We start from the raw sequence: 57,671 nt of genomic DNA on the forward strand, positions 1-57,671 counted from the left end.
ATACCCAGGCACTTCTCCGCCTGGCCCGGCAACGCATCAACGTGCTGTTCGCGATGCTCCGCGACGGCACCTTCTACGAACCCCGAACGCCTCGCTTCGCTTGACGAAGGACATAGAGGCACCCCCCGGTGCGTCCGGACAGGCATCGACATCCCGTGGGGTACGCCGGGGGGACCGATCTGGCGTCCGGTGGCCAACCGGCCAGGATTCACAGGCCTTTGAGTGACCTTCTGGACGATGGGATCGAGGCTCAGCTGCCGCCGCCGATGCCGCACTTCTGCAGGATTTCCTTGCTCTTGGGGTCGGGGCTCCCGCTGAAGTACTTCGCCATCCCCTCCGAGGTGAAGAGCGCCGTGTTGTCTTCAGTCGGCTCGTGGAGATCGCTGAGGCCGGCTTTGCTGAGGCACTCGTACTTCTTCTTGGCCTCGGCCAGTTCCTTTCCCTTGTCCCCGTCGTCCTCGACCTGCGGGGCAGGGACCTCCTTCTTGCACGGATCCACCACCTGGGTGTACCACTTCTTGCCGAGCTCACTGCCCTCGATCACATGGTTGGCCTTGAACGTGACGGGCCCCATGTCTTCCTTCGGCGCTATGCTGCCTTTGTCCTTGCCCTCGGTGAGGACGCGCGTCTCGATGCCGAGCTTCTGGGCGGTACGGGTCACGCAGGTGTTGAATGCCTGTCCAAAGGCGTCCTGAGCCTTTTTCAGTTCGGGGCTGCCTTCCTTGTACTTCTTGGCGGCGGAGGGCGCGGCGCTGCCCGGTGCATCCCCCTTCTGGAGCGAGGGGACCTGGTCGGATGCCTTGGTGTCGCCGCTGTCCTTTTCACCGCACCCGGTCAACGCCGTACCCAGGGCAGCGGTCGCGAGCAAGACGGCGGTGAGGTGACGGCGGCGTGTGCGAGGGGTGGTGGGCAACATCGACAGCTCCTGTCGGTTCGTTATTCGTGCGGGTTGGGCGGGTCGGGCTCGTATGCGCTGAGGTACTGGACGGACGGCCGAGGGCGAGAGGGGGTGGCCGTCGGTTTGTGGCGCGGGTCTCAGGCGTTCGCCAGCGCCTCGGTGGGGGTGAGGCGGGAGGCCCGTACGGCCGGGTAGAGGCCGGCGACAGCGCCGGTCAGGACCGCCGAGCCCAGTCCGCCGAAGACCGCCGGCAGCGGGAGTACGGCGGGCCAGGACTGGGAGAGTGCCCAGCCCGCTACCCCGGCGGTGCCGAGGAGGACCCCGGCGCCACCGCCCAGCAGGCAGAGCACGACGGACTCGGTGAGGAACTGGATGCGGATCTGGCCGCGTCCGGCGCCCAGGGCGCGGCGCAGTCCGATCTCGGTGCGGCGCTCCAGCACAGAAATGATCATGGTGTTGGCGACGCCCACTCCACCGACGAGCAGGGCGACGGCGGCGAGGCCGAGGAAGAGCGAGGAGAACGTGGTCTCGGTCATCTGCTTGGCGGCCAGGGCGTCGGAGGGCCGGGAGACGGTGACCGCCTCGGGCCGTTGTGGGTTGACCGTGGCCGGTGCCACTGCGCGTACGTCGTCGAGCGCGGACTCCCGGGCGCGCAGGTAGACCGTGTCGGGGTGGCCGCCGAAGCCGAGTTGGTCCTTGGCGGCCTGCCAGCCGACGATGGCTGCCGAGTCCAGCTCGGGCAGCAGCGGTATCGAGCGCAGGATCCCGGTGACCGTGAACCACTTGTCACCGATGAGGAGTTGAGGACCGATGCCGTTGTGCGGGGCGAGGCTGGTGATACCCAGATTGTGGGCGGCGGTGGGGCCGAGCACCACGGACGGCAGCTTTCCCGCGCCCTGTTCCGGCAGTGTGCCCGCCCATGCCTCGGCCTCGAAGGTGTGCTTGAGATCGCCGCGTGCGGCGACGACGGAGACGCCGGAGGTATCGCCCTGATCCACTTTCTCGTTGCGGCGGATGGAGACTTCGGTCATCTTGCCGATCTCGGCGGCCGAGGTGACCGGACCGACGCGTGCCATCATGGCGTCGGCCTGTTCAGGCAGCGGGGTCGGACTGGTTTTGTCCCCGGCGGCCTTGATCTTGAGCATGTTGGTGCCGAGCCGGCTCAACTGCTCGGCGAGGGCCGCCTTGCTGGACGCGGGAATGCCGACCACCACGATCATGGTGGCTACGCCGATGGAGATGCCGAGTGCGGAGAGCGCCGCCCGCATCGGGCGGACGCGCAACCGCAGCACACCGAGGGCGAGGACGTCGCGGGCGGAGAGCCGGGCGGGTACGTACCGCTGCGTCTGTCGGCCGGCCGGCCGTCGGCGGAGCCGCAGGAGACGTTTGCGCAAGAGGGAAACGAGGATCACAGACCGTCCTTGTTCTCGGTCGGGTGCCTGGTGTCACGACGGACACGGCCGTCGAGGATCTCCACCTGCCGGGGCAGCACGGCCGCCAGTTCCCGGTCATGGGTGATGATCGCGATGGTGGTGCCCTGCGCGTGCAGCCCACGCATCAGCTCCATCACGGCGTCCCCGGTACGGCTGTCGAGCGCGCCGGTCGGCTCGTCGGCAAGGACGAGCGCAGGTTGGGTGACCAGGGCACGGGCTATGGCCACACGCTGCTTCTGGCCGCCGGACAATTGGTGCGGCAGATGGTCCGCCCGGTCGGCCAGCCCCACCCGGTCCAGCGCTTCAAGAGCCATGGAACGGCGTTGCCGCTTGGCAACTCCCGCATAGAGGAGCCCGGTCGACACGTTGTCCGTGGCGCTCATGCCGTCGACGAGGTGGAACTGCTGGAAGACGAAGCCGAGGGTCCGCCCCCGCAACGCGGACAGCTCGCGGTCGGTGAGCGAGGCGATGTCCTGGCCGTCGATGCGGACCCGCCCCTCGGTAGGACGGTCCAGCATGCCCATGATGTGCAGCAGAGTGGACTTGCCCGATCCGGACGGGCCGACGATACCGAGCAGTTCTCCCCGGGCAATGGAGAGTGAGATGCCACGCAGGGCGTGCACGCCACCGGGGTAGCTCTTCCAGACCGTGTCGAGTTCGAGGACGGGGAGCGGAGCCAGGGCCGGTGCCTGGGCTCCGGCGATACCGGCAGGACGGTGAATCCCGGTGGTGCGGGCAGTAGTTGCTCGGGGTGCGGGTGTTTCCGGTCTCATGTGGTGGTCACCACCTTCATGCCCTCCTTGATGTCCGCCCCGGAGACCTCCACCAGTCCCTTGGCGAACATGCCGGTCGTCACGGGCACCAGCTGCGGCTTCGCACCGGCGGCCGCCGGGAGTTGCAGGGCGTACCCGCCCTCGCGCAGGGCCACCAGAGCCCCGACCGGAACGGCCAGTACGCCCTTGTGGACTTCACTGGCGAACTCGACCGTGACCTGGGCGCCGTCCAGTCTGGCCGCTTCCGGGGAATCGTCGAGCGTGACGGTCACCGGAACCTTGGCCTCCTGCGTGGCACCGTCCTGAGAGGCCTTGCCGTCGCCGGGGCCGCCCTGGCCTCCGGCCGCCCCGCCGGCGACCGTGCCGACCGAGGCCACCTCGCCCTTGGCCGTCGTACCGCCCGGGAGCGTGATGCTGACCTTGCTGCCGTCGCCTGCGAGGCTCAGGTCGCTGACGGACATCGGCACGGTCACCACCCGGTCGGTGCCTGTGACCACCATCAGGTCCGACGCCGCGCTGTCACCCAGGTGCGCCTTGACATCACCGACCCGCACCTTGCCCGGCAGTACCTGCACATCGCCCGGAGCGACCCGGCCGGTCTGTTGCACGCCCATGTGCTTTTGCCAGCGCTTGATGGCGGTGACGGTGGCGTCGGTGAGGGTGTCGTCGGGACGGCCGAAGTCGTGGTAGCCGAGAGCGTAGAGATTCTCTTCCAGAAGCTTGACGTCCGCGCCCTTGGTGCCGGGGCCGGCAACCTGGTCGCTCGTGGTGTCTCCGCCCGTCGGGGCGGAGCCGGTCGTGCCCGGTGCGGTACCGGTACCGCCCGGCGAGCCTTTGCCGGTCGGGTTCGCGGCCTGATGCGCCCCGGGCTTCGTGGTGCCGCCGGGAGAACTGCCCGGAGAAGCGCTCGGCGTGCTGGGGCCGCTGCCCCCGTCGCCGGCCTGCGGTGCCGGAGCGCCGAGCGTCCGGTACAGAGGCATGCTTCCTCGGAAGACAGTCACCGGCTGGTCGTTGACCCGGGCCAGCTGGCCGCCTCGGTCCAGGGTGTCGCCCGGCTTCGGCAGCCAGGTGACCGTGCCCGAAGCACGGCCCTTGACGGTTTCCGGGGCGCCGAACCCGAGGGTGCCGGACATCGACTTCTGCTGGCTCAGGTCCGTCCGCTCGACTGCGATGGTCTGTCCGCCGCTGGGACCCGTGGCTGCGGGGCCGCCGGAGTCCGCATGCACCCAGGTGTAGGCGATGCCGCCCGCGGTGATCGCGAGTCCTCCCACCACCACCGCGCCGATCAGCCACTTCCTCCGGGAAACCGGGCGCGGCCCGTGCCCGTCACCCGCCCCCTCGCCGGGCACCGGCGTTGCCGGTTCGCCGTCCGCCTCCACGGTGGGGAGCACCTCAGTCCGTTCGTCCGCGCTCACGGACCCTCCTCGTTCTCCGGCCAGTTCATGAGTCGGCCGGTTCATGAATCACCAGCATTTCGGCCGATGCCCGCACGTTAGGGAGGAGAGCCCCAAAGAGACCTTAAGGATCTTGAATCCGCTTCAAGGGCCTTAAGCGCGCTTAAGGTCCTGGATCGAGACCCCGTTCGATTCTGCGATCCTGGAACACATGGACATCCTGGTCATCGAGGACGACATGCAGATCGGCAGTGCCCTGCGGGACGGACTGCGACGCGAGGGCTATACGGTCGAGCACGTTACCGACGGGCTGACCGGCCTGCAGCTCGCACAGCAGAACCCGTACCAGGTGATCGTCCTCGACGTGATGCTGCCCGGCGTGCACGGCTACCGGGTCTGCGCCGAACTGCGCAAGAGCGGGGTGACCACACCCGTCCTGATGCTCACCGCCAAGGACGGCGAATACGACGAGGCCGAGGGCCTCGACACCGGCGCCGACGACTACCTCACCAAGCCCTTCTCCTACGTCGTGCTCCTCGCCCGGCTACGCGCCCTGATCCGCCGCCGCGGCGAGAACACCACCGCCGGCAGCCTGCTACGCACCGGCGACCTCTGGCTGGACACCAGCACCCACCGCTGCGGCCGCGGCGAACAGGAGATCGCCTTGACCGCCCGTGAGCTGAAGGTCCTCGCCTGCCTCGCCCGCAATCACGGCCAGGTCATCTCCAAACAGGACATCCTCGACGAAGTCTGGGACCACGCCTACGACGGCGGCACCTCCATCATCGAGGTGTACATCAGCACCCTGCGCCGCAAAATCGACGCGCCCTTCGACCGGCACAGCATCGAAACAGTGCACAGGGCCGGCTACCGCCTCACCGACGACAGCTCCACGCATGCTTGACCGCCTCCCCGCCCGCAGCCGCACCGCGCTGCTCGCGGGCCTGGTCGCCCTGCTGCTCTGCTCGGCCGGCGCCTGGTGGCTGCGCGGCCACCTCTACGCCACGACCTACGCCGGCACCGTGGACAAAGCCCGGGTCCAGGCCCGCACGGTCGCCCACGACATGATTCTCCGCTCGGTGGACAAGCCGCCGACCAACCTGGACTGGCCCTACGTCGTCATCACCGGGGACGGCCACATCGGTACGAGCGGGTACGGCAGCGAAGGGCTCGACATCCCCGAACGCGAAGTGCCCCCAGCGCCGCGCGACGCTTCCAACAGCTGGAACGCCACGGTCACGGTCCACACCGGCACAGCGAAGCCCGATCCGAACGGAAACCCGCCGTCAGCCGCATCCGTCCGGCTGGCGCACCGCACCTTGACAGCGGTGGGAGCCGCGGTCACCGTCGGCCCCCACGACCGCACCATGTTCGCCCGCGGGCCGCAGACCCTGACCGTCTACGTCCTCGTCCTGCCCGATACCGCACAAGCCGCCGTCGACCGGCTCGACGGGCCACTGCTCGCCGGAGTACCACTGATCGCCCTGCTCGTAGCGGCCACCGCCTACGTCGCGATCCGCCACGCCCTGCGTCCCGTCGACGCCATCCGCAGCGAACTCGCCGAGATCAGCGAACACCAGCTCACCCGGCGCGTACCCGTGCCACCCGCCAAGGACGAGATCCAACGACTCGCCATCACCACCAACACCACCCTCGACCGCCTGGAGCACTCCACAGAACAGCAGCGCCGCTTCGTCGCCGATGCCGCCCACGAACTGCGCTCACCGCTCACCGCCCTCCGGACCCGGCTCGAAATCTCCCTCGCCCACCCCGAGCACACCGACTGGCCCCGGACCACCAGCGAATCCCTCACCGCCACCCGCCGGCTCCACGCGCTCACCGAAGACCTGCTCTTCCTCACCCGCCCCCACGCCCACCAGCCACCCGCCGCCCTGGTCGACCTCGCCGGAACAGCCCGCGAACTCACCGATGAACTGCGCCTGCGCCACCCCTACGGCCCCTACCTCATCCCTCACCTCCCGCCCACCGCACCCGTCCGCGGCAACCCGCTTCAACTCCACCGCCTGCTCCGCAACCTCCTCGACAACGCACTCCGCCACGCCCGCACCACCGTCACCGTCACCGTCACCGTCGACCAGACCGGCACCACCACCTGCCTCCGGGTCCACAACGACGGCTCCCCCATCCCACCCGCGGACCGCGAACGCATCTTCCAACGCTTCACCCGCCTCGACGAAGCCCGCGACCGCGACACCGGCGGATCAGGGCTCGGCCTGGCCATCGCCCGCGACATCGCCACCCGCCACCACGGCACCCTCGAAACGCTCGCCCCCGGCCCCCAAGGCGGCGCCACCTTCCTCCTCCGCCTGCCACAGGGCCTGCCCGGATGATCGTGCAGGCCCGTGGTCCGAGTGGCAGGGGTATGTGACCGCGCCCCCGGAAGGCGCGATCGCATGGCCGAGACGCCCCGCATGCCGTCGCTGTCGCCACGGCGCCGGCCGACGACCGCGACCGCTGGCGCGCCGAGGCCGTCACCCCGGCCGCCCTGACCGCCGTCGTCACGCCGACGGAGCTCCGTTCCTCCGGGCACGGGCCGCACGGCAGAGGGCGGGCGGCCCGTGAAGGCTGGTGAGCCTATGCGGTGATGGTCTCGTCGGGCTTGGCTTCGTCCTCGTCCTGCGCGGGGATGCCAATGCGGAGGTTCTCGGGCACTGGGTCCCCGTTGACGTCCAGTTCTTCGTAGCGGACCTCAACACCGGTTTCGGAGGCGGGCGGGTACTGGCCGGTGTGGTAGTAGACGGTGCGGAAGGGCAGCTTGGCGGTCGGGCTGAGCAGGTCGCCGTTGGCCCGGATGGGCAGCAGCTCATGGCGTTCCATCCACAGCGCGCCGCTGCTGCGCGGTGGGGTCACCAGCGTGCGTGTGACGGTCCTCTCTTCCATGGTGGTGATGTCGTAGCGCCGTTCGTAGCCCACCTCCAGGGTGGTGCTGACCGATGTCTGGACCGTGGTGGTGGTTCCACTACCGAAGAGCTTCGCGCTGGCCTCGACGCCCACGGTGACACCGACGGTGATGCCCGTGGTCCGGCTGAAGCTCTCCCCCTGTGTGCGGGAGACACCGGTGGTGACCGCCTCGCTGTCGGGCTGCGGTTCGGATCCGTCGCGGTTGTTGCGCCACAGGATGAGCTCGTAGTGGCGGTTACGCTGGATCTTGTAGAACGGCAAGTTGCTGATCTTCCACAGTTCGTCCACGCCGTCGTCCTTGACCATGGAGTACGGAACGGTCACCCTGCGGTCGGTGACCATCGTGGTCGTCGGAGGCGGCTCGTCGTGGGAGGTCAGCCGGGGCAGTTCCGGGTCCGGGCCCTTCTCGACAGCCGCGGGCAGGTCCAGGATCCACGACACGTCCGTCTCGACCGGCCTGTCCATGCCACGGGCGACCGTGAACAGGCCCGCCGGCACGTAGAGGTGCTCGTTGGTGTCACCACTGGGGTAAAGCGGCACCTCCACACCCCACGCGCACATGATGCCGAACCAGGCGTCGTTCATGCCCCGCAGGCTCTCGCGGCCGGTCACGGCACGGCGTACGTAGTCGTGTCCCCGGTGAGTCTTCTTCACGCAGGTCACCGCCGTCAGTTCCGGCTTGCCGCTACCCAGTTGGAAGAAGTCGCCCAGGGCCACACAGCCCTCGGGCGGACGGGGGCGCCAGATCGTGTAGGCCCCTTGATACGCACTCGTCCACACCCGCTCGTAGTCCACCGGTGGCCGCAGGAGGTCGGAGCCGGACACGTCCTTGAGCACCAGCGCGCCCAGCCGCTGACGCGGATCCGTACCCAGCTCGCTCCAGAGCGTGCCCAACACCTTCCACCCCGTTGGCGGGGTCGGGAGCCAGAAGTCTGCCCAGGGAGGCTGCGTCCCCCCTGGGGCCTGGACTGCCATGAGTAGGAGGTGGTGAACCCTAACTCCAGGTCTCCGTACCGCTGCGTGATCACGAAGAAGCCCCTCCCTGCCGGATACGCCGGAAGCCCCCTGCCCCCGCCCGCATCCCGGCCGGGCAGACCGTACTCTCGGCCACCGAGCATCGGCAGAGCACGAACCAGCCGCCCACAACGGGCGCCTCCGCCCGCCAACATCGCAAACAGGCACTCACCCCACCAGCACGCGATGGACCGCGACACGGCGCGGGAGGCAGTGCCTGGTGGATCGCAACCGTCTTCCCCTGCCCGGGATCGCCGTATACGCACAGCACGCCCTGTGCGGCCAGAGTGTGTGCGAGAGCCAGTCACATCCGCGAGTTGGCGGGTCGAGACGACATGCGCGCCCGGCACGTACAGGCGCACGCCGTCGGCGATGAGTGACGCGGTGCCGGCGAAGGAAGCCGTCCCTGAAGCGGCGCGGTGTCACCGGCTTCCTCCAACTCGCGGTGGAGCGCAGCAACGTTCCCGCCCAGTCCCTCCCATCGGGACCACAACACGTCATCGAACGTGAAGCCTCTACGCCGATAGGCTGAGGTGATCTGGCCATTGCGGGCCTGGGCCAGCCACCACCACACCGTGCGCTGTGAGACACCGGCCGCCTGGCTGGTGCACTACGGGTCCGCAGCGATGCGACTGCACGTGATGCTGCTTGACCGCGACCCGCGCGTCAGCGGCCTCGCCGCCCGGCCGCTGGAACTGCGATGGCATACGCCGAGCGGGGTGCGGGCGCATGCTGCTCAGCTGATGCTCCGGCTGGCCGACGGCCAGGGAGTACCCGCCGGCTGCACAGGGAGGGCAGAGCTGTCTCGGCGTCAGAGGTCTCTTGCTGCGGCGGTTGGAGAGATCTGTAGGGCGGCGGGCTGGCGGTACTGGGTGCTCGGGCCTGTCGACCCGGTCTAGCGGCGCAATGTGTCCTGGCCGGCCGGATACCGGCATCCGCGGTACCACGGTGGTCAGTTGCCGGCTGCCGCGCTGCGGGAGGCGTTCGCCGAGCCCGCGCCGCTGTGGGAGGGCGTACGCAGGACCGGGGATCCGACGCTGGTGCTTCCCGCGCTGTTCCATGCCCGAGGCCTGCCGGTGCGGTCTGCCGCAGCACCCGCCCGCAGGGCGCCTCCGGGCACAGGGCCACCCTTCCGCGGCGGCCCCGACCAGCCCCCATCGCGTCCGCGATCGGCTCACCAAAGCGCGTAGAAGCGGCGTCTCGACCGTTGTACGGCCGGGCCCCGGCGCTGCGGGGTGCTGCGCCGGGGCCCGCTGTCTGCCCGCTGTGCCGGGTATTACCCGCTTTCCTTGAGCCGCCACATCTGACTGCGGTCATCGCTCTTGCACGGTGTGACGCTGACCTGGTTGCCGTGACCGGTATTGGTCAGGCATCCGTCGCCCATGCCGTTATGGATGCGGACAGTGCCGTCCCCGGTGTCCTCGAAGGTCCATTCCTGGTTGGCGCTCCCGCCGAACTCGTACTGCGCGACCTGGCTCCCGGAACGGTTCTTGTCGAGTACGAGGACCGAGTTGATGTTGCGGAACATGAACCGGTTCTCCGTGGTGCGCCGGTACATTCTCCACTTCTGGTTCTCCTGCCCGTTGGAGTTCCAGGTGACGATCTTGGCGGCCTCGCCCTTGGAACCCTGGTAGACGTCCAGGACCTCGCCGTTGACAACGCTCTCGATGTTCAAGCTGTTGCTTTCCATGTGCCAGTCTTCCCAGACGGGCTTGCCGAGATCGGGTCCGCGGTGGACGTCGTCGAGCCTCCAGACCTGATTGCGGTCACCGTCCCGGCAGGGTTCGGTGTTGACCTGCTTGCCGCGCCCCTTGTTCGTCAGGCATCCGTCATTGGCACCGTTCTTGATCTGTACTTCGCCCTCGGCGCCTCCGGAAGCGTTGGCGAAGATCCAGTCCTGGTTGTTGGCATCGGTGAAGTCCCACTGGAGCACACCGGTTCCGTTGCCGTCCTTGTCGAGGACGAGCTGGGAGCCGAGATTGCGGTACATGAAGTCGTTGTCCCAGGCGTGCCGGAGCAGGGCCCACCGCTGGTTGTCGCCGTCGTTGTAGTCCCAGGTGACGACCTTGGCGCCCTTGTCGCGGGACCCGTGCTCCACGTCGAGGACCGTGTTGTCCGCGGTGCTGCGGATGGCGACGGCCGGGGCCTCGGGCCGCCAGGTGCGCCAACCCTTGCCGGTGGTAGGCGAATTGGACTCCGGCGGGTTGGCTCCGCCCAGGTCGCTGATCTTCACGTAGTCCACGAGCATCTTCGTGGGGAAGTCGCCCGGAGTGACGGTGCCCCCGAGGTCACCGCCGACGGCGAGGTTGAGGATCGGGTAGAAGGGGTGGTCGAAGACCCAACTGTAGCCGCGCAGGTCCTCCTTGCCGACGCTCAGGTAGGGCTTGCCGTCGAAGTACCACGTAAGGCGGTCCGGGCCCCAGTCCACACGGTAGGTGTGGAAGTCGTCAGCGAGCGGCTTGTCGCTTATCAACTCGCCGCCGATGCCGCCGGACGCGTTGTAGCCGGGACCGTGGACGGTGCCCATGAGCCGTTTGGGCTGGTTGCCGATGTTCTCCATGATGTCGATCTCACCGGCCTTCGGCCATCCGTCGGTGGGCATGTTGTCGCCCAGCATCCAGAACGCCGGCCAGGCCCCCTTGGCGCCCGTCACTTTGACTCTCGCTTCGACGCGACCGTACTTCGTGGTGACCTTGCCCGCTCCGACGAGCCGGGCCGAGGTCACCTCGCACGGGCCGTAGTGGCACTGCAGACCCTTGGTGTTGTCCTTACGGGCCTCGATGACCAGATGGCCCTCACCGTCGAGGTGGGCGTTGTCCGCGCTGTCGGTGTAGTACTGGCGTTCCTTGTTGCCCCACCCATGGCCGCCAATCTCATAGCCCCAGTTCTTCGGGTCGGGTTGGGAACCGGCCGGACCATTGAAGTCGTCCGTGAACACATCCTTCTTGACGACGGCGTCCCGTCCGCTACGGCCGTTCGTCACGAAGAATCCGGCGTCCACCAGGGAAGGCCACTCCTGCGCCGTGGTCTTGGGACCGATGACGATGCGGTCGCCCTTGGAGTCCGGGGTGGCCTTGATACGCACGTACTGGCTACCGGAGAAGAAGTACGCGTCGTCGGGGTGATCGGGGACGGGCATGGCGCCGGTCAGCTGCTGGGTGAAGTCGGCGTAGTGGTCCTTGCCGCCCGCCTCTTGCGCAGCCCGGGTCAGCGACGGCCAGTTGCCCGCGATCGGCAGCGGGCCGATCTTGACGGTGTCGCGCCTGCTGCCCACGGCGAGTTCGACGCGTACGTACCGGTCCCCCTGGAAGAACCATGCCTCCTTACCGCTGCTGCCGGGGACGGGCAGGACGGCGTCGACCCCGGAGTCGAAACCGGCCTTGGTCAGGGACGGCCAGTTGTCCTTGATCGGCAGCGGACCGACGACGATCTTGTCGTCCGTCTTGTGCGGGGTGTACCTGATACGCGCGTACTGGTCACCGGCGAACACCCATGCCTCATCGCCCTTCGCGCCGGGGACCGGGAGCGCCGCATCGATCCCGGAGGAGAAGCCTGCCTTGTCCAGGGAGGGCCAGTTTCCGGCGATCGGGCGGGGCCCGCCGACCACGCGGTCGTCGTGGGTACCCGGCGCGGGGTCGATCTCCGCGTACTTGTCGCCACTGAAGAAGTACACATGCGAATTGCGCGTGTTGGTCAGCGGCGTCAGGCTGGTATTTCCCAGACCAAAGCATTCTGCGGCTGATCGGCTGGTCCTGGGCCTCGTGGAGGTGCCAGACCGATCGGCGCACTGAACCATCAGACCGACAGCCACCATGCGGGCAAGCTGGGTGAGGCGAACCATGACGGTTCCCACGCGCATCTGCTCGTCGGCAGGTTCTCCTCTGGCCTCCCAGTCGTAGATTCTGTTGGAGATCGGCTGCCAGTCATTAATAAGGGTGGCGAGGCCCTCCAACGCCCTCTCTCCGAACCAATTTCGCCGAATTGCTTCGGATATTGCATTGAATCGCGCACTCTCGGAGAGCGTGACGATCACGGTCTGGAGCGCTCGCGCTACGGCCCATCTGCCGGTGACGGGATCTTCCCTGTCGAGCACCTGTACCGCGCCGGCAATCGATCCTCGCGTTATCGGCACGTTTGGCATGGACCGCCTCCCGTCCTCAGGACCAGTGGCACGCACCAGTTGCGTGTACTGACCGGAAAAGGGAAGAGTCACGGGGCGGACGCCGTCGAGCTGACGATCCCGCATTCCGTCTTCATCGAACGCGTAGTAATCTCCGCCGGACGAATAGCCGATGACATAGACATCGGACGCCCGGATGAAGACCCGTACCTCGGAATTGTCGGTGGTCAGGGTCACAGGGAACACTTCGTCGGCGTTGCTGCGACCGGTCCACAGCACATTCGAATGAGCCGGATTCGGGCTCTTCCCTGTGCCGACCTTTTCCCGGATGGCTTCGATGAACTTCTTATAGGCGTCATCGTCCGCATTGTCCAGGTCAAGATTTATGTCGTTATCGGCCGCGTTATCGGCCGCATGTGCTGCAGGCCCTGCCGCCCCCAGTAGCCCAGTGGTGATCGAGAGCGCCATCAGGAGGGAGACCAGCATCTTGCCCGGTAAATATCCTCTGAGTATTCCAGATTTCATCAGGATGGTTCCTTTTCTTCGTGCGGCCGGCTCTGGCATACGGCACGGAACCCGTCGGTGATCTTCATTGGCTCAGGCGCCAGAGCCAGCGGGCAGAAAGAGGGCGGTGCCCCTTCAGCGGCGGCGGATCTCCCACTTCTGGTTGAGGCCCCCGTGGCAGTCCCACAGCTGCACACGGGTTCCGTTGTTGAGATTCCCGTTCGGGGAGTCAACGCACCGCGTGGCGTCGCCGATGCTGTTGTTCAGGCGGTCGACGAAGCCCAGGGCGTAGCCCCAAAACTGCTGGGCCGTGCTGTAGTTGCAGGGCGCGACCTGAAGCTGGGCGCCGTTGTAGCTGTTCGCCCACGGAACATCGAGGCACTTGCCCCAGTTCTTCAGGACGAAGTGGCTGGAGTCCGAGTTGAGCGACTGCAGCATCCACGTCTGGGCGGAGGTCCCGTTGCAGTCGTAGATCGTGGCCGGGGCCCCGTCGTAGGCGTTCGCGCCCGGCACGTCAAGGCACTTGTTGGTGTCGGCCAGCCGTACCTCCACCGGGAAGTCGGCGGGCGGCGGCGCGGCGGAGGCCGTCGCGCTCAGGCCGATGGTGGTCAGGACCACGGATGCCGCGGCGGCGCCGAACTGAGCCGCGAGAGAAGTGAGCTTCACCGGATTCTCCACTGCTGGTTCGCGTTGTTGTTGTCGCAGTCCCAGACCTGGATCGGGTTTCCGTTCCAGCTCTGGCCGTCGGTCTTGTCCGCGCACCGCCAGCTACCCACCATGCTTCTGTTCGCGACGGTGTAGTCGTTCTCCGCGCCCGGTCTACCGAACTGGGCGAGAGTGGTTCGCCAGTACTGGTTTCCGCCCCCGTTGCAGTCCCAGATCTCCAACTTCGAGCCGTTGTAGCTCTTCCACTGCGGCAGATCGAGGCACTTGTTGGTGCCGGAGAGGCGCACCTGGCCCTCGGGGAAGTCGACATCCCACTTCTGGTTCCAGCCGCCGTGGCAGTCGAACAGCTCCACAGACGTACCGTTGCTCAGGTCGCCGCCGCGCACGTCCAGGCACTTGCCGGGCGAAGCGACGGCCTCGATGGTCTTGCCGTAGCCGGTGTCGGCCGAGGCGTTCGGGGCCACAACGAGTGTGCCAGCGACGGCTGCCACCGCAACCGCGGCCACCCTGCCCGCGCGTATGTGTGTCTTCACAGCTTTCCTTTACAAGATCGCGAACTCGGCACGACAGGAGTTTAGGACGCGTGTCGGCACATGCTGCTCACGGGTATGCCGGTGTCGTGCGGCAGCGTGCCGGTGCGGGCGGCGGTGTGGGTGCAAGTCCGGGCGACGCGGAGGCAATCCAGGTCGTGGCGCCTTCGCCTTCGTCGCTGATCCACTCGTGCCGCGTGATCCCTGTGCTGTCACTTGAGGCCGTCTGACTCGTTAGGCCTGGCATGAACCTCCGTCTCGCCTCTGAACAGAGGGAAGTTTTGCGGGAGTTGCTTACCTATCACTGTGTTGCGGCTGATGCGGCTCTGCGTGCGCGGATTGTGCTGTGGTCCGACGAGAGACGGCGACGGAAGGACATAGCCGAGTTGCCCGGGATCTCGGCGCGGACGGTGGACCGCTGCAAGGTCAGCTATGCGAGCGGGAGTTGGCCGGTCTGGAGGGCTGGCCCCGCCGGCGCGGACGCGAGCAGGTGCCGGCGCGGACGCGGGGCCGCGTGATCGCGCTGACAAGGATGTCGCCGCCAGCCGACAAACTCGCCGCACCCGCGGAGTTGGGCTGCGTCTGGGCGCAGAACAGTCCGGGCGCGGCTGACGTTCACCGGTGGGCCGCGCACCCCCATTTCCAGATGGTCGGGCAGCCCGAGGGAATCTCGCCCTCGGGCTACCCGACCGTTTGGTTCTGCGGTCACCGATGCCAGGTCAGCGCAGCCGTTCAGCCGCCTCCTCCAGGCCCTTCCTGATCAGCTGCCCGTACTCGTCATCGCCGAGCGCGTCGATCGTTTCCTGCGCGCGCTGGAGATGCTCACGAGCACGATCGAGATCGCCCAGCTTGCGATAGCACTCGCTCAAGTTCAGGTGCAGCGAGGGGTACAGCCCGGCCACCGGAAGCGACACCCCCGGCCTCCGCGACCCGCACACCGGTGATCCGGCCGACAGCCGCCAGCGCTCGCTGGTCCCAGACCAGCTCCTCGTGCACGTCGTCCTGCACATCAGCCATCGCATGCGCGAGCGTGCAACACTGCAGAGGATCCCCCCGCTCACCCCCGATCTCGTCCCAGATCTCCGCGAACTGGAGGCGAGCGGCCTCCCGCTCGCCGCCGTGGCTCAGCTGCACAACCCGGCCAATCCGGATGATCACCGGATCCGTGATCAATCGGGACTCCTTCCCCGCGTCATCTCACAACACCGGCCGCATCACCGTGCCCGCGACCGCACCGCTCGACCTCCTCCAACCACAACACCACCCCCGGAACCCGAGGGGAACCAACCCCCGGTCAGCAACCACGCAGGTCAACGCTCCCTACAAAAGAGTCGCACCCACAGCCCTGTGGCCCTGCGGTGGGGAGGCCCCGACCCGTGTCCGCCGCATCCGTCTCGCCCCCTGCCACGACCCACTCTGGCGCCGCCTCCGCCCCGCGGAGTCAACTCGTGCAGCGTGACGGCTTGATCACTCGTGCCCTCCCATGAGACCCCCTCCGGTTGCCCGGATCTACGTACCCTCCAAGCCGGAGGGTCCAGAGAAACGCCAACAAGTTCAGCCCAGTTCCGACGAGGTTCGCGAGAGTTTCCCGATTGACCTCCGCCAGGAGTCAACCGGGAAGCCGGCGATGAACTGCCGGAATGCGCCCCGGCACAACGGGCAGCGGTCAACGGCCTGATTACGCCGTTGAGGAGGGAGTACCTGGCTGGAAGGATCTCTGTGTCAAGGGCCGCTTCCTCGAACGGCAACTTCGGCGTCGCAGGCCGGCTGGTGTGACGCGCCCAGGCTGTCGATCTCCAGCGGTGCCGGGAAAGGTCATCGTTCATGGACGCCAGGCAGCCGAGGGCTTGCGAGTCCGCAGACCCTGCTTCCGGCCCGGGAGCGGCTGATGCCGCTACACGGTTACGCACGTTGCGGCAGCAATGCGGTGTCTCGCTGAACGAGCCGGCCCGGATGACCTTCGGCACCAAGGGGTATTTGAGCAAGGTCGAAAACGGTGAGAAGCCGCCGACAAGACAACATCTCCACTCCAGTCCGTGAAGCCGCAGGCTGGCAACTCCATGGCCCGGACACGTGATGCCTCACAGAAACAAAGCCATCCGGCTCGGCAGACCGGCGCAACTTCCCGCCGATGTAACGGATTTCACCGGACGCACAGCATTGGTAGGCGAACTGGAGGGTCGGCTGACGCAGTGCCGGAACGAGGCGCCAACGGTGCTGGCGGTCGCCGGGGCGGGAGGCACGGGCAAGACTTCCATCGCTGTTCACGTGGGGCACCGTGTCCGCCACCGCTTCCCGGACGGACAGCTGTATGCCTCACTCCAGGGGGCATGGTCCCTGCCGGCAGAACCGGGTGACGTCCTGGGCTCGTTCTTACGGGCGCTGGGGGTGGACGGACCGGCGATCCCCGAAGCCACGCAAGACCGGTCGGCTCTGTACCGCTCCCTGCTTGCCGACCGCGAGGTGCTGGTTGTCCTCGACGATGCGCGGGATGCGGCCCAGGTCCAGCCGCTGCTTCCTGCTACGGCCGGGTGCGGCGTGCTGATCACCAGCCGCAACCGGCTGTTCGACGTGCCCAACGTTCACCTTGTCGACCTCGATGTCATGACGTGCGAGGAGGCCCTGGACCTGTTCGCCGGCGTCTGCGGAGAGGAACGCGTGGAAGCCGAGCGCGACGCGGCCGCTGCCGTGGTGCAGGCATGCGGTCTGCTGCCCCTGGCCGTCCGTGTCGCCGCCTGCCGTCTGGCAGCCCGGCGCGCATGGCCCGTCTCCCTTCTGGCCCGCAAGCTCGCAGCCGAACACCGCCGTCTGGACGAACTGCACGTCGGGGACGTGGCGGTGAGAGCAGCCTTCGATCTCAGCTACGGCCGCCTGGTCCCCCAGCACGCCCGTGCTTTCCGCCTGCTGAGCCTGCCGGACGGCCCCAGCCTCTCGCTCGGCGCCGCGGCCGCCCTGCTGGACACGGGCATGGATACCGCCGAGCGTCTCCTCGACGCCCTCGTGGACGCCTCGCTGCTGGAAGCACCCGTGCCCGGCCGGTACCGATTCCACGATCTGCTGCGCCTGTACGCGCATGACCGGGCCGAGCAGGACGAGACACCACAAGAACGCCAGGCTGCCATGTCCCGGCTCCTCGACTTCTCACTCGCCACCGCCATCCGGTATCACCAGCTCCTGCGGCCCGGAGACCGGCTGACCGACCCGTCGCAGCCTCCCTTCGTACCCGGCCTGACACAGCCCGCACCGGGGTCCGGTCTGCATTTTGAGGACAGCGCCTCGGCACTCGACTGGCTCTTCACCGAAGCCCCCGGCCTGCTGGCCTGTGCCCGCCAGCTCGCCGGCGGCGACACGCTACAGCGCTCGGTAGACCTGCTGACAGCAGTCAGCGACCTGTCCGAGTCCGGGATCGAGCACGGCCTCTACCGGAACGTGGCCACCGCAGCGCTGGAAGCCTCACGCAGGGAAGGGGATATCGGAGCCGAAGCCCGCGTCCATCGCGTCCTGGCCATGAACTACGCCTCGGACCGGGAGCTGGAGCGGGCTGAAGAACACGCCCGCACCGCCATAGCCCTCGGTTCTGCTGCCGGCGACCGTCTGGTCTGCGCCAACGCGTCCAACGTCCTTGGTGTCATAACGTTCTACCGGCAGGATTTCACGCAGGCCCGCACCGCCCTGACACGTGCCCTGGAGACTTTCCGCGCCGAGAACAACGCGCTGGGCGAGGCCATCGCCAGGGCCAACCTCTCCCGCGTCGAGCTGGAGGCCGGCCACACCCGCGACGCCGTTGAACTCGCCACGGAAGCACTGACCATCGTCCGTAAAGCCGGAGCAGCCCGGTACGTGTCCGGTGGCCTGTACATACGAGGAACAGCCCTCACTGCGGCCGGACATCACGACCAGGCCGTGCAGGACCTCACCGAAGCTCTCGACCTCTACCGCACAACCCGCCAGCACTGGTGGACAAGCAGAACACACCGTCAACTCGCCCGAGCCCTCCTCGCCGCAGGACACCCGCACCAGGCCCACCACCACGCCGAACAGTCCCTGGCCACCATGCCCGCCCACAGCAGCACACACGAACGCGCCAACGCCCTGACCACCCTGGGACACACCCTCAACGAAATTGGGCAAACCGTCCAAGCCCAGGAACACTGGCGGGAAGCCCTGACCCTCTACGAAAACCTCGGCGCACAAGAAAGCGATGCCATCCGGCAGCTCCTCGCCAACCGGCCCGACACCACGTCACACTCTTGATCACAAAAGGATGCGCCGCGAACGACTCCTTCAACTGGTCTGCAGGCCGGATATTTTGGTGCTGAACGCCGCCGGGGCCCCGCGACCCACGATCCAGCAGCCCGGACGACGCGGCTGGGACAACCCATGAACAGACTCCCTGGGCCCCGCGCCCTCCACCTGTGATCTCGTAACACAGGGCACGATCTGTGCTGGAGCCGGGGTGCGGACTTGGTGGCCGTTCGTTGGCTTTCGGAGCACAACAGACCGGTACAGGCGCACCGCTCTGCCCATGCTGCCGTACTCCCACCCATACTCCGGGAGATCGTCGGACTGGGGAGGCCGGGCATGGCAAGGGGACCGATCCCAGTGGGCAGGAACGGCCCCTTCAACGGTGTCCGCAGCCTGGGGCCGGCTTGACCAGCGGACAGAGACCGCCCGCTCACGCGATCGGCTCAGACACTGTCGTCTCTCCCTCCTGGGCAAGGTCAAGCGATCTTCGAAGCTTGTGACAGCCCTGTCGCCACCCAACCGACCCGACTTGCCCGAATGAGCAGGTGCCTTCACGACTCCTGACGATCCGCGAAGCCGTGTCGACCGGATACTGACGCCGAAACTCATTGATAAACGCTGGCGCAAGAAGTGATCGAAACCAGCGTGGCCCGAACCAACAGGACGTCAGGACAACGCTCCAGCAGGCCGTCCTGAAGGCGCCGGGCGGTGGCCGCAGCAAACACGACGGCGGCCGGGGCCTGGCCGTGGTGGGTCATCGCATCCTCCAGGTGCCGGGCCGCGGACGCCACGACGACCGCGCTCCCCGACTGCTCGGCGGCCGCGACCGCGCGGTAGCCGACCACCAACGCGAGCCCAGCCTGATCGCAGCCGGACGGGGCTGCTCGGGCGGGGTGGTGGCGGTCATCGGATCCTCGGTTCTCCGGCCGGAGGCCGGTTCGGTCAGCTGGACCGGCCGCACGCCGCGGCGCACGGGTCGGCCGGGTGTCGGACCAGCATGCGAAGGTGACGGCCATGCCGAACGAGAAGCTGCCCCTGGCGGACGCGCCGACCAACGAGTGGGCCGCGGTCCTGCGCACCACCGCCGACGACGACGCATGGAAAAAGGTCCGCCGCACCATCGGGACACCGAGCAGCGACGGCTTCCTGGCGGCCGTGGAGTACTTCGAGGAACCTGGTCTCCGGGGCCTGACGCCGGAGCAGGTCCTCGCACTGATACCCGACAAGCCGCGGTGCTCGCTTCTCGTAGTGGTGGACGACGCCGCTGTCGCATCGTCCGAGATGTCCCTGCTGTGCATCGACCTGTGGGACGAGCCCGGCCGCACGGTCCGCGTCATCGCCGCCGAACTCTGGGGTATCGAGAACAACCTGTCCATCGGCAACATGGAATTCGCGGACTTCGCCGACGCGACCGACCACGACGGCGTCTTCCGCGGCTTCTGAAGCTCGCCGGTGTACACCGAAGAGCGCACCGAGATCAGGCACAGGGCACGATGCGCCACACTCCCCCCTACCCGCCCGGTGGTGCACCCCGTCCGGTGCCCCACCGGGGACGGTGCGCACGGCACGGCGCGGGGTGCGTACCGGCCGGTGCACACGCGGTGCGCACCAAGGGGTGGTCGACGGCAGCGATGGCAAGCGAGGCCGTTGACACAGAACCGCCCGTACCGGGTCTTCCTGACGCCGTGTGGGTAACCGGGCGGCGTATCAACGCCTCGCATCAGCGCCTCGTAGCCTGACCTCCTCGACACCCCGCGTGCAGAAATGATCACGCCTCAGGCACACTTCAGTGCAGATATCCCGCCAATCACGAGGACAGTGCATGATTACGCTTACCAAGGACGACGGGCCGGCGGACCTGGACGGGGTGACCCACATGTCCATCGGAGTCTCCTGGGACCCCACCGCGGGCAGCAGAGGCGGCCTGATGGGTAAATTCAAGCGGAAGACCGGCACCGACCTGGATCTGATCGCGATCGCCCTGCAGGGACAGGACCCGGTCCGCCTCGCGGGCCTCGATTCCCTGGACCCGATGGGCAACGGCTCCTTGCTGCACAGCGGCGACAACCAGACGGGGCACGGTGACGGCGACGACGAGACAGTGACCGTCGAGTTCGCCACGATTCCCCCGAACATCACCGCCATCGTCTTCGTCGCCGCCGCGTACAAGAAGGGCAGCTCCTTCCAGAACGCGCGCAACATCAGCTTCAAGGTGTACGACGCGACGGGCGGGAGCAGCCAGCAGGTCGCCGATATCTGGCCGTCTCTGCTCACCAACGACAACGGCTGTGCCGTGGCCAAGGCGATCCGGGTCGGCACGGGCTGGAAACTCCAGGTGATCAACGAGACCGGGAAGATCAGTCAGGGTGACGAGCACGCCCTCATGCGCTTCGCGATCAGCAAGTAGAGCACGGCCTCCGCCCCTTCAGGGCCGTACTTGAGATCTCTCAGGTTCGGTTTCCGGGATCCCGTCCGATCGAACCGATTGGACGGGATCTTCTGGTTTTCGGGGGCGACTTGGACACCGGCCGGGGCTGAGTGGCGGTTCCGGGGGGGGCGTGTGGGTCGGCTTCCGGGGGTGGCCGAGCCGGGATGCGCGTGGTGGGGTCTGTCGAGTCAACGACTGATCTTGGTTGTTGAGGGCGACAGCCACCGAAGAACGCTGGTCGCTGGCCGAGCCGACGCCGCACGCCCCGCCGCGTTCGTGCGGCTGCACGCGGAGACCGCCTGACGCCTGTGCACCCGCGGTGTCCGGCCGGACACCGCCCTCGCCCAAGCGCGTGTCGACGGCGACCGTCAACTGGCCGAAGCCGCCTGCCAGATCGTGTCGATCATCTACTGACCGCAGCAGCCAGGGCGAGTCGGCTTGCTGGGGACGCGAGGGGGGTATGCCTGCGGGCTCCGGCAGCATGCTGATGGGCGCGGCAGAGGGTGGAGTCCACGCTCACCAGCGACCGGCCGGTCCGCCAGCTTCGAGGAGACCGAGCACGATGCGGTGCAAGCCGACAGCCTCGTCCGCCTTGCGCAGCAGGCCGACCCTTGACAGTCCCGCTTGCGGGTGTGGCGGTCCGGTCCGCTCACCCTTGGGGCCGGCCAGGAAGACCGGGCCCTGGCTCACTGTGTCCGTCCCTTCCGGTGTCCATGCCGGGAGGCTACCGATGACCAGGCGGCGCCAGGCGGCGCGCTGTGATTCCACGTACGCGATGTCCCGCAGGTAGAGGTCCATGTGCCCCTCCTCGATGTGCCGGATGAAGTTGGGGTCGCCCTTCGCCGCCGTTTCCTGCATAAGGGTCACCAGCCACCGCAGCCGGTCCGGTACCAGCTCGACTGCGTCTGTACGTTCCCGCTCCGAGCAGCCATAGGCGTCGAGGAACAGGCGGGCCTTACGCGCCTGTTCGCCCGTGCTGCCGAAGTCGTCGCCGTTGCACCTCTCCGGTGACATAGTCAACAGGCCGTCTGACGGTCTCGCCCACCCGCACCACTGTGGCGCCTCGTCCTCATCGCGATCCGTGAACGTCTTGTTCAGGCTGCTGTGTTGGCCACCCGCGCCACTCTTACAGGGCGCGCGGCAGCAGGTAAGGAGCCTTGCCGTAGCCGTGAACGGTCTCTCGGAGATTCACGATGAGTGATGGTGGCCTGGCTCTGTTCGTTCCCTGATCCAGCCCTCGTTGGCCGCCGTGGCGATTCCGCGGTAGAAGGCACCCGCCATCTTGTGGTAGCCGTTGTCGTTGGGGTGCAGTTCGTCGCGGAGATCGCTGGTTGTGACGTTGCCCATGTCGACGTACCCGGTCTGGAATCCTGCGTTCCGGCGGTCCGTTACCAGCTTCAGCACGGCGGCGTTGAACTTCTTGATTCTGTTCTGGGTTCTGCGGTCGGCGGAGGGCACCAGGGAGGAGACGAGCACGGTCGTGCCGGGGGCAGTGTTCGTTATTTCGTCTACCAGTTGGCCGAGCCGCTCGGGTGCCTGGTCCGCCCGATAGTCGTCGTGCATGTCGTTGGTGCCGATGTGCAGCAGTACTACGTTGGGTTTCACCGCTGTGAGCCACTGGCCGGTGCGGCCGGTCAGGCCGCCGATCTTCCAGCCGTAATGGCCCTCGTGCTCCCGGACCGGGGCCTCACCGCTTCGCTGTGAGCCGACGAAGCGCACGTCCTTGCTGTGCGAGGCCAGCAGGTTCCGGAGTTCGGCGCGGTAGCCCGACCCGGTTGAGCTGCCGGTGCCATAGGTGATCGAGTCTCCCAGGGGCATCACCACCAGCTGCGGAACCCTCCATTCACTCTGCGTAGAGCGTCGTCCGTCAGCGATCACGGCGCCGACGGACGGCACACCGATGGCGACAGCGGCGGTGATCATCAGTTCTGCCGTCAGGAGCGCGGCCCAAGGACGTCGTGCGCGGGACTCCGGAAAGCGGGCGAAGTGCGAACGGCAGTGGACCGCAAGGCGTTTGCGCGACCCTGGCGAGGTGGTGTTCCTGCGGGACTGGCTCAAGATTTCTGTTCTCCATCAGGTGCTCCCGGAGCCTGGCCGTGGTGTGTCCGCGGGGCGCGCGGCGGGGGTATGGAGGTTGCCGGCTGCCGACAGCTTGGTGATCTCTTCATCGAGGACGGCCAGGGCGCGGGCTTCGACGCTCGGTTGCCGCAGTACATCGGCCCAGGTAGAGGCGAGCCTGTGGAATGTTCGGTCGACCGCTTGTCGGGCGTGCGTGGCGAGGGGGAGTCTGGCGCGGGCGTGTTCGAGGTAGGCACGGTGGTGGAGCGTGTGGAATGCGGTGAACTCGGCCGGGAGGCGTCGCTGGACGCTCACGCCGTGCCTCCGCCGGGCAGCTGCTTCTTGGCGTCGACCACGGCCCGTGTGGTGACGGCGGTCTGGCCGATGACGGTGCCGGGCTTCATCCCGTAGGCGTCCTTGAGGAGGACCATGCGCTCGCCGAGGTAGGAGTACGTCTTCTTGTCGAAGATCCATTCCGAGCGGATGCCGTCGTTGTCGAAGGCGATGGCCATGCCGGGACGGCCGTCGGCGTCGGTGGTGCTGTCGATGAGCTTGACGCCGGGTATCTGTGCGGCCGTCCTGTAGAGGGCTGCGCTGGTCTGCGGGGGCGCGATCTGTTCCCGCAGCAGGGAGCCGATCTCCTTGAACGCGGCCCAGTCCGCGTCCGGGTTGCCCTTCTGCCCGCCCTGGTAGAGCCGCTTGAGCAGGGAGTCGGGGTCGGTGGGCAGAGCCTTGAGGCTGTTGTAGGAGTGCCGGCCGCTGGTCCCGGCCTTGTCGAGGTCCTCGCCCTTGCCTTCCAGGAGGCTGTGCCCGGGCTCGTACAGGTATCCCTTCGTGCCGTCGGGCGAGGTCCACAGGCGGCGTGTGTGCAGGGGCGTGACCCAGTTCTTCTCCTTGCCGCCGGACGAGGTGCCGCGCAGGGACGACACCTGGCTCTCGATGTAGAGGAACTGGTCCTGCCTCGGCTCCAGCAGCGGCTGCCGCGCCGCCGCGAGCGCGATCTGCTCAACGGCGGCCGACAGCCCCTGCGTGGTGCCGGGCTGCAGCGTGACGGTCTGCGGTGGTGCCGCCTCCCGCGCCTGCTGAACCCCGTTGCGGTCTCCCTGCTCCCACGGGCTTGCCACCAGCACTCCGGCGGCCAGTGCCGCCGCGGCCGACAGGGCGATCCAGACCGGCCGCCGCAGGATGCGCCGGACCGCAGCCGGTCCCGGGGCCGTGGCGGGGGCGGGGGCGGGGCGCTGGATCTCGTTCATGAAGTGCTCCTGGAGCAGGGCGCGGCGAGCAGGAGGCAGTACCGGGTCGCCCGGCGCGGGCAGCAGCAGGTCGAACTCGGCGTGACGGAGCGGCTCGTCCGGCCGCCGGAACATGCGCGTCATCGTTTCCATCCCTTGGTCGTGTCCCCCGGCCCGGGCGTAACGGCCCGGACTGCGCGCGGCCGCGAGCTGCCGGCAGCGTCCTTGCACAATTCCTCTTCGGTGAGCCTGCGCAGCCGGTCGCGTGCGCGCGACAGCCTCGACCGCACCGTGCCCACCGGCACTCCCAGTGCCTGTGAGGCTTCCTCGTAGCTCAGTCCGGACCACACGCACAAAGTGACCACTTCGCGCTCGGAACGGCGCAGCTTGTCCAGCGCCGTCCTCGCCGCGGCCAGCCGCTCGGCGTCGGCCATGCGCCCGACCACCTCGCTCGCGAAGTCCGGCAGGGTGTCCTTGGCCGGGAGGCGGGCCATCGCCGCCCGATGACGCCGTGCGGCTCGCGTGGTATTCCGCAGGACGTTCACCGCGATGCCCATCACCCAGGGCCGCGCGCTCTCCCCTTCGTCGCGCAGTCTTTCCCGCAGTCGCCACGCCTCCAGAAACGTCAGCGAGACAACGTCCTCGGCCAGGGCCCGGTCACCGGTCACGCGCACCGCGTGCCGGTGCACCAGCCCACTGAATTCCTCGAACAAGCACCGAAACGCCTCCGGGTCACCGCCCCGTATACGGTCGTGCATCACATAACTCACACCCGGGAATTGTCCGCCCGACAAAGCAGGTTCCGGTGACCTGCGTCACACCCGGCTGACCTGTGCGCATCGCGTCACGCCGCCGGTACGGCCACGACCCGTCGACCGCGCGCTCAACCGTAACCGCCCCCGACGGGAACTGCCGCCGGCCGCTGGACGTCGCCCGACGACGCAAGGCGCCGGCGATACTGCCGCAGCCCAGGGCCGCCGACACCCGCCGCTACCCGGCCGGTGTCGAGCAGGAGATGTGGGCGTTGCTGACGCTCCACGCGCACTGGTGATCCGGCAAGGCAGTAAGGCAGCAGGGCGGCGCCGGGGCGCGGGGCGCCCGGCGCCGCCCTGTGGGGCGGGGTGTCAGCCGAGTGAGCGGTAGCCCTTCAGACCGCCGCCGACCGTGACCGGCTTGTCGGAGCCGTCCGGGCGGAAGTCGGCGTAGAAGAGCAGGTCGCCGTTGTCGTTCGTGGCCCAGATGTCCGGCTTGCCGTTGCCGGTGGCGTCGGGGGCGGCCGTGATCAGCGGTCGGCTGGTCGGGGTCCAGGCCCAGCCGGCCTTCGTGCGGTGTTCACCGGCGCCCAGGCCCTCACCGTTGGGGCCGGTTCCCTCGTAGACGAAGAGGTCGCCGGTGCTCTTCTGGCGGGCCATCAGGTCGACTCGCTTGTTGCCGGTGACATCGCCGGGGGCCACGAGGTCGAAGTCGCTCCAGCCGTCGTCGCCCAGCAGGACCGGTGGCTGGTCGAGGTACTCGTCCAGGTAGCCGGACGCGGAGCCGAAGTACAGCCAGAGCTGGTCGCCCTTCTTGACGAGCAGGTCGGGGTGGCCCGGCCGGTCGTCGGGGCCGATGACTCCGTCGCCGTCGAGGTCGAGGGGGCCGTCCACGTCGCCGATGGCCAGGATCTGGTCGGCGTCCTGCCAGTGGTCGTTGCCCGGGTCCCAGACGTTGAGCTCGCGCCGGTCGTCCTCGGCTCCCGCCTCGCATTCGACGCAGGCGTAGCCGAAGCCGTTGTTGGGGTTGATCCACAGGCGGCGGCGCTTCTCGGTGTCGTCGGGGCGGAGTTCGAGGAGGTCCTCGTAGCCGTCGTCGGTCCAGTCGCCGCCGTGGGTGATGAGCGAGTTCTTGTAGTAGCCGGTGACGGAGGCGGGGCGGTCGGCCTTGGTGAGCTTGCCGGTGCCGTCGCCGAAGTGGCGTTGCAGGGTGCCGTCGGCGTCCACGGCCCACAGGTCCGCGTGCCCGTCGCCGTTGATGTCGCCCGGTTTGTCCGGGGTCTTGGGGCCGTTGGCGTAGAAGAGGTAGGCGTGGGCGTCGGAGCGGTTTCCGGCGCGGTCCAGGGTGCGCGCGTAGAGGTAGTGCGGCCCGGTCCTGACGGGTGTGAGGTTGACGGTCACCGGTCCGCCCGGGCTGCCGGGCTTGAGCGTGCGTACGGTCTCGTCGAGGGTGGACCAGTACTCGTAGGCGACGATGTCCTTGGCGCCGCCGTTGGTGAGGGTGAAGGTGCCCGGGGTACGAACGGGGCTGGTGTTGACGGGCCAGCCGCCCTCACCGTCGGGGTACTCCTTGGAGGAGACCCCGGGCGGGGTGCTGGGCCGGTCCTTGTAGACCGTGAAACGGCACGGGGGGTTGGGGGTCCAGGCGGTGACGGCCTTGCCGTCCTCGGCCCGCACCTGCCAGGAGTAGGCCGTGCGGTCCTTGAACTTCGACTTGGGGACGGTCACCCGGGCGATGCTGCCGCTGCTGACCGCGACGGTCTCGTCGAAGACCATCGAGCCGCCGCCGGTCGGCCACATGATGAAGCGGGCCCGGACGGTGCCGCCATCGGGGTCCGTGATCTTGGCGTGCAGCTGGACGTCGGTGTTGCCGACGGCCGAGTAGGGGGCTTCGGCGGCGCACTGGGTGGCGGGGCTGGTGCCGTAGCCGGTGGGCGCACTCGGCGGGGTGTTGTACTCGGTGGAGACGACGGCGGTCTTGGCGTCGAACTTCTTCCAGCCGTAGACGTCGGACTCGCTGGCGCGCAGGCCCAGCGTCATCGTCTTCCACTTCTTCTTCGCCGCCTCCTGGGCGTTGGCGGTGTTGTCGAACTCCAGGTTGCCCGCGGGGCAGGAACCCGCCCAGCCCTTGGCGTCGGTGACGGTCGAAAGCTTCTTGCTCCACGAGGGCTGCTTGTTCCAGGTCGTGGTGGAGTTGATGGTGCCGGTGTCCCACAGCTCGACCGGCTTCTTGGTGCACGACCAGGAGTGCGTGTTCTTGATGCGGAACGTGGACTTCACGATCTGCTTGTCGGTGCTCCACAGATTGCGGGCGTCCATGCTGAAGAACGACCGCCACGTGCCACCGGTCTCGGACTCGTAGCCGGTCCGGGCGATGTTGTCGCTCTTGTTCCAGAAGGACGTGCCCGGGTAGTTCTTGGCGACGGTCGTCCAGTTCTGCCGGGCCCCGGAGACGTGCGGGTCGATATAGACCGGGAAGGTGGTCTCCGGGGAGGTCAGCAGGTCCTTGTCCGGTGTGAGGCGCAGGGAGCCGTCCCCGACGGCCACGTCCATGGGGGCTTCCTTGGCCCCCAGCGCGGGTACGAACCCGCCTTCCTCGGCGGCCGTTTCCGCCGGAGCCGCGGCTCGTGAGGCTCTGGAGTCCGCGGAGCGGGCGACGCGCACGGGCGCGCCCGCGCGGACGCCTGAGCTGTCCCACATCGTGGGGGTGGGGGCCGTGAACACCTCCTGGCCCGCCGGGTTGACGGCCTTCAGGTTCCCGTCCCTGTCGGCACGGACCTGGACGCCCTGTGCGTCGAGCGCGAAGCGCAGCGTGCGGAGTTCGGAACTCTCGGCCGCCTTGCGGGACTTGACGACCAGCAGCTGCTGGAAGCCGGTGACCGCGGCCCGCAGCTTGAGGTCGACGTCGGGCAGCACCTCGGCATACGTGGCGGTGTCGCCGTCCAGGCTGGGCTCGGGCAGTTCGCCCTTCCACGACAGCGCCATGCTGCGGCCGTCGCGGGTGATGGTCGTCATCGGCCCCTTGCCGCCGCCGGAGAACTCCAGGCCGACGGAGGCGGCTTTCGGCCGCACGGTGCCGTCGCCGCCGCGGACGAGGGTGGGATCGGCCTCGACCAGCGCGCCGTTCTTGCGTACCCGGATCGGCACCACATGTTCCTCGGTGGTGAACGTGCCGGAGGGGTTGGCGTACACGGTGGTGTGTTCCGTACGCCGCGACACGACCTCCACCGGCTCGCCGGTGTCCGCCGCCCGCTGAGCGGCCGTCCGCTCCTCGCCGCGAGGAACTGAGGGGCCGTCACCTTCCTGTGCTGCTGTGGCGGTTCCGGCGAGTGCCGTCGCGAGGAGCCCCCCGACGGCAGCACAGGAAACCACCTTGCGCCAACCGAAATAATCTCTGCGCCTTGACGGCACGACGGACATTACCAGTCCTTCCAGTTCTGGCCGGGAAAGAGCCCCGCCGAGGAAATCACTCGCCCAAAGAGCGCGTCAAGTAAGCGTAAACACATGATGACCAACGACGCCCCACCGGGGGTCGACAACTCCACGACGCAGCACATAACGAGCAACTCCGGGACCATGGACCTGTCCGTTTCGGGACTTTGGTCACATCAAGAGACTTTAAAGAGTCAGTAATGTTCCGGGGTCACGTAATTCGAGATGGGGGGAGCAGCGTGCTGCGTTCCTTGAGGGGCTCCGGAAGAAGCGGCGCCCATTCGTCACCACCGAGATCCCGCCGCAATCGCAGACGCCTGTTCGGGCGTACGGTGGCGGCCTCGGTGGTACTGTCCGTCGGCGGTGGCATGCTCAGCGCCGAGGCGGCGACCGCCCTGAGTAAACTGTCCCTGCCCGGACTTGAGAAGACCTCGCCCGTCCCCGTGTCAGCCGTCAAGGGCGCACCGGCGGACGGCAAACGCGACGACGCGGCCGCCGACGCGCTGCGGTCCGCCCCGAAGGTGAGCTGGCCCGAGGCCGGCAGCGAGAAAGTGAAGGCCCCCGGCGGCGCGGACGTCCAGGTGCTGGACCGGTCCGCGGCCGAACGGCTCGGCGTCGACGGCGTGTTGCTGGCGGTCCGCGGGAAGCCCGGTGCCGCCGACGGCTCGGCCCAGGTCCGGCTGGACTACTCGGACTTCGCCCACGCGTACGGCGGTGACTGGGCCTCCCGCCTGACGCTCGTGCAGCTGCCCGGCTGTGCGCTGGAGTCGCCCGGCAAGGACGGCTGCGACAAGGGCACCCCGCTGCCCACGAAGAACGACACCGGGGCGGAGACCCTGACCGCCGACGTCCCGCTCGACGGCAAGGCGGGCGCGGGCGAGGAGGGCGCGGGCGAGGAGGGCGCCGACAGCAAGCCCGTCACCAGGGCGCCCCGGAAGGCACGTTCGGTGACCGGCCTGTCGGCCGCCCCCGGTACGGTCCTCCTCGCGGCCACCGCCGCGCCGGCCGGCGGGGGCGGCGACTTCCGGGCCACCCCGCTCTCGCCGTCGGGCAAGTGGGCGGCGGGCGGCTCCGCCGGCGGCTTCGCCTGGACCTACGAGCTCCAGACGCCGGAGGTCCCGGGCGGTCTGGAGCCCGACCTGGACCTCGGCTATTCCTCGCAGTCGCTCGACGGGCGCACCGCGGCCACCAACAACCAGGCCAACTGGGTCGGTGACGGCTGGTCCCTGTCGGAGAACTACGTCGAGCGCCGCTACAAGCCGTGCGTCGACGACATGAAGGACGGCAACAACAAGGCCAAGAACGGCGAGTTGTGCTGGGGCGGCGAGAACGCCACCCTCTCCCTCAACGGCAAGTCCCACGTCCTGGTCAAGGACGACAAGAGCGGTGCCTGGAAGTTCAAGGACGACGACGGCACCAGGGTCGAGCTGCTGAAGGACACCGGCCGCGGCAACGGCGACGACGACGGCGAGCACTGGCGGATCACCACGCCCGACGGCGTCCAGTACTACTTCGGCTACAACCGGCTGCCCGGCTGGGACAGTGGCAGGACGGAGACCAACTCCACGTGGAACGTGCCGGTCTACGGCAACCACAAGGGTGAGCCCTGCCACAAGGACTCCTTCGCCGGCTCCTCCTGCAACCAGGCGTGGCGCTGGAACCTCGACTACGTCGTCGACACCAACGACAACGCCATGGCGTACTACTACGCCGCCGAGGCCAACCACTACGCCCGTAACGCGGACCTGATCACGGGCAAGGGAACACCCACCGCGTACGCCCGGGGCGGTCACCTCGTCCGTATCGAGTACGGCCTGCGCGCCGGCGAGGCGTACAAGGCCAACGGGGCCGCGGCGAAGGTGGAGTTCACCACCGCCGAGCGCTGCCTCGCGGACTCCTCCTTCGACTGCGCCCCGTCGAAGATGACCATGGCCAATGCCCGGCACTGGCCCGACGTTCCCGTGGACCAGAACTGCAAGGCGGGCGAGGACTGCAAGAGCAAGCCCGCGCCCACCTTCTGGACCACCAAGCGCCTGACCAAGGTCACCACCAAGGTTCTCCAGGGCGACGGCTACCGGACCGTGGACACCTGGGACCTGCGCCACCAGTTCCCCGACCCGGGCGACGGCAGCACCCCGGCCCTCTGGCTGGCGGGCATCACCCGTACCGGGGACACCGGCGACAAGCCGCAGGCCCTGCCCGAGGTCACCTTCAACGGCCAGCAGTTGGCCAACCGTGTGGACACCACCGGTGACGGCATCCCGCCGCTCGTCCGCTACCGCGTGTACGGCATCACCACGGAGACCGGCGGCACCATCGGCGTCACCTACTCCGCGCCGGACTGCAAGCCCGGTGACCTGCCGGACGAGACGTCCAACTCCCGCCGCTGCTACCCGGTGTACTGGACCTCGCCCGACGCGCCCGGCGCCGACCACAAGCCGGTGAAGGACTGGTTCCACAAGTACGTCGTCACCCAGGTCCTGGAGCACGACAACGTCGGCGGCGCCCCCGCCAAGCAGACCGACTACTCCTACCTGGGCGGCGCCGCCTGGGCCAGGAGCGAGGACGAGTTCACCAAGCCCGAGCACCGCACCCACAGCGAGTTCCGCGGCTACGCGGAGGTGCGCACCCAGGTGGGCAACGGCAGCGACGGCCGCAGGCTGGACAGCCGCGCGCGCTACTTCCGCGGCCTGGAGGGCGCCCAAGTCGCCGACTACGAGGGCGGGAAGACCACCGACCACCCCGCCTTCGCCGGCATGACCCGGGCCGAGATCAGCTACGACGGCGACACCGTCGTCGAGTCCTCCGCGCGGACGCCCTGGCTCTCCGACGTCACCGCCTCGCACGCCCGGCCCGGCCTGCCCGCGCTGACCGCCCGGATGACCGGCGTGCGCGAGGAGACCGGCCGGTCCCCCGCCAAGGACGGCGAGGGCGGCTGGCACCGGACCAGGACCGAGCGTGCCTTCGACGACCACGGCATGGTCGTCTCGGAGACCGACCACGGCGACATCGCCAAGAGCGGCGACGAGACCTGCACCACCACGACGTACGCCCGTAACCCCGCGAAGAACATCCTCGGCGAGGTGGCCTCGCGGAAGACCGTCGCGGCGGCCTGCGGTGCCGGCGGCGACCTGATCTCCGAGAAGCGCACGTACTACGACGGCTCGGACACCCTCGGTGCCGCCCCGGCCAAGGGCAACGCGACCCGCGAGGACGAGAACGACGGCAAGGGCACCGGCTTCGTCACCGTCGTCAGGACCGCGTACGACCCGTACGGGCGGCCGGTCAGTGTGACCGACGCCGAGAACCGCACGGTCACCACGGCGTACACCCCCGCCGCCGGTGCCGCGCCGACCAGGACCGTCGCCACCAATCCGCTCGGCCACACCCTCACCACCGAGCTGGACCCGGGCCGTGGCCTGCCCACCGCGGAGACCGACGCCAACGGCAAGCGCACGGACGCCGTCTACGACAGCCTGGGCCGCCTGGTCCAGGTGTGGGAGCCGGGGCGCGACAAGGGCAAGTACCCCGACGCGCCCAGCGCGTCCTACACCTACGCGATCTCACGGACCGCGCCGCCCACGATCTCCACGACCCGGCTGCGGGGCTACGGCTCGGCGGAGACCAGCCACGCGATCTACGACGGCCTGCTGCGCGAACGCCAGTCCCAGGAGCCGTCGAGCACCGGAACCGGCCGCGTCATCACCGAGAAGCAGTACGACTCGCGCGGACTGGAGTGGAAGACCTACGACAGCTACTACGCCACCGGGGACCCCGAGCCCAAGCTTGTCGCGGGCGACGACACCAAGGTCCCGGCCGCCGTACGCACCGAGTTCGACGGTGCGGGCCGTCCGACGGCCTCCATCTCCCTGAAGTACGGGGACGAGACCAAGCGGGTCACCACCGCGTACGAGGGGAACCGCACCACGGTCGTCCCCCCGAAGGGCGGCACCGCGACCACCACCGTCACCGACGCGCTCGGCCGGACCGTCGAGAAGGTCGAGTACACCAACGCCGACCGCACCACGTCGCAGAGCGTCACGTACGCCTACGACCGGCGCGGCAACCTGACCGAGGTCACCGACGCCGCGGGCAACGTCCGTTCCTTCGGCTACGACATGCGCGGCCGTCCGGTCCGTTCCGAGGACCCCGACCAGGGAACGGTCACCACCGCGTACGACGCCCTGGACCGGCCGGTCAGCACGACCGACGCCCGGGGCACCACCCTGTCCACCGGCTACGACCCGCTCGGCCGCAAGGTCTCGCTCAAGCAGGGCGACAACCTGCTCGCCGACTGGACGTACGACACCGTCGCCAAGGGCGAACTGGCCCAGTCCCGAAGGGTGGTCGACGGCAACTCCTACACCCAGAAGATCACCGGCTACACCGACGACTACCAGCCCACGGGGGTGGAGGTCACCGTCCCCGCGAGCGAGGGCGCCCTGGCCGGCTCCTACCGCTGGGAGTACACCTACAACAACCACACCGGACTGCCGACCTCCGTCATCCAGCCGGCGATCGGCGATCTGCCCGCCGAGCGCGTGGTGACACGCTACGACCGGCACGACGAGGAGCAGGGGCTGACCGCCGGCGGGCGCGTCCTGGTCAACTCCACCACGTACGACCCGTTCGGACGGGCCCTGCGCACCGAGTACAACTCCAAGAACAACCGCCTCTACCGCAGTTGGGCCTACGACGAGCACACGGGCCAGCTGAGCCGCGTCACCACCGACCGCAGCGCCGCCCCGCAGCGCGTGGACGACACCCACTACAGCTACGACCCGGCCGGCAACGTCACCGGCATCAGGACCGAGACCGGACAGGACAAGGAGAAGCAGACCGACACCCAGTGCTTCACCACCGACGCCCTCCAGCGCCTCACCCACGCCTGGACCGCGAAGGAAGGCTGCACCGGGGCCCCCTCCAGGAGCACGGTCGGCGGCCCGTCCCCGTACTGGCTGTCCTACAGCTACGACGCCCTGGGCAACCGCACCAAGGAGGTGCGCCACGACGTCACCGGCGTCACCGGCGACACCGCGCGTGACGTCACCCGCACCTACCACTACGCCAAGCCCGGCGGCGCCAAGCCCCACGCCCTGACCTCCGTCGAGACGCGGACCGGTGACGGCAAGCCGCAGACCACGGACACCTTCGGCTACGACCCGAGCGGCAACACCACCGCCCGGGACACCGGCGGCGTCCAGCAGAAGCTGACGTGGGATCCCGAGGGCGAACTCGCCTCCGTGGAGGAGAAGGACGGCACCACCACCCGCTACACCTACGACGCCGACGGCGAGCGCCTGCTGCGCAAGGACGCGAGCGGCACCACCCTCTACCTGCCCGGCGACAACGAGCTCCGGCTCGCCCCGGACGGCAAGGCCAAGACGGGCACCCGCTATTACCGCCTCGGCGGCGAAACGGTGGCGGCCCGCGCCGACGGCAAGGTGCAGTTCCTCTTCGACGACCACCACGGCACCGCCACCACCGCGATCGACGGCGCCACCCAGGAGATCCTGCACCGGACGATGCTGCCGTTCGGTGAAGAACGCGGCGGCACCGCGACCGCGGCCTCCTGGCCCGGCGAGCGGGGCTTCGTCGGCGGTACGAGGGACGGCACCGGACTGACCCAGCTGGGCGCCCGCGCCTACGACCCCAAACTCGGCCGGTTCCTCAGCGTGGACCCGATGACCGACTTCGGTGAGTCGCAGCGCATGAACGCGTACGCGTACGCCAACAACAACCCGGTCTCCTTCTCCGACCCGGACGGTCTGTTCTTCGGCAAGCTCTGGAACAAGGCCAAGAAGACAGCCAAGAAGGCCGTCAAGAAGGTCACGAAGGTCGCCAAGAAGGTCGTCAAGACGGTCAAGAGGGTCGTCAAGAAGACCGTCCGGACCGTGAAGAAGGCCGCGCGGTACGTGGCCAAACAGGCGAAGAAGATCATCCGCAAGACCATCTCGTCCACGAAGAAATTCGTGAGGAAGGCGGTCAACTACACGAAGAAGGCGTACCGGTACGTCAAGAAGAAGACGAGTTACGCGGTCTCCTCGGCCAAGCGCTATGGAAAGTCCGTCGGCAAGTCCATTCGCTCCGGGACCGCCTCGGCCGTGTCCGGAATAAAGAAGGGCGCCTCCGCCGTGGCGAAGGCGGCCACCTCGTACCGGACCGCCGACATCCTCGGCAAGATCAGCACCCTCGCGGGAGCGGCGGCGATGGTACCCACTCCCTTCACCCCCTTCCTGGCGGCCGTTTCCCTCGGCACCGGCGTCGCCAGCGCGGCCATTCACCTGAAGCGTGAAGGGCTCGGTGGCGAGAACTTCCAGAACGCCGCGGTCGGCCTCGGACTCGGCCTCATCGGCGGCGGCGCCGGAAGGCTGGCCGGTAAAGCCGCCGCGAGAATGGGAGCACGCGGAGTCCGCTTCATCGAAGGCGGACTGAAGGCGGCGTTGCCGGAGAAGGGAGCCGTCGGCGGATACATGCGCTTCAAGTACGATGCGATGCCGGTGACCGTCGGCGCCTCCACCACCGACTGGCGTCAGTGGTAGCAGCAGATATCCACCTACCGTGGCCCGGCCGCCGTGGGCGGCGGCCGGGCCACCCGTTCTGTCCCTCCCGGAGCACACCATGCGCCTCGACGCCATTCCCGTGGCCGTCCTCTACGCGACGACTGCCGCAGCCGTGGCCATTCACTGCCTGGCATGGGTGGCCCCCATACCCACCCGAAAGCTGAAGATCGAGGCGGGCCTCTGGTTCATCCCGGCTCTCGCCCTCCTGCTGGTTGTCGGCTCGCTCCGCGGCTACTCCCAGCAAGTGACCCTGGCCCTGGGCACCGTGGGCTTTCTCGCGCTCGGCCTCACCGGCCTGATCCACCGGAAGGAAGTGGCCGAGAAGAGCAAGAGTTGGCGCAGCGCCAAGGACATCACGGAGACTTCGATGTCCAAGTGGGCCATCCTCACCCTCGTACTGCTGATGGGCGGGGGCTTCGCGTTCCTGCTCCTGTTCTTCGAGGACTTCTGAGCACCCGGACGGCAAAAGTAGGATCGCGGTGCTGAGCCCGCTGTCCGGGCTTCCGAGGGGAGCGATGTGGACGACCAGGCATCCTTGAGCAGCGTCGGGCTGGCTTCTCCGGCTCAGCTCGCCTTCCGCGTTCCGCATCCCCGGCTGGCCGGCTCCGTGGTCTCGTACACGGGGTGGGACTGGACGCTCGCGCGGCCGCTGCGGCGGCGGGTCACGGCGCTGGACAGCGTGCTCGTCGCCATCGACTTCGAGCCGTCGGCCCGCAGTCGCGCCGTCAACGCCCGGGGACCGGAACTGCGTCCAGTGCTCTCCCCGGTGATAGGGCTGAGGGGCCGGCCGATGGAGATCGAGCGAGTGGGGCGGGTGTACGGCGTGACGATGCAGCTGACCGCGCCGGGCGCTCGTGCGCTGTTCGGCCTCCCGCTGCAGGAACTCACCGATCTCTGCGTCAGCCTGACCGACCTCCTGGGTGCCGGCGCCCGACGGCTGGCCGAGCAGCTCGCCGAGGCCCCGGACTGGTCCGCACGGTTCCGGCTGCTGGACAGCTATCTGATCACTCGCATCAGCGCCGGGCCGGAACTGCCGCTCCCGCTCCGGCGGGCCTGGCAACGGCTGACCGCTCTGTCGGGCGACGTACGGATCGGCACACTCGCGGACGAAGTGGGCTGGTCGCGCCAGCACTTGAACGCCCGGTTCCGTCAGGAGATCGGCTCGTCCCCCAAGACAGTGGCCCGCATCGCCCGGATGCAGAGAGCCGTCTGTCTCTCGTGCACCACCGGCTGGTCCTCATGGGCCGACGTCGCCGCCGCTTCCGGCTATGCCGACCAGCCACACCTCAACCGCGACTTCCGGACACTGGCCGGCCTCACCCCGACCGCCTACCACGCCCTCGCGACCGAGTGGCGCGGCGTATTGACGGGCAGTCCCCTCATCGTCAGCCGGCAGCTCCGCGCGAACCTGCCGGCCGCCGGCCCGTTGGTTGCCAACAGCCTCGTGGTACTCCCCGGAGGCAGCCACATTGCCCCAGCCATCGCCCACTCCCGACCGTGGACCGACGAGATGTCCGAGGCAGTATCAAGCGACGGGACCAGCGACGAGGCTGTGCCCTTGACAGAGGGTTACGCCTCGGTTCCGGCACCTTCGAGGCGATCCAACCTTTAGCCCGTTTCTGGTTGATTCGCACCTTATAGTACGCCCTGCCGGCCAGTCTGTTCACGGGCATGGTCACGATGCGGCGCGAAACACTGCTGTCCGACATCCCGCTGGCCGTCGCGGTCGTCGTACCGATGCTGGCCGGCTATCTCCTGGTGTTCGGGGTGGCCCGCCTGGTGTTCCGCCGTGACACGGCACATTCCGCGATCGTGGCGCTGACCGTCGGATTCCCGAGCACGGTGTTCATGGGCACGGTCGTGCTGGGGTACCTGTACGGGACGCAGCACAAGAGCGTTGACGGTCTGTGAGCCCGGGCAGGCCCGCCTGGGCGAACCGGCCACGCCAGCGGCACACGGTGTCCACATGCAGCCCCGTCTCCCGGGCAATGCATGCGCTGGAGCGTCCATGTACGGCGTGCAGCACAACCTGTGCACGCACCCGCAGCCGGTGCTCGGTCCTGTGGCAGGCCGCCTTCTTCAACCGCACGCGTTCGGGGCTGTCGGACGGGGGGGCGCGGATGGGCATTCCCTCGCAATGGCCGGTGCAAGAGGGCCACTTGAACAGAGAAAACGCAACTTCGACACGGCCCGCAGAAGCAGCTACCTTCACCTGGTCTTCGGCGACCGCCCACGGTCGCACACCCAACCAGGGAGAGACGAATGCCCCGTCTTGCGCTGTACACATTCGGCGTCCTGAAGTCACCTCTCGCCGATCCCTCACCTCTCACGCGCGAGTTCTACGACATGGGTGAGGCCGTCTACCGGAAGATCGGCCAGCACCCCGGATTCCTCGCGCATGCCGAAGCGGCATACGGCGGCCGGGGCTCACACTTCGAGGCGGACTGGGGTGCGTGGGGAGAGTTCGCCGTACCGGCTTGGTACGGCAAGGGCCGTACGGTGGAAACCACCGCCCTGGCCGCGACCCTCTCGCTCTGGACCGGCCTGCGCCCCGCCTTCGACGCCATCTACGCCGGTCTGCACCGTGAGGCGCTGAACAGGCGTTACGACTGGTTCGAGAGGACGGAACACCCGGGTTACGTGTTCTGGTGGGTCTCCGACGACGTGATACCCACCTGGCAGGAAGGGGTTTCCAGGCTGGAACACCTCCACGACCACGGCTCCACGCCGCACGCCTTCACCTTCCACCGCTCGTTCGCCCCGGACGGAACTCCGACCAGGATCAAAGGCGTCTGCGCTACGGCGGGCCCGCCAGTACCCGGGGCTTCGCCCTCCTGGGCTTAGCCGCATCCTCGCCGCTCGTTCACTTCTCCGCACGCCGCACCGGCACCCTGGGGCCCCGCGCCGTCCGCGACACGGCGGCGGCCGGGGAAACATGTCCATTCGCTGTGGGGTCGCTGGAGGCGGAGCGAGCGGTGGCCGCCCATGCACCCGACCGGGCGATGGCGGTGCGCGCCGTTCGTGCCTGGGGCGACGTGGTCCGACCGGCACGGTCGGACCACGGTGCGGATGCAGCCCGTCGGCACCTGTCGTTTACTGGGCGGAGCGGGCCGGCGGCATCGGAACGTTCGACGAACACGCCGGACGCCTCGCGGTGAACACCATCGGTGGTGCCGTGATGTCGTCCGGATCACGGGCAGCCGGGCTCCGGGCGGTGGCGCCGGACGCCGGTAGGGACTCCTGCCGCCCCGGTCGCCCTGAGCGCCCTGGACCGAGTCAGGCCGTAGCAGCCTGACCGTCCCGCACAACGGAAAGCGAACCCATGCCGACCACCACCCCGCTGCGCGAGCGTCCAGCATGGCAGGAGCTCCAGAGGCACCACGCGGAGATCGTGCAGACCGATCTGCGGACGCTGTTCGCCGACGACCCCGGCCGGGGCGAGAGGCTGCGTGCCCGGGCCGCCGGGCTCTACCTCGACTACTCCAAGCACCTCGTGACCGACGAGACCATGCGGCTGCTGCTCCGGCTCGCCGGTGAGTGCCACCTCGAAGAACACCGGGACGCGATGTTCCGCGGTGAGCGGATCAATGTCTCCGAGGACCGGCCCGTGCTCCACGTCGCTCTGCGCATGCCCAGGGACACCTCCCTGACCGTCGACGGGGTGGATGTGGTCCGCCAGGTCCACGAAGTACTGGACCGGATGGCCGAGTTCGCCCGCAGCGTACGCTCCGGCGAGTGGCTGGGACACACCGGCAAGCCCGTCCGGAACGTTGTCAATATCGGCATCGGCGGCTCCGACCTGGGCCCGGTCATGGCGTACGAGGCGCTGCGTCACTACAGCTGGCGGGACATCGCCTTCCGGTTCGTCTCCAACGTGGACTCCACCGATCTCGTGGAAGCTCTGGGCGACTTGTCGGCCGAGGAGACACTGTTCATCGTCTCCTCCAAGACCTTCGGCACGCTGGAGACCCTCACCAACGCCCGCTCGGCCCGTGACTGGCTGGTCGGCGGGCTGGGCAGCGAGGACGCGGTCGCCCGGCATTTCGTCGCCGTCTCCACCAACGCCGAGCGGGTCGCGGAGTTCGGCATCGACACGGCCAACATGTTCGGCTTCTGGGACTGGGTCGGCGGCCGCTACTCCATGGACTCCGCCATCGGCCTGTCCACAATGATCGCCATCGGGCCGGAACAGTTCCATCAAATGCTGGCGGGTTTCCACGACATCGACGAGCACTTCCGGACCGCACCGCTCACCGAGAACCTACCGGTGCTCATGGGCCTGCTCGCCATCTGGTACGCGGACTTCTTCGGTGCCCAGACGGTCGGCGTCCTGCCCTACGAGCAGTATCTGCACCGCTTTCCCGCCTACCTGCAGCAACTGACCATGGAGTCCAACGGCAAGCGCGTGACCCTGGGCGGAGACCGGGTCGACTACGACACCGGGCCGGTCTACTGGGGCGAGCCGGGAACCAACGGCCAGCACAGCTTCTACCAGCTCCTCCACCAGGGCACCCGGCTGATCCCTGTCGACTTCATCGGCTTCGGCAGGGCGCTCAACCCGCTCGGCGACCACCACGACCTCCTCACCGCCAACGTTTTCGCCCAGGCCCAGGCCCTCGCCTTCGGCCGTACCGAGGAGGATGTGCGCGCGGAGGGCACCCCGCCGGAGGTCGTGCCCCACCGGGTGATGCCCGGCAACCGGCCCTCCAGCGTGCTGCTGGCCGAGCAGCTCTCACCCCGTGTCCTGGGCCGTCTCGTCGCGCTCTACGAGCACAACGTCTTCACCCAGGGCGCCGTGTGGGGCATCGATTCCTTCGACCAGTGGGGTGTCGAGCTGGGCAAGGTTCTTGCCACCCGGATCGCCCCGGCCCTCACCGCCGCAGACGAACCATCGCTGGAGCACGACTCGTCGACGAACGCCCTCATTCACCACTACCGCACACTCAAGGACAGCGGACAACAGCGGGAAGGACCGTGATGGCCACCGGCATACCCCTGCAGATCGGCATGATCGGTCTCGGCCGTATGGGCGCCGATCCGGCACGTCGTCTCATGCGCGATGGCCACCGCTGCGTCGTCAACGACCTGGACCGCGACGCCGTACGCGCGTTGGAGCAGGAGGGAGCGACGCCCGCCCTCTCGCTCCAGGAATGCGTGGACAAGCTCGAACCGCCGCGGAACGTCTGGCTGATGCTGCCTGCCGGGGCAGTGCAGCCCATGCTCGACCAGCTGGTCACATTGCTGGACGCCGATGACACCGTCATCGACGGCGGCAACTCCTACTACCGTGACGACATCGTCCCCGCGCGCCAACTAGCCCGGCACGGCATCCACTTCGTCGACTGTGGCACGTCCGGCGGGGTCTGGGGCCTGGAACGCGGCTACTGCCTCATGATCGGCGGCGACGACAAGGCCGTACAGCGCCTCGACCCGGTCTTCCGCACCATCGCCCCCGGCACCGGCACCGCCGAACCCACCCCCAGTCGTACCCGCACCGAAGACGCCGGCCTGCGCGCACGCACCGTCGATGCCGAGACCGCCCCGCTGCGCGACCCCGACGCCTACCAGTACGAGATCGACGTCGCCGAAGTCGCCGAGGTCTGGCGACGCGGCTCGGTCGTCAGCTCCTGGCTGGTCGACCTCGTCGCCGACGCCTTCGCCCGTTCGCCCGCGCTCGACGACTTCGCCGGACGGGTCTCCGACTCCGGGGAAGGCCGCTGGACCGTGCACGCGGCCATCGACGAGAGCGTCCCCGCACCGGTCATCAGCGCTGCCCTCGGCCAGCGCTACGAATCCCGGGACCTCGGCACGTTCACAGCCAAGGCACTCTCCGCGATGCGCAGCGAATTCGGCGGCCACGCCGAGAAGAAGGAGTGACCGTGTCCAGTCCCGCCCGCACTGCCGGCAGACGCGGTCCACGCCCCGACGACCACGTCATCGTCCTCTTCGGCGCCACCGGCGACCTCGCCAAGCGCAAACTCCTCCCCGGCCTCTACCACCTCGCCCGTGCCGGGCTGCTGCCCTCCCGCTACCGCGTCATCGGCTCCGCACCCGCAGCGGACGCACTCGGCACCGAACAGTTCCGCGAACAGGCGCGGGAAGCGGTCGCGGAGTTCGGCAGAACGAAGCCCGAGGGCCCCGTGTGGCAGGAGTTCGAGAGCGCGCTCTCCTTCGGCGCCGCCGACCCCGGCGCCTACGGGCCGCTCCTCACGGCCGTGCGCGAAGCCGAAGAAGCCGTCGGCAACAGTCCCCGGCGGCTGTTCCACCTGGCCGTACCGCCCAAGGCGTTCCCCTCCGTGGTACAGGAGCTCGGTTCGACCGGCCTCGCGGAAGGCGGCCGCCTCATTGTGGAGAAGCCCTTCGGCACCGACCTGCCCTCCGCACGGGCACTCGACGAAACCATCCACGCCGTCTTCGACGAGTCCCGGATCTTCCGCATCGACCACTTCCTCGGCAAGGAGTCCGTCGACAACATCCTGGCCCTGCGGTTCGCCAACGGCCTCTTCGAACCCGTCTGGAACCGGGACCACATCAGCCACGTGCAGATCGACGTCCCCGAGCAACTCACCATCGAGGGCCGCGCCGGGTTCTTCGAAGGCACCGGCACCTTCCGCGACATGATCGTCACGCACCCGTTCCAGATCCTCGCGTTCATCGCGATGGAGCCGCCCGCCGCCCTCACCGCGGACTCCCTGCGAACCGAGAAGGACAAGGTCTTCCAGGCCCTGCGCCCCCTGGACCCGGCCTGCACCGTCCGGGGCCAGTACGAGGGCTACCGCAGCGAACCCGGTGTCGACCGCCACTCCGACACCGAGACCTTCACCGCCCTGCGCGTCGAACTCGACAACTGGCGCTGGGCCGGCGTTCCGTTCTTCCTGCGCTCCGGCAAGGCCCTGGCCCAGGGGCGGCACGTGGTGACCCTCGGCTTCCGCGAACCTCCTCTGCGCATGTTCCCCCTCGCCGCGCAGGACACCGCAGGCGGCCGCCACGACGAGCTGGTCATCGACTTCGCCGACCCCGGCCGCATCACCGCCCGTTTCCTCGCCAAGGAACCCGGCCCCGACATGCGCCTCGGCGAAGCCGAGATGGTCTTCGCCTACACCGACTGCTTCAACACCGCCCACGCCCTGGAGGGTTATGAACGCCTCATCCTCGATGCCATGCTCGGCGACCAGTCCCTCTTCACCAGCTCCCACGGCATCGAACGCCTCTGGGAAGCTTCCGCCCCGCTCCTGGAGAATCCGCCTCCTGTGGAGCCGTACGCCCGGGACTCCTGGGGTCCGGAGAGCATCCGCCGACTCATCCAGCCCTACCGCTGGTATCTCCCGGAAAGCCGGTAAATCCGTGACGTGACGGGCGCTCCGGGCGCCCGGCGCGATGACGCGGGCCGACGAGCGGCCGGGACCGGAGACGACGTGGCATCCAGCGGAGCCGGAAGAGGCGCGATGTCAGGAACACGATGTGAGGTGCGTTCCGGGTGGCGATCCGCCCTGGCGCGGACCGTACGCGAAGGGCTCGGGGTCAGGCTGGCAGTGTCCTCTGCCTGGCCGGTGCTGCGCGGGGTCGTCAGCGTCCTGCTCGCTGTCATGACCGGGCTGCTGTTCGACTCCGTGGCCGCGGCCGTGCTGCTGGCCGTCGGGGCGTTCATCGTCACCATGCAGACCCTGGGGGAGAAATTGCACCACCCGGCTGTCGTCGCGCTCGGCGTTTCGGTGTCCTTGGCCTTCTGCGCGGCGCTCGGGGGGCTGGTGGGGACGCACGACGCGCTCCATCTGGCCACGCTGGCTGTCGTGGGGTTCGTGGCAGGGCTGGCCTGGTCCGGCGGGGCATCTGCCGGGATGGTGGCCGCGGCGTCGGTGATCGGTTTCCTGGTGGTCGGTGACCTGGCCTCCGGGCCGGTTGTCGGGCTGGAAATGGCCGGTCTGCTGTTGTCCGGTGGCCTGCTCCAGGTCGTCACCCAGCTGCTGCCCCCGTGGCGGGGCCGTTTCGCCGCCCAGCGCACCGCGCTGGGCACCGTGTACGGAGCCCTCGCCGACCACGCCTCGGCCCTCGTCGGGAATCCGGGCCACTTCTCGTCCGATTCTCCTTTCTACCAGGCGCACCGTGCGCTGCGTGTGTTGCGGGGCAGGCGCAGACAACAGGCGGCGGCGCTGTACGGATTGCTGGCCCAGGCCGAGCAGTTCCGTTTCGATCTGGGCTCCATCGCCCAGGCACCACCGACCGGTGACGGAGCAGCACGCGCCGCTGTCCTGCGTATCGTGCACGACGGGCTACGGGCCATCGGCCACGCTGTCGAGTACGACCAGCCCTACGAACTCCCCGAGTTCATCCCCCGGATCCTTGAGGCCGAGGCCGAGCGCAACCCGCCGCTGGCGGCCGTCGGCAGCACAGCGGGCAGTTTCCGTGTCGCTGCCCGCCTCACCCAGCCCCAGGCGGGGCAGAGAGCCCTCCCCGACATGGCAGCCGCGCTCGGGCGCCCGCCGGTCCGTGCACTGCTGCAGTGGGAACTGGGCCGGTACTCACCCGTCCTCCGGCACGCCCTGCGCCTCGCTGCTGCTCTCACCCTCGCCGAGCTCACCGGCCGCTGGGCCGGCAACTGGGGCGGTCACGGCATCCTGGACCACGGCTTCTGGGTGTCGCTGACCACGGTGCTGGTACTGCGCCCGCAGTTCGCCACCACGCTTCAACAAGGCTGGGCCCGCGGCCTGGGGGCAGTGGTGGGTGCTCTGGGGGCCAGCGGCCTGTACCTTCTGGCGGCCCCGGGCCCCGAGGCCGCTCTGGCGGTCATGGAAGTCTGTGCCGTATCCGCCTTCCTGACCCGCGCAAGCGGCACTGCGCTGATGAGCCTGTGGATTACCGCGTTCGTCGTTCTCGCGATCACTGCCCTGGGGTATGCGGAGCCGGAGGCGGCGTGGAGCCGGGCGGTCGCCACGGTCGTCGGCTGCGGGATCGCCATGCTTTCCTACCTGCTCTGGCCCACTTGGCACCGGGACGTCTACCCCCGTCTCCTCGCCCGGTGGACAGCCGCCCAGCAGACCCAACTGGCCTTGCTGTGCCGGGCCTGGGCCAACCCGGGCACCCTGGACCGGGCCGCTCTGGCCAAGGCGCGACTGGAGGTCCTTGCCGCGTTCGTGCTCCTGGAGTCCGCCGCGTCGTACATCGCTGACGAACCCGCCCGACACGGACACTGGACCCCCAGGACGGTCACCGAGATCGTGGCATGCACACACCACATCGCCCACCAGGTCGACACACTCGAAGCTCGGCTGCCCGGCCCGGAAGAGCCCGGCACCGAGGAGGCGGCCACCCTCGGTACTGCTCTGCACACCGCCCTGAGCCTGGCCCCGACCGGCCGGTTGGGCCTGTTCAACGGCGAACGGCTCGATGCAGCCTGTCGACAAGTGACCCACGCGGCCACGTCACAAGGACCAGAAGCCACTGAGCGGGCGGAGACAGCGGCCCGCATCGCCTCCGCCGTCGTCGAGCTGCGCACTCTGGTGGCCCGCGAGCTCTCGACGGGGCCATCGTGAGGCGATGGGTGAACCGCCGCCCCCTCGACGTCACTTGAGAGTTCCCGGCCGTGGAACACCGTACTGCTGCGTCTCGTCCGTACGGCGGCCCCGGGCTGGGGGTCGGACCGGGATCGGCCCCGTCCGGGAAGGAGACGGCGAGTCGCTGTGGGGCGCGGAGCGGCTCTGTCGCGGGGGTCGCGCGGGCGAGCAACCCGGGCGGGAGGCCTTGCCCTACGTGGGCCCGTACCATCGAGGCATGAGCAGTGCGCAGATCGGATTCCTCAAGGGTCACGGTATCGAGAACGACTTCGTGATCGTCCCCGACCACGAGGGGCGGCTGGAGCTGTCCCCGGCGGCCGTGGCCCGGCTGTGCGACCGGCGTGCGGGTATCGGCGCCGACGGCGTGCTGCGCGTGGTGCGCTCCGCCGCTCATCCCGAGGGGTGTGCGATGGCGGGCGGGGCCGAGTGGTTCATGGACTACCGCAACGGTGACGGCAGTGTTGCCGAGATGTGCGGCAACGGCGTCCGTGTTTTCGCCCGTTACCTGCAGCGCGCCGGCCTGGCCGGTGCCGGGGATCTCGCGGTGGCCACGCGCGCGGGTATCCGCAGGGTGCACATGGCCGAGGACGGTCCCGGGGGAGCCGGGGGGATCACGGTGGACATGGGCCGGGCGCTGCTGCCCGGTGGCGAGGTGAGCGTCTGCGTGAGCGGGCGTCACTGGCCCGCTGTCCATGTGGACATGGGCAATCCGCATGCGGTCTGTTTCGTCGACGACCTGGCGGATGCCGGCAGCCTGCTCACCGCTCCTGCCGTTGTCCCGGCTGCTGCCTATCCGGAGGGCGCCAACGTCGAGTTCGTCGTGGACCGGGGGCCGCGTCATGTGGCGCTGCGGGTGCACGAGCGCGGTTCGGGGGAGACGCGTTCGTGCGGTACGGGGGCGTGTGCGGTAATGGTCGCGGCGGCCCGCCGTGACGGGTGCGACCCGGCCGTCACCGGCCTGCCCGTGACCTACACCGTGGATGTTCCCGGCGGCCGTCTGGTGATCGGTGAACGTCCCGACGGCACAGTGGAGATGACCGGGCCCGCGGTGATCGTCGCCGAGGGCGTGCTGGATGCCGCGTGGCTCGCGCCGGACGGGGCCTCCCCGGCGTCCTGACGCACCGCCAGCCCGGCTGCGGTGCTTTACCCCGGATCCGCCCGCTCACCCGGCTTTCCGTTCAAGCACCGGTCCAGAGAGAGGCCACGAACGAAGGAGCTCCCGGCCGCGGGCGCGGCCGCTCGCACCTGGCGGCGCCGCATCGTGACCCGGTGATCGGGGACACCTTCAGCTCCCGGTCACCTTCGCGCGCTCACGGGGACCCGTCGACGGCGGCAGCGGCCACCACCAGGTCCTGCCACGCCATGCCCGTGCCCTTGAACAGCTTCGGCCGCCCGGGCGGGACGGTCACGGCTCCGCGTACGAGTTCGGCCAGGTTGCCCGCGATCACCCCTGTGTCGACTTCACCGGAGCGCAGGGGGATCAGGAGGTCGCCCGCCTCGCGCAGCGCCGCGGTGCGCGCCTCGACGACGACGGTGGCGCGGGCGACGAGGGCGCCGTCCACCTCTCGGGCCGTCGGCTCATGCGCTCCCATCGCCACCACGACCGTATGGTCCGCGACGGCCTCGGCGGGGAACAGCGGGGTTCGCGCCGTCGTGCAGCAGGCGACCACGTCGGCGGTCGCCACGGCCTGTGGTGGGACGGCCTCCGCGGACAGACCCACCGACCGGCAGCGCTCGACCAGTTCGGCCGTCTGCTCCGGACGGCGTGCGACGACTCCGACCGAGGTGATGGGGCGTACGGCCCTGACCGCTTCCACGTGGCCCCATGCCTGCGGTCCGGCTCCGAAGACGACGAGGCGTTGGGCGTCTGCGGCCGCCAGGTGGTCCACGGCCACGGCGGAGACGGCGGGCGTCCGCAGCAGGGTCAGGGCGGAGCCGTCGATCAGGGCTGTCGGGCAGAGCGTGGCCGCGTCCATGAGGAGGTAGGAGGCGACGATGCGTGGCAGGCCGTGGGCGGGGTTGTCGGGCGCGACCGTGGCGATCTTCACCCCGACGTACGAGGTCGACGCGGCGGGCATCAGCAGGAGCTGTCCTGCCTGGACGTCGAGGACGGTGCGCGGGACGTCGGTCTCGGGGTCCAGCCCGGCGCGCAGGGCGCGGTCCAGTGCGGCGATCGCCTGTGGCATGGGCAGGCGGCGTGCCAGTTCTTCGGCGTCGATGAGGGGCAGTTTTGTGGGGTTCACGCGCTCAGTTCCTTCAGTACGTGCGAGGTTCTCTCCAGGGCCGCCGCCAGCTGGGCCGGTTCCAGGCCGTAGGTGAACCGTAGGTGGTGCTCGGTGCCGAAGTGGGCGCCGGCGCCGACCAGCACCTTGCCTCGGGCGTGGAGGGCCTCGGCGACTTCGGTGCTGGGCAGGTCCAGGTGGTAGCGGACGAACGCCAGGGCGGTGGCCTGGGGCGGCACGACGGAGAGAAGGCGGTCGTGGGAGTCGATCCACTGCTGCATCTGGGTCCAGCTCTCGCGGAGGAAGCCGCGGTAGCGGTCGAGCAGCCGGGCGCAGGTGGGCGGCGTGAGCGCCAGTTCCGCCAGTGCCATGGCCGTCCCGGCGGCGGAGAGGGTGGCGTACTCGTGCCGTCGGCGGAGCTGCGGGAGGAGCGCGGGTGGTGCGATCAGCCAGCCGAGGCGCAGTCCGGGCATGCCGAAGGCCTTGGAGAGGCTGCCGACACATACGACACGGTCGTAGTGGCCCCAGAAGGTGGGGCTGAGCTCGTCGGTGTGGAGTTCGGTGCCGCGGTGGACCTCGTCGGCGAGGATCCAGGCGCCGGCCCGCTCGGCGACGGTGACGATCGCTCGTATCTCGTCCTCGGTCAGGATGGTGCCCGCCGGGTTGTTGGGGGTTGTCAGCACGATGGCCCGGGTGTCGGGGCGGACCGCGCGGGCCAGGGCGTCGATGTCGGGTCGCCAGCCGTGCTCGGGGTGCAGGGGGACGTCGTCGACGTCGGCGCCCCGGTTCTGGGCCGCGCCCCAGATCTGGCGGTAGCCGGGTGAGACCGTCACGATGTGGTCCCCGGGGCGGATGAGAGTGTCGACAGCGACCGTGTTGGCCTCGGTCGCCCCGACGGTGACGATGACTTGCGATGTGTGGTCGGTGCTCCCGGCGTGCCAGTGGGCGATCTGCGCGCGCAGGTGGTCCGTTCCGCATGTCGGCGGGTAGCTCAGCTCGCTGTCCAGGAGTCGCCTCAACGCCTGTTCGTCGTCGACCAGTTCGCGCAGCCGGATCGGCCGGCAGCCGCTGTCGGCCAGGCTGTAGGTGGTGGTGTCTCCCTGCTTCTGCTGCCACTCCAGCAGCTCGAACGGGATGAACGTCATGGGCGTCTCCGGGTACTCGGCAGGATGGAGGCGGGAAGGGTGGGCTGTGGGCTCTATTCGGCGCTGTCCACCTTGGCGGGATCGCGTTCGACGACCGGGCCGAGGACGGTGTCGATGCGCTGCATCACTGTCGGGTCGATGCGGACGCCCGCCGCCTTGGCGCTGTCCCGGATCTGCTCCGGCCGGGAGGCGCCCACGATGGCCGCGGCGACGCTCGGGTTCTGGAGCGTCCAGGCGACGGCGAGTTGGGCCGGGGTCAGGTCCAGTTCCCGGGCGATGGGGGCCAGTTGCTGCACCCGCTCCAGCAGCTCGTCGCGCAGGAAGTCCTTCACCCAGCGGGCACCCGCCTCGTCCGTGGCGCGCGATCCTGCGGGCGGCGGCTGTCCGGGCAGGTACTTGCCGGTGAGCACGCCTTGGGCGAGGGGCGACCAGACGATCTGGCCGATCCCTTCCCGTTCGCACAGGGGCACGATCTCCGGTTCGATGACGCGCCAGAGCATCGAGTACTGGGGCTGGTTGGAGACGAGGCGTTCCAGGCCGAGTCGGCCGGTGAGCTTCACGGCCCGGGCGATCTGGTCGGCGGTCCATTCCGAGACGCCGATGTAGAGGACCTTGCCCTGCCGCACGAGGTCGTCGAAAGTCCTGAGCGTCTCCTCCAGCGGAGTGCGTTCGTCGAAGCGGTGGGTCTGGTACAGGTCGATGTAGTCGGTCCTGAGTCTGGTCAGTGAGCCGTTGACGGCCTCGGTGATGTGCTTGCGGGACAGGCCGCCGTCGTTCGGTCCGGGGCCGGTCGGGAAGAACACCTTGGTCGAGATCACCAGGGACTCGCGGCGCTCGCCCTGCAGCGCCTTGCCGAGCACGGTCTCGGCGGCCGTGTCCGCGTACATGTCGGCCGTGTCGAAGGTGGTGATGCCGGCGTCCAAGGCCGCGTGTACGCATTCCATGGCCCGGCCGTCGTCGATCTGGGCGCCGTGTGTGACCCAGTTGCCGTAGGCGATCTCGCTGACCTGGAGCCCGCTGCGGCCCAGTCGTCGGAACTTCATCCGCCGTCCTCACTGCTGTCGTCCTCGCTCGGGGCGAGGGGCGTGATCCGTACGCGGTTGTCGTGGAAGACGGCTCCGCCGCCCATGTCGGCGTCCCGTTCGTCGACGGTGGCGTTGGGGCCGGAGCCGCCGGTGAACTTGAGCCAGTGGCCCTTCGTCGTCATGGCGACTCCCGGGCGTACCACGTCGTCGATCCTGGCCAGGGCTTCGAAGGCGCCTCGTTCGTTGCTGATCCGCACGCGGTCGCCGGCTGCGATGCCGCTCGCCGCGGCGTCCTGCGGGTGCACTACCACGTACGGTGGGCCGGCTCGGCGGCGCAGTTCGGGTTTGTTCCCGAAGACGGTGTTCAGGAAGAAGTGGTTCGCGACGGAGAGGAGGACGAAGGGCAGGGACCGGGCCCGTTCGGCGTCGTCGGTCTCGCTCGCCGGCACGTAGCCGGCCACGGCGTCGTGGCCGTCCGCCCGGGCGGTCTGGGAGACGAACTCCAGCTTCCCCGAAGGGGTGGGGAATCCGTTCGCGAAGGGCACGAAGGGGTCCGGGTAGGCGAGCCGGGCCCATCCCTTGGTGCGCAGCGTGTCGAGGGTGATACCGGCCATGGACGGGTGCGGGGAGTCGAGGAGGTCGCTCGCCAGTTCTTCGTCGCTGGCGTAGAGCGCGGGTTCCGTCAGCTCCATGGCGCGGGCCAGGCGTCGGAAGGTCTCGGTGGTGGACAGGCACTCCCCCGGCGGAGCGGCGACCGGTTCGTTCCAGTGGACGTACAGGTGGCCGTAGCCGTCGTGCACGTCCAGGTGCTCGGTCTGCATGGTGGCGGGGAGCAGGATGTCGGCGTAGTCGGCGGTGTCGGTCTGGAAGTGGTCCATGACCACGGTGAAGAGGTCCTCGCGGGCGAGGCCGCGGCGGATCCGGTTCTGGTCGGGGGAACTGGCCAGCGGGTTGGCGCCGTAGACGACCAGTGCTTCGACGGGCGGGTCGTCCGTCTCCAGCAGTCCTTCGGCCAGCCGCGTCATGGACAGGGTGCGCACGGGGCTGCGCAGCAGGTCGTCCCGGCAGAGGGCGTCGCGGTTCGCGCCGAAGTAGCCGTCGGTCGAGTAGAGCAGTCCGCCGCCGGGCCGCTGCCAGTCCCCGGTGACGGCGGGCAGGCAGGCGAGGGTCCGCAGGGCGGCGCCGCCGCCGGCGTGGCGCTGGATGCCCTGTGACACCCCCAGGGCGGTGGGCCTGCTGCGGGCGATGCGCCGGCCGAGTCGGACGATCTCCTCCTCGGTCACACCGGTCTCCCGCGCCGTGCGCTCGGGGCCGAACTCCAGCACCCGCTGCCGGAACGCCTCCCATCCCACGGTCCGGGCGGCCAGGTACTCCCGGTCCTCGGCGCCTTCTTGGAGCACGACGTGCAGCAGGCCCAGGGCGAGCGCGGCGTCCGTACCCGGGAGGGGCGCGAGGTGTTCGTCGGCCTGGGCCGCCGAGCGGCTGCGGACCGGGTCGATGACGACGACGTGCGCGCCGTTGCCGCGCGCGCGTTGGATCACCTTCCACAAGTGATGGCGGCTGGTGAGGGGGTTGCTCCCCCACAGCAGGACCAGCCGGGAGTGCGCCAGGCTCTCCGGGTCGATCCCCGTGCTGACGCCGAGGGTGTACCGGAGGCCGGCGAGACCGGCGATGGAGCAGATCGTCATGTCGTGGCGCGAGGCGCCCAGGACGTTCCACAGCCGGCTGCCGGCGCGGCCCTGGAGCCCCTGGAGGAAGCCGAGGGTGCCGGTGCCCTGGTACGGCCAGATCGCTTCGCCGCCGTGGCGTTCGATCGTCTGCTTCAGCCGCTGGGCGATCTCGTCGAGGGCGCTGTCCCAGCTGATGCGCTCGAAGCGGCCCTCCCCCTTGGGGCCGACGCGCCGCAGGGGGTGGAGCAGCCGGTCGGGGGCGCGGGTGTGCTCCAGGTACTGGTTGACCTTCACGCACAGGGTGCCCCGGGTGTAGGGGTGGTCCGGGGTGCCGCGCAGCGCGACGGCTTCGCCGTCCCGGACCGTGACCTGCCAGCTACAGGCGTCCGCGCAGTCCAGCGGGCACGCCCCGGGGACCTGTGTGACGTTCATGGGCCCCTCCTTCCCGACGGCTCCTCAAGTGTCGTGCCGTGCTGGGCCAGTTGCTTGAGCAGTGACTGTGAGAGCACTCCTGCCATCACTTCCTGCGCGGTGCCGGTCGAGTTGATCCGGCCGTCCGGCGCCACGCTCACGTCGACCTCGCCGCCGGGCATGCGGACCGTCACGTCGGGGCCGACGAGGCCGCGTGCGCGGGCCACGGCGGCCGCTGCGCACGCGCCGCTGCCCGAGGCGGACACGGGGCCGGCGGCCCGCTCCCAGAGCGCGATATCCAGCGTGCGGTCGTCACGGACCCGCACGAACTCCACGTTGGTGCCCTCGGGGTGGCGGGAGTGCCGGGCCAGCGCGGGGCCCAGGCGCTGCACCAGCTCACCGTCGATCGCATCCGTGAGAACGACGGTGTGGGGAACGCCGAGGCGCAGATCGGTGACGGTGATCTCGTCGTCCGGTCCGGCGCCTGCCAGCGGGACGACGGTGATTGCCGCCCCTCCGACGTCCGTGCCCGTGTCCGTGCCGGTGGTGAAGCGCGCCCGGCCCATGCCCACGCGCACCCGCCCGTCGGTGACGTCCGTGATCCGGACCTCCGAGTCGCCGCCGGGCGTGCGTACGGTGAACGGCGTCCCCGTACCCCACTCGTGCACGTAGTACTCGCCGAGGTACAGCGCGAACATGCGCAAGCCGTTGCCGCTCATCCCGCACTCGCTGCCGTCCGCGTTGAAGATGCGCAGCGGTGCGGGGGTCCCGGGCCGGGGCGCCTCCAGCGGCCCGAAGAGCAGTCCGTCGGCGCCGACTCCGCAGTGCCGGTCGCAGAGCAGCCGTACGGCCCCGGGGGCGGGTTCCGTGCCCAGGGCCCCTCCCCCGCGCCAGGGGTCGACGATCAGGTAGTCGTTGCCGAGTGCCTGGTACTTCACGAAGTCGCCCATGAACCGGCTTCCGCAGCGGGTCAGTTCAGCGGGCGGTCGGCAAGGGCCGCCGCTTCGTACTCCTCGCCGTACCACCCTTTCTCCCAGGTGGAGTAGGCGACGATCACGATGTCCCGGTGGCCGGGGCGGCCGTCGGCGGAAGTGACGTCCGTGGCTTCGTGCTTGATCGCCTTGTCGTCCAACAGGACGGCCTGCCCGGCCGCCAGTGTGCCCGTCCAGATCGGCGCGTCGCCGTCCGGCACCCACAGGCGGGTCTCGCCTCCGGCGACGTTGTGACGCCGCAGCACGGCGATCATGATGAACTCGTGTCCGTCGCTGTGCACCCCCTCCGGGGTGATCGGCGCGCGGTGCTCGCTCTCGGCCCTGCTGCGGTTCTGATGGATGTTGATCTGCCAGTCATGGCTGCGGTCCAGGCCGAGCCCGTCCGCGCCGATGGTGACCAGCGGGGTGAAGTCGACCTCGATCGGCTGGTAGGGGCGGCGTATACCGCCGGCCACGTTGTTGTACCTCTTCGCGGTGATGTAGTCGCGCTGCGGCAGCTTCTCGTAGGTCCAGTCCCGGTCGCTTCCGGGCCCCGGCGACAGCCTGTACTGCGAGAACCGCTTGTAGCGCGTGCCGTGGCCCATGAACGGGTCGAGCGGGAGGTTGTCGTAGCTGTCCAACGTCTCCGGTGTCGCCGGAGGCAGGTCGATGATCGAGAACCCCTGAGGGCCGATGGCCATGGCACTGAGCCCTTTCTGTCAGATCGGTCGGACCGGTCGGTGGGTGGCGAGATCGGGCATGCGCTCGTCGAGGTAGCGGGCGGAGGAATTGAGCCGCCACAGCGCTCCCCGGGCGATCGCGCGCCGCATGCGCTCGGAGGTGGCGGCGGGGACGACCACGTTGTGGAACCAGCCGGCCGCGTGCCGGGAGTCGATGGTGATGTGCAGCTTGTGGTACACGATGCCGACCTCGGGCAGCCCGAGCCGTTCCCAGGCGTGCACGACGTGGACGAAACGTTCCGGCGCCAGCCATTCGGTCATGCCGAGGAATCCGACCGCCTCCGGATACAGGTTCCGGTACCGGCACAGGAGCACGGCGAGGTTTCCCGACAGCAGGGCGTTGGCGGTGAGTGAACTCTCCAGTTCCTGGGCGGGAATGTCGAAGACCCGGAAGATCTGGTTGAACAGATGGGTGTGCACCTGTGAACGGTCACCGTTCCCCATCTCGTCCCAGAAGTTCTCGGCGATCTCCATCTTCGCGTCGCCACTGGTACCGACCTGCATCGTGGCGAGAAGATCATCGAATCGCCCGTCGACGACCGATTCCTGGATCACGTAGTTCCGCAGATCGTCCACCCCGGCATGATGGTGGATGAATTCCCGGTAGTACGGATGCTTGTACACGCGGTGTTCACGCGCGGACTTCTTCAGCCAGGACAGATACGCGGACGGCTCGGTGGGCGCCGCGTCGAGTACGCCCGGGTCCAGCGCGGCGTCCTCGGCGGCCGCGGTGGCCTGTTCCAGCAGGCGAAGCACCTCGTGGACAAACGTGGAGCCTTCGGCCGTGGGGCCTTCGGGGAGCCGGGTGGAGAGCCCGTAGATGCGGGAGAGCAACAGTTGCTGACCGTAGAACGCCGCCGGATCACCGGCTGCCGACTGTGCGTTGAGATCAGTCACGGCCGCCCGTAACGCCGCCCGCTCAGCGATGGTCACTGATGCGTCGACATCTTCTGCCGGACGGTTCAGCAGCGAGGAAACTTCCTCGACCACCGGATAGGCGTCCACACGTGACCTCTGATCCAGTAAGTAAGTTTCTGCACTCACACCTGCCACCTGTCGTATGTCGGATCTCCATGCCAGCGGCATGGCCAGATTGAAACGTTAACTGTCTGCCATCCCAGGAGCTATATCACATCGGGAGGTTGGCGAGAATGCAAGGGTTGACAGGCCCTGTATGGAGGGGAGTGATCGCGACAAATGACCTTGCGCAGCGTTGATCAACGCACCGGTAAACCCGTAAATCCCCTGAACCCTGTGAAAGGACGACGAGAGAAAGGACGACGGGCGGCGGGCCGCAAGACCCGCCGCCCGAACGCGCGTTACCGCGTCCGCGCGATCATTCCTCGATCCTTGTGGACGGCTGGGGAGCGTGCCCGGCGCGGCCCCGGTCGGCGTCAGGACTCCTCCGGGAGCGCCGTTGTCCGGATCCTTCGCGGGCCGCGAGGAAGAGCACAGCGAAAAGCAGCAGAGCCGTGCCGACGAGGGCGATCGCATCCAGCCGCTCGCCGAAGAGCAGGACGCCGATGGCCGCCGCAGTGAGCGGATCGACCAGGGCGACCACAGAGGCCGTGGTCGCCCGGACCACCCGCAGGCCGATGAAGAGCAAGATGTACGCCAGCGCCGTCGGCACCGCCCCCAGATAGAGGATCAGGCCAAGGGCCCAAGCCGGCCGGTCCATGTCGGGCACCAGGCCCTCCCACACAGCCAGCGGCAGGAGACAGAACATGCCCACGGCGAAGCCGGGCAGCGTGGACTCGAAGGCGCCACCGGCGTTGTCCCGCCCGGCGAAGCGGCCGAGCAGCGTCACACCCGCGTAGCCGGCGGCGGACAGCAATGCGTATCCGATACCCAGGAACGTATTGGGGCCGCCGCTCCCGTCGGCTCCCCCCGTCAGCAGCGCCAGACCGGCAACACCGCACACCACCCCGGCAATTCCGACGGCGCCGGTGCGCTCGCCCAGGGTCAACCGCGCGCCGACGGCGACCAGCACCGGGCCCGCGCCCAGCGTCGCCACTGTGCCCACGGCCAGTCCGGCCTGCTGCACGGAGGCGAAGTAGGCGGACTGGGCCACCGCCATCCCCAAGCCCGTGATCAGGGCCCGTCGGGGGTTCGCCGCGAACATCGCGCGCAGCGAGGACACCGTCCCGGGCCGCCTGGCCCGCCAGACGGAGTGGGCCGCCAGGAGCAGCCCGAATCCGGTCAGGAACCGCCAGAAGGAAACGGCGACGGGACCGATCCCGCCGACGTCGTACATTTCGGTGGCCACGGCACCGCCGGTGCCCCAGGCCGTGGCCGCGATCGCGACGTACAGGGCGCCCCGCCACACGGGCAGGGCAGAAGAGGACTGCAAAGGAAGTCTCCTCGGTCGATTGCCGGCACGAAGTCTTCGTGGGCAACCCACGCAGCCACCCCGGCGTCCCGGCATGGCTGTGCGACTGCCCGCCTCAGGCGGCGGGCGGCGGAGGCGTCATCAGCAGGTACATGCCGGCACCCTACCCGGCGGGAGATGCAAGTGTCCCGGGGTGCACCACATACGGCCAGATACGGTCGAACTGGCCGGAGGCGGCCGCCGTACTCCCGCCAACTCGGCCAGCTGCGAGGGGTTCACCGGCGCCGTCGGGAGGCCGCCACCAGGGCCGGCATCCGGCGCCACGCGCGCCGCAGCCCGTCCGTCCAGCCTCCGGCACCAAGCGCTGGCGCCAACTCGTGAGAGCGGCGACGGGTCCTCTACCGCTCGCTCAAGTGCGCAAGGGACACAGAGCGTTGACGGCGCGCTGCCACGGGCACCCCCCTCGGCTGATCCTCACCAGCGACAGCCGCTGCCTGGACCAGCCGACACAAGCCGATACGAGCAATATCCCCAGGGTCCGCCGACCTGACAGCCGGCGGACCCATAGGCGCTCCCTGATCTCCCCACGTCACTGAGAGGTCGTTTTCTCCCGGTGTTTCATCCTGAGATTTGCGGTTGGTGGGGCTTTGCGGGGTCGCGCCAGGAGATGGTGTTCTCGCCGGTGAGGCGGCGGGTCATGAGGTCGGTCATCGCGAGGTGGATCATGAGTGCTTGCGGTAGCCGCCGTCGACCCAGGCTTTGCGGATCGTGGGGTGGTCAGCGGCCACCTGGCCGAGCAACCGGGTGCCGGCGGCTGGGCGAACACGCCGTCCTTCTGCCACTTCGCGGAGGAGCCGTAGACCGTCTCCCACGGCGGGAAGTCGTGCGGCAGGCAGCGCCACTGCACCCCGATCCGGTCCACATACAAGATCGCGTCCATGATCTCGCGCAGGTCGTGCTCGGGCGGGCGCCCGATGTCCAGGGCCCGGCCACGGCGCTGGAAGCGCCAGGCCGCCAGGACTGGTTCGATCAACTCCCAGCGGGCATCGGACAGATCACTCGGATACGGACGACGCTCGGCCATGACCCGGGCGTACCGCTGGCCGACGTCGGCGTCCAGAAGCGCGGACATGGGGGTGGGAGCACGGCTCCCGCCGGCACGCCGGGCATGTTGGGATGAGACAGGCACGAGCTCCATCCCACCCCATCTGTCGCACCACCCGGCCCTGAAGCCTCATCCGCAGCCGTTGACCGGCACGCCGTCACCCGCTGCCTCATCAGCGTCCCGGCTCGCTGTCGGCAAGTGACTCCGACGGTGTGCCGTCCACACCGGTCGGCACGTCTCCAGCGATCAACACCCGGTGCATGATCCGCGGGAAGTCGAGGTGCGCGGTGTCACCGGGGGCCACATGAATAGTGGCCCGGTTGTCCCAGAAGGCAACACTGCCCGGCTCCCAGCGGAAGCGGACTGTGTACTCAGGGCGGACCGCCTGCTCCAGCAGCATGTCCAGAACCATCCGGCTCTCCCAGCGCGAGAGCCCCATGATCTGCTCGACGTAGTAACCGTTGACGAACAGCACGCGTTCCTTGGTGTCAGGAAGGACACGTACCAACGGGTGCACTGCGGCGACCTGATGACTGAGCAGGTACTGGACGTACGCGTCATCGCCGGGCCGCGGCTGGTAGCCGACACCGAGCCGATGTTCGGCCCGTAGTCCGTCCACGAAAGCACGTACGGGTGCTGACAACCCTGCGTAGGCCGCCGCAAGGTTCGACCAGGTGGTGTCACCGCCGTATGGCGGCACGGCCTCGGCCCGCAAGATCGTCGCGGCCGGCGGGTCAACGTGGTTGCTCCGGTCGGAATGCCAGCGTCGCAGCAGTGTGTGGTTACGCCGGTGGAGCCACTCCGCGCTCTCCATACCGTATCGTCCGGGCAATCCCAGCCGGTCGACCGTCGTCTCGATCTCGGGTACGTCCGGCGGGGACGCGCTGCCTCGTCGCGGCAGGACGACCAGCTTGCCGAACCGCCGGGCGAATGCCACATGCCCGGCGTGGTCCAGTCGCTGCCCTCGGAAGAAGACCACCTTCCACCGCAGCAGTGCCGTCCTGATGGCCGAGATCACAGCATCATCAAGGTCATCGGCCAGATCGACGCCAGTGATCTCTGCTCCGATATGCGCGGCAACCGGTTTCACCTCGAAGCCGGCAGCATGAGCAGCTTCTTCGGCCACTACCGCCCCAGTGTCGTCGTCCGATTCCCTCAGGGTGCTTCCATGCCGTCCCCTGCACACGACAGCATGCCCAACTGAACTTGTGGTCTATCGTCCCTGGTCGATTTTCCCTTCGAACTTGGTCGCTCATAGCGATAACCGCTGCATAGCAAGGTGGCCTTCGTCTGATCCTGTGCTCCGTCACAGAGGCATGGGATCAACCGAAGGGTATCGATGAGGGTGCTGCAAGAGCGGGACCAGTGTGGGGCGTTCGTGACGCTCTCACGCTTTCGAGACGACCTCTACGACTGCCTGCCCGGACGCGGGGACGCACTGTTCGAGCTGTGCGACGCCTTGCTGTGCACGGACGGACCGGTACGGACCCTGGTCGGTCTCGCGCTCGCACCCGAACACCGCCGCGGGCATGGCGCCT

The 57,671-nt window shown here is 68.9% G+C and carries 43 protein-coding genes and 3 pseudogenes (1 of these 46 running past the window's edge); 18 read left to right on the plus strand and 28 right to left on the minus strand.

Annotation, left to right across the window (positions count from 1 at the left end; all coding sequences use genetic code 11):
* Positions 1-250: 250 nt before the first annotated feature.
* The 4 genes from ACFP1Z_RS30805 to ACFP1Z_RS30820 form a co-directional block, all read right to left on the minus strand.
* Positions 251-916 (minus strand): hypothetical protein, encoded by a 666-nt coding sequence (locus tag ACFP1Z_RS30805; RefSeq protein ID WP_390321015.1) that lies wholly within the window; start codon positions 914-916, stop codon positions 251-253.
* A 119-nt stretch (positions 917-1,035) separates the two neighbouring features.
* Positions 1,036-2,292: an ABC transporter permease gene (locus ACFP1Z_RS30810; protein ID WP_390321016.1), complete on the minus strand. Its 1,257-nt coding sequence runs from the start codon at positions 2,290-2,292 to the stop codon at positions 1,036-1,038.
* A gap of 14 nt (positions 2,293-2,306) precedes the next feature.
* Positions 2,307-3,104, minus strand: a complete 798-nt coding sequence (locus tag ACFP1Z_RS30815; RefSeq protein ID WP_390321017.1) for an ABC transporter ATP-binding protein — start codon at positions 3,102-3,104, stop codon at positions 2,307-2,309.
* Positions 3,101-4,519 carry a peptidoglycan-binding protein gene (locus ACFP1Z_RS30820; RefSeq protein WP_390321018.1) on the minus strand — a complete coding sequence of 473 codons (1,419 nt, stop codon included), beginning with the start codon at positions 4,517-4,519 and terminating at the stop codon, positions 3,101-3,103. The genes ACFP1Z_RS30815 and ACFP1Z_RS30820 overlap by 4 nt, the downstream gene beginning before the upstream one ends.
* Positions 4,520-4,709: 190 nt before the next feature.
* On the opposite strand from ACFP1Z_RS30820, the gene ACFP1Z_RS30825 reads away from it, so the two are divergent.
* Together ACFP1Z_RS30825 and ACFP1Z_RS30830 are read left to right on the plus strand one after the other, a co-directional pair.
* Positions 4,710-5,402 carry a response regulator transcription factor gene (locus ACFP1Z_RS30825; protein ID WP_390321019.1) on the plus strand — a complete coding sequence of 231 codons (693 nt, stop codon included), beginning with the start codon at positions 4,710-4,712 and terminating at the stop codon, positions 5,400-5,402.
* Positions 5,395-6,849: an ATP-binding protein gene (locus ACFP1Z_RS30830; RefSeq protein ID WP_390321020.1), complete on the plus strand. Its 1,455-nt coding sequence runs from the start codon at positions 5,395-5,397 to the stop codon at positions 6,847-6,849. The genes ACFP1Z_RS30825 and ACFP1Z_RS30830 overlap by 8 nt, the downstream gene beginning before the upstream one ends.
* Before the next feature lie 244 nt (positions 6,850-7,093).
* Here ACFP1Z_RS30830 and ACFP1Z_RS30835 read toward each other — a convergent pair whose 3' ends face one another.
* The 5 genes from ACFP1Z_RS30835 to ACFP1Z_RS30855 all read right to left on the minus strand — a co-directional run bounded on the left by ACFP1Z_RS30835 (position 7,094) and on the right by ACFP1Z_RS30855 (position 15,168).
* Entirely contained in the window at positions 7,094-8,317 is a 1,224-nt protein-coding gene (locus ACFP1Z_RS30835) for a Vps62-related protein (RefSeq protein WP_390321021.1), read from the minus strand.
* 1,393 nt (positions 8,318-9,710) lie between these two features.
* The gene (locus tag ACFP1Z_RS30840; protein WP_390321022.1) at positions 9,711-13,079 is read right to left on the minus strand and encodes an RICIN domain-containing protein; all 3,369 of its coding nucleotides are present in this window, start codon (positions 13,077-13,079) and stop codon (positions 9,711-9,713) included.
* 114 nt (positions 13,080-13,193) lie between these two features.
* Entirely contained in the window at positions 13,194-13,724 is a 531-nt protein-coding gene (locus tag ACFP1Z_RS30845) for an RICIN domain-containing protein (RefSeq protein ID WP_390321023.1), read from the minus strand.
* Positions 13,721-14,215: an RICIN domain-containing protein gene (locus ACFP1Z_RS30850; protein ID WP_390321024.1), complete on the minus strand. Its 495-nt coding sequence runs from the start codon at positions 14,213-14,215 to the stop codon at positions 13,721-13,723. Before ACFP1Z_RS30850 ends, ACFP1Z_RS30845 begins: the two co-directional genes overlap by 4 nt.
* 758 nt (positions 14,216-14,973) lie before the next feature.
* The gene (locus tag ACFP1Z_RS30855; protein ID WP_390321025.1) at positions 14,974-15,168 is read right to left on the minus strand and encodes a hypothetical protein; all 195 of its coding nucleotides are present in this window, start codon (positions 15,166-15,168) and stop codon (positions 14,974-14,976) included.
* A 910-nt stretch (positions 15,169-16,078) separates the two neighbouring features.
* Here ACFP1Z_RS30855 and ACFP1Z_RS30860 point away from each other — a divergent pair.
* Together ACFP1Z_RS30860 and ACFP1Z_RS30865 are read left to right on the plus strand one after the other, a co-directional pair.
* Positions 16,079-16,294 carry a helix-turn-helix domain-containing protein gene (locus tag ACFP1Z_RS30860; RefSeq protein ID WP_390321026.1) on the plus strand — a complete coding sequence of 72 codons (216 nt, stop codon included), beginning with the start codon at positions 16,079-16,081 and terminating at the stop codon, positions 16,292-16,294.
* 174 nt (positions 16,295-16,468) lie between these two features.
* Complete coding sequence (locus tag ACFP1Z_RS30865) at positions 16,469-18,508, plus strand: ATP-binding protein (RefSeq protein ID WP_465269296.1); 2,040 nt, start codon at positions 16,469-16,471, stop codon at positions 18,506-18,508.
* Between the two features lie 596 nt (positions 18,509-19,104).
* On the opposite strand, the gene ACFP1Z_RS30870 is transcribed toward ACFP1Z_RS30865, so the two are convergent.
* Positions 19,105-19,344, minus strand: a complete 240-nt coding sequence (locus tag ACFP1Z_RS30870; RefSeq protein ID WP_390321028.1) for a hypothetical protein — start codon at positions 19,342-19,344, stop codon at positions 19,105-19,107.
* A 169-nt stretch (positions 19,345-19,513) separates the two neighbouring features.
* On the opposite strand from ACFP1Z_RS30870, the gene ACFP1Z_RS30875 reads away from it, so the two are divergent.
* On the plus strand, positions 19,514-19,942 hold the full coding sequence (locus ACFP1Z_RS30875; protein ID WP_390321029.1) for a DUF6924 domain-containing protein: 429 nt from the start codon (positions 19,514-19,516) through the stop codon (positions 19,940-19,942).
* A 379-nt stretch (positions 19,943-20,321) separates the two neighbouring features.
* A complete protein-coding gene (locus tag ACFP1Z_RS30880; RefSeq protein ID WP_390321030.1) occupies positions 20,322-20,906 on the plus strand; it encodes a TerD family protein in 585 nt (194 codons plus the stop codon).
* A 446-nt stretch (positions 20,907-21,352) separates the two neighbouring features.
* On the opposite strand, the pseudogene ACFP1Z_RS30885 reads toward ACFP1Z_RS30880, so the two are convergent.
* The 6 genes and pseudogenes from ACFP1Z_RS30885 to ACFP1Z_RS30910 form a co-directional block, all read right to left on the minus strand.
* Positions 21,353-21,453 (minus strand): annotated as a pseudogene (locus ACFP1Z_RS30885) (IS5/IS1182 family transposase); the annotation flags it as partial.
* Entirely contained in the window at positions 21,444-21,941 is a 498-nt protein-coding gene (locus tag ACFP1Z_RS30890) for a hypothetical protein (RefSeq protein ID WP_390321031.1), read from the minus strand. The pseudogene ACFP1Z_RS30885 and the gene ACFP1Z_RS30890, both read right to left, overlap by 10 nt.
* A 174-nt stretch (positions 21,942-22,115) precedes the next feature.
* Positions 22,116-22,985 (minus strand): SGNH/GDSL hydrolase family protein, encoded by an 870-nt coding sequence (locus ACFP1Z_RS30895; protein ID WP_390321032.1) that lies wholly within the window; start codon positions 22,983-22,985, stop codon positions 22,116-22,118.
* A 15-nt stretch (positions 22,986-23,000) separates the two neighbouring features.
* Positions 23,001-23,300: a hypothetical protein gene (locus ACFP1Z_RS30900; RefSeq protein WP_390321033.1), complete on the minus strand. Its 300-nt coding sequence runs from the start codon at positions 23,298-23,300 to the stop codon at positions 23,001-23,003.
* Positions 23,297-24,361 carry a CU044_5270 family protein gene (locus ACFP1Z_RS30905; RefSeq protein ID WP_390321034.1) on the minus strand — a complete coding sequence of 355 codons (1,065 nt, stop codon included), beginning with the start codon at positions 24,359-24,361 and terminating at the stop codon, positions 23,297-23,299. Before ACFP1Z_RS30905 ends, ACFP1Z_RS30900 begins: the two co-directional genes overlap by 4 nt.
* Positions 24,358-24,975 carry an RNA polymerase sigma factor gene (locus tag ACFP1Z_RS30910; protein WP_390321057.1) on the minus strand — a complete coding sequence of 206 codons (618 nt, stop codon included), beginning with the start codon at positions 24,973-24,975 and terminating at the stop codon, positions 24,358-24,360. The genes ACFP1Z_RS30905 and ACFP1Z_RS30910 overlap by 4 nt, the downstream gene beginning before the upstream one ends.
* 74 nt (positions 24,976-25,049) lie before the next feature.
* Here ACFP1Z_RS30910 and ACFP1Z_RS30915 point away from each other — a divergent pair, with 74 nt between their 5' ends.
* Positions 25,050-25,268 carry a hypothetical protein gene (locus ACFP1Z_RS30915; RefSeq protein ID WP_390321035.1) on the plus strand — a complete coding sequence of 73 codons (219 nt, stop codon included), beginning with the start codon at positions 25,050-25,052 and terminating at the stop codon, positions 25,266-25,268.
* A 73-nt stretch (positions 25,269-25,341) separates the two neighbouring features.
* On the opposite strand, the gene ACFP1Z_RS30920 is transcribed toward ACFP1Z_RS30915, so the two are convergent.
* A complete protein-coding gene (locus tag ACFP1Z_RS30920) occupies positions 25,342-28,188 on the minus strand; it encodes a VCBS repeat-containing protein (protein ID WP_390321036.1) in 2,847 nt (948 codons plus the stop codon).
* Between the two features lie 557 nt (positions 28,189-28,745).
* Here ACFP1Z_RS30920 and ACFP1Z_RS30925 point away from each other — a divergent pair.
* From ACFP1Z_RS30925 to ACFP1Z_RS30940, 4 genes are all read left to right on the plus strand, one after another.
* Positions 28,746-34,943: an RHS repeat domain-containing protein gene (locus ACFP1Z_RS30925; protein WP_390321037.1), complete on the plus strand. Its 6,198-nt coding sequence runs from the start codon at positions 28,746-28,748 to the stop codon at positions 34,941-34,943.
* Positions 34,944-34,962: 19 nt separating this feature from the next.
* Entirely contained in the window at positions 34,963-35,415 is a 453-nt protein-coding gene (locus ACFP1Z_RS30930) for a hypothetical protein (protein ID WP_390321038.1), read from the plus strand.
* A 66-nt stretch (positions 35,416-35,481) separates the two neighbouring features.
* Positions 35,482-36,576 (plus strand): helix-turn-helix domain-containing protein, encoded by a 1,095-nt coding sequence (locus ACFP1Z_RS30935; protein ID WP_390321039.1) that lies wholly within the window; start codon positions 35,482-35,484, stop codon positions 36,574-36,576.
* Positions 36,577-36,611: 35 nt separating this feature from the next.
* Positions 36,612-36,875 carry an AEC family transporter gene (locus tag ACFP1Z_RS30940; RefSeq protein WP_390321058.1) on the plus strand — a complete coding sequence of 88 codons (264 nt, stop codon included), beginning with the start codon at positions 36,612-36,614 and terminating at the stop codon, positions 36,873-36,875.
* Here ACFP1Z_RS30940 and ACFP1Z_RS30945 read toward each other — a convergent pair.
* On the minus strand, positions 36,811-37,251 hold the full coding sequence (locus ACFP1Z_RS30945; protein WP_390321040.1) for a helix-turn-helix domain-containing protein: 441 nt from the start codon (positions 37,249-37,251) through the stop codon (positions 36,811-36,813). The two genes, ACFP1Z_RS30940 and ACFP1Z_RS30945, sit on opposite strands and share 65 nt — an antisense overlap.
* On the opposite strand from ACFP1Z_RS30945, the gene ACFP1Z_RS30950 reads away from it, so the two are divergent.
* The 6 genes from ACFP1Z_RS30950 to dapF (ACFP1Z_RS30975) all read left to right on the plus strand — a co-directional run bounded on the left by ACFP1Z_RS30950 (position 37,227) and on the right by dapF (ACFP1Z_RS30975) (position 45,632).
* Complete coding sequence (locus tag ACFP1Z_RS30950) at positions 37,227-37,808, plus strand: DUF3291 domain-containing protein (RefSeq protein WP_390321041.1); 582 nt, start codon at positions 37,227-37,229, stop codon at positions 37,806-37,808. The two genes, ACFP1Z_RS30945 and ACFP1Z_RS30950, sit on opposite strands and share 25 nt — an antisense overlap.
* A gap of 478 nt (positions 37,809-38,286) precedes the next feature.
* On the plus strand, positions 38,287-39,942 hold the full coding sequence (gene pgi / locus ACFP1Z_RS30955; RefSeq protein ID WP_390321042.1) for a glucose-6-phosphate isomerase: 1,656 nt from the start codon (positions 38,287-38,289) through the stop codon (positions 39,940-39,942).
* Entirely contained in the window at positions 39,942-40,841 is a 900-nt protein-coding gene (gene gnd, locus ACFP1Z_RS30960) for a phosphogluconate dehydrogenase (NAD(+)-dependent, decarboxylating) (protein ID WP_390321043.1), read from the plus strand. Before pgi ends, gnd begins: the two co-directional genes overlap by 1 nt.
* Positions 40,842-40,843: 2 nt before the next feature.
* Positions 40,844-42,304 (plus strand): glucose-6-phosphate dehydrogenase, encoded by a 1,461-nt coding sequence (gene zwf / locus ACFP1Z_RS30965; RefSeq protein WP_390321044.1) that lies wholly within the window; start codon positions 40,844-40,846, stop codon positions 42,302-42,304.
* Between the two features lie 192 nt (positions 42,305-42,496).
* Positions 42,497-44,494, plus strand: a complete 1,998-nt coding sequence (locus ACFP1Z_RS30970; RefSeq protein ID WP_390321045.1) for an FUSC family protein — start codon at positions 42,497-42,499, stop codon at positions 44,492-44,494.
* A 238-nt stretch (positions 44,495-44,732) separates the two neighbouring features.
* Positions 44,733-45,632 carry a diaminopimelate epimerase gene (gene dapF / locus ACFP1Z_RS30975; protein ID WP_390321046.1) on the plus strand — a complete coding sequence of 300 codons (900 nt, stop codon included), beginning with the start codon at positions 44,733-44,735 and terminating at the stop codon, positions 45,630-45,632.
* Positions 45,633-45,825: 193 nt separating this feature from the next.
* On the opposite strand, the gene ACFP1Z_RS30980 is transcribed toward dapF (ACFP1Z_RS30975), so the two are convergent.
* From ACFP1Z_RS30980 to ACFP1Z_RS31025, 10 genes and pseudogenes are all read right to left on the minus strand, one after another.
* Positions 45,826-46,758, minus strand: a complete 933-nt coding sequence (locus ACFP1Z_RS30980; protein ID WP_390321047.1) for an ornithine cyclodeaminase family protein — start codon at positions 46,756-46,758, stop codon at positions 45,826-45,828.
* A complete protein-coding gene (locus tag ACFP1Z_RS30985) occupies positions 46,755-47,882 on the minus strand; it encodes an aminotransferase class I/II-fold pyridoxal phosphate-dependent enzyme (RefSeq protein ID WP_390321048.1) in 1,128 nt (375 codons plus the stop codon). The genes ACFP1Z_RS30980 and ACFP1Z_RS30985 overlap by 4 nt, the downstream gene beginning before the upstream one ends.
* 53 nt (positions 47,883-47,935) lie before the next feature.
* Complete coding sequence (locus tag ACFP1Z_RS30990; RefSeq protein WP_390321049.1) at positions 47,936-48,925, minus strand: aldo/keto reductase family protein; 990 nt, start codon at positions 48,923-48,925, stop codon at positions 47,936-47,938.
* Positions 48,922-51,009: a molybdopterin-containing oxidoreductase family protein gene (locus tag ACFP1Z_RS30995; RefSeq protein ID WP_390321050.1), complete on the minus strand. Its 2,088-nt coding sequence runs from the start codon at positions 51,007-51,009 to the stop codon at positions 48,922-48,924. The genes ACFP1Z_RS30990 and ACFP1Z_RS30995 overlap by 4 nt, the downstream gene beginning before the upstream one ends.
* The gene (dapF, locus tag ACFP1Z_RS31000) at positions 51,006-51,938 is read right to left on the minus strand and encodes a diaminopimelate epimerase (RefSeq protein ID WP_390321051.1); all 933 of its coding nucleotides are present in this window, start codon (positions 51,936-51,938) and stop codon (positions 51,006-51,008) included. The genes ACFP1Z_RS30995 and dapF (ACFP1Z_RS31000) overlap by 4 nt, the downstream gene beginning before the upstream one ends.
* A 20-nt stretch (positions 51,939-51,958) precedes the next feature.
* Positions 51,959-52,660: a 2OG-Fe dioxygenase family protein gene (locus ACFP1Z_RS31005; protein ID WP_390321052.1), complete on the minus strand. Its 702-nt coding sequence runs from the start codon at positions 52,658-52,660 to the stop codon at positions 51,959-51,961.
* A gap of 18 nt (positions 52,661-52,678) precedes the next feature.
* Positions 52,679-53,785 (minus strand): iron-containing redox enzyme family protein, encoded by a 1,107-nt coding sequence (locus ACFP1Z_RS31010; RefSeq protein ID WP_390321053.1) that lies wholly within the window; start codon positions 53,783-53,785, stop codon positions 52,679-52,681.
* A 250-nt stretch (positions 53,786-54,035) separates the two neighbouring features.
* Positions 54,036-55,049 carry a DMT family transporter gene (locus ACFP1Z_RS31015; protein ID WP_390321054.1) on the minus strand — a complete coding sequence of 338 codons (1,014 nt, stop codon included), beginning with the start codon at positions 55,047-55,049 and terminating at the stop codon, positions 54,036-54,038.
* Between the two features lie 793 nt (positions 55,050-55,842).
* A pseudogene (locus tag ACFP1Z_RS31020) lies at positions 55,843-56,112 on the minus strand (transposase); the annotation flags it as partial.
* Positions 56,113-56,305: 193 nt separating this feature from the next.
* Positions 56,306-57,259: a TauD/TfdA dioxygenase family protein gene (locus tag ACFP1Z_RS31025; RefSeq protein WP_390321055.1), complete on the minus strand. Its 954-nt coding sequence runs from the start codon at positions 57,257-57,259 to the stop codon at positions 56,306-56,308.
* Between the two features lie 213 nt (positions 57,260-57,472).
* Between ACFP1Z_RS31025 and ACFP1Z_RS31030 the strand changes: the two are divergent.
* Positions 57,473-57,671, plus strand: a pseudogene (locus tag ACFP1Z_RS31030) (transposase); it runs 1,221 nt beyond the window's last position.

The organism is Streptomyces gamaensis (assembly GCF_042656465.1).
Taxonomy (GTDB): Bacteria; Actinomycetota; Actinomycetes; order Streptomycetales; family Streptomycetaceae; genus Streptomyces; species Streptomyces gamaensis.

Coding starts and splice junctions, on each gene's coding strand:
- ACFP1Z_RS30805 (WP_390321015.1), bottom strand. CDS start 916: ATGTTGCCCACCACCCCTCGCACACGCCGCCGTCACCTCACCGCCGTC.
- ACFP1Z_RS30815 (WP_390321017.1), bottom strand. CDS start 3,104: ATGAGACCGGAAACACCCGCACCCCGAGCAACTACTGCCCGCACCACC.
- ACFP1Z_RS30825 (WP_390321019.1), top strand. CDS start 4,710: ATGGACATCCTGGTCATCGAGGACGACATGCAGATCGGCAGTGCCCTG.
- ACFP1Z_RS30830 (WP_390321020.1), top strand. CDS start 5,395: ATGCTTGACCGCCTCCCCGCCCGCAGCCGCACCGCGCTGCTCGCGGGC.
- ACFP1Z_RS30840 (WP_390321022.1), bottom strand. CDS start 13,079: ATGAAATCTGGAATACTCAGAGGATATTTACCGGGCAAGATGCTGGTC.
- ACFP1Z_RS30860 (WP_390321026.1), top strand. CDS start 16,079: ATGGACGCCAGGCAGCCGAGGGCTTGCGAGTCCGCAGACCCTGCTTCC.
- ACFP1Z_RS30875 (WP_390321029.1), top strand. CDS start 19,514: ATGCCGAACGAGAAGCTGCCCCTGGCGGACGCGCCGACCAACGAGTGG.
- ACFP1Z_RS30880 (WP_390321030.1), top strand. CDS start 20,322: ATGATTACGCTTACCAAGGACGACGGGCCGGCGGACCTGGACGGGGTG.
- ACFP1Z_RS30890 (WP_390321031.1), bottom strand. CDS start 21,941: ATGTCACCGGAGAGGTGCAACGGCGACGACTTCGGCAGCACGGGCGAA.
- ACFP1Z_RS30905 (WP_390321034.1), bottom strand. CDS start 24,361: ATGACGCGCATGTTCCGGCGGCCGGACGAGCCGCTCCGTCACGCCGAG.
- ACFP1Z_RS30910 (WP_390321057.1), bottom strand. CDS start 24,975: ATGCACGACCGTATACGGGGCGGTGACCCGGAGGCGTTTCGGTGCTTG.
- ACFP1Z_RS30950 (WP_390321041.1), top strand. CDS start 37,227: ATGCCCCGTCTTGCGCTGTACACATTCGGCGTCCTGAAGTCACCTCTC.
- ACFP1Z_RS30945 (WP_390321040.1), bottom strand. CDS start 37,251: ATGTGTACAGCGCAAGACGGGGCATTCGTCTCTCCCTGGTTGGGTGTG.
- pgi (WP_390321042.1), top strand. CDS start 38,287: ATGCCGACCACCACCCCGCTGCGCGAGCGTCCAGCATGGCAGGAGCTC.
- gnd (WP_390321043.1), top strand. CDS start 39,942: ATGGCCACCGGCATACCCCTGCAGATCGGCATGATCGGTCTCGGCCGT.
- dapF (WP_390321046.1), top strand. CDS start 44,733: ATGAGCAGTGCGCAGATCGGATTCCTCAAGGGTCACGGTATCGAGAAC.
- ACFP1Z_RS30985 (WP_390321048.1), bottom strand. CDS start 47,882: ATGACGTTCATCCCGTTCGAGCTGCTGGAGTGGCAGCAGAAGCAGGGA.
- ACFP1Z_RS30990 (WP_390321049.1), bottom strand. CDS start 48,925: ATGAAGTTCCGACGACTGGGCCGCAGCGGGCTCCAGGTCAGCGAGATC.
- ACFP1Z_RS30995 (WP_390321050.1), bottom strand. CDS start 51,009: ATGAACGTCACACAGGTCCCCGGGGCGTGCCCGCTGGACTGCGCGGAC.
- dapF (WP_390321051.1), bottom strand. CDS start 51,938: ATGGGCGACTTCGTGAAGTACCAGGCACTCGGCAACGACTACCTGATC.
- ACFP1Z_RS31005 (WP_390321052.1), bottom strand. CDS start 52,660: ATGGCCATCGGCCCTCAGGGGTTCTCGATCATCGACCTGCCTCCGGCG.
- ACFP1Z_RS31010 (WP_390321053.1), bottom strand. CDS start 53,785: ATGCCGCTGGCATGGAGATCCGACATACGACAGGTGGCAGGTGTGAGT.